Source organism: Salinicola halophilus (assembly GCF_003206155.1).
GTDB classification, from domain to species: domain Bacteria; phylum Pseudomonadota; class Gammaproteobacteria; order Pseudomonadales; family Halomonadaceae; genus Salinicola; species Salinicola halophilus.
This window is the reverse complement of sequence record NZ_PZJV01000001.1, coordinates 973,298-1,030,968: the sequence shown is the minus strand read 5'-3', so window position 1 is coordinate 1,030,968 and position 57,671 is coordinate 973,298. Positions and strand designations below refer to the sequence as shown.

At 63.4% G+C, this 57,671-nt stretch carries 50 protein-coding genes and 2 tRNA genes (2 of these 52 running past the window's edge); 35 read left to right on the top strand and 17 right to left on the bottom strand.

Features of this window, described 5'->3' with window-relative positions; genetic code table 11:
- Window positions 1-637 carry the 3' portion of an EF-P lysine aminoacylase EpmA gene (epmA, locus tag DOM33_RS04610; RefSeq protein ID WP_110666231.1) on the top strand. It extends 353 nt beyond the left edge of the window, so 637 of the gene's 990 nt are visible here — the last part of the coding sequence; its start codon lies off the left edge, out of view; it ends in the stop codon at window positions 635-637.
- An 81-nt stretch (window positions 638-718) separates the two neighbouring features.
- Here epmA and arfB read toward each other — a convergent pair whose 3' ends face one another.
- The 3 genes from arfB to DOM33_RS04595 form a co-directional block, all read right to left on the bottom strand.
- Entirely contained in the window at window positions 719-1,135 is a 417-nt protein-coding gene (gene arfB, locus DOM33_RS04605; RefSeq protein ID WP_110666229.1) for an alternative ribosome rescue aminoacyl-tRNA hydrolase ArfB, read from the bottom strand.
- Between the two features lie 37 nt (window positions 1,136-1,172).
- The gene (asd, locus tag DOM33_RS04600; protein WP_420820180.1) at window positions 1,173-2,018 is read right to left on the bottom strand and encodes an archaetidylserine decarboxylase; all 846 of its coding nucleotides are present in this window, start codon (window positions 2,016-2,018) and stop codon (window positions 1,173-1,175) included.
- Window positions 2,019-2,114: 96 nt separating this feature from the next.
- The gene (locus DOM33_RS04595; RefSeq protein WP_110666225.1) at window positions 2,115-2,945 is read right to left on the bottom strand and encodes a sulfurtransferase; all 831 of its coding nucleotides are present in this window, start codon (window positions 2,943-2,945) and stop codon (window positions 2,115-2,117) included.
- A 215-nt stretch (window positions 2,946-3,160) separates the two neighbouring features.
- Between DOM33_RS04595 and DOM33_RS04590 the strand changes: the two genes are divergently transcribed.
- Entirely contained in the window at window positions 3,161-4,492 is a 1,332-nt protein-coding gene (locus DOM33_RS04590) for an NCS2 family permease (protein ID WP_110666223.1), read from the top strand.
- Between the two features lie 191 nt (window positions 4,493-4,683).
- On the opposite strand, the gene rsgA is transcribed toward DOM33_RS04590, so the two are convergent.
- A complete protein-coding gene (gene rsgA, locus DOM33_RS04585; protein ID WP_110666221.1) occupies window positions 4,684-5,733 on the bottom strand; it encodes a small ribosomal subunit biogenesis GTPase RsgA in 1,050 nt (349 codons plus the stop codon).
- Window positions 5,734-5,864: 131 nt separating this feature from the next.
- On the opposite strand from rsgA, the gene orn reads away from it, so the two are divergent.
- Window positions 5,865-6,437, top strand: a complete 573-nt coding sequence (orn, locus tag DOM33_RS04580; protein WP_110666218.1) for an oligoribonuclease — start codon at window positions 5,865-5,867, stop codon at window positions 6,435-6,437.
- Window positions 6,438-6,511: 74 nt separating this feature from the next.
- On the opposite strand, the gene queG is transcribed toward orn, so the two are convergent.
- Complete coding sequence (gene queG / locus DOM33_RS04575) at window positions 6,512-7,627, bottom strand: tRNA epoxyqueuosine(34) reductase QueG (RefSeq protein ID WP_110666216.1); 1,116 nt, start codon at window positions 7,625-7,627, stop codon at window positions 6,512-6,514.
- Window positions 7,628-7,883: 256 nt separating this feature from the next.
- On the opposite strand from queG, the gene DOM33_RS04570 reads away from it, so the two are divergent.
- The 18 genes from DOM33_RS04570 to DOM33_RS04485 all read left to right on the top strand — a co-directional run bounded on the left by DOM33_RS04570 (window position 7,884) and on the right by DOM33_RS04485 (window position 28,588).
- Complete coding sequence (locus DOM33_RS04570; protein WP_110666215.1) at window positions 7,884-9,380, top strand: NAD(P)H-hydrate dehydratase; 1,497 nt, start codon at window positions 7,884-7,886, stop codon at window positions 9,378-9,380.
- Window positions 9,381-9,384: 4 nt separating this feature from the next.
- The gene (tsaE, locus tag DOM33_RS04565; protein WP_110666212.1) at window positions 9,385-9,876 is read left to right on the top strand and encodes a tRNA (adenosine(37)-N6)-threonylcarbamoyltransferase complex ATPase subunit type 1 TsaE; all 492 of its coding nucleotides are present in this window, start codon (window positions 9,385-9,387) and stop codon (window positions 9,874-9,876) included.
- 194 nt (window positions 9,877-10,070) lie between these two features.
- Window positions 10,071-11,525 (top strand): N-acetylmuramoyl-L-alanine amidase, encoded by a 1,455-nt coding sequence (locus DOM33_RS04560; RefSeq protein ID WP_110666210.1) that lies wholly within the window; start codon window positions 10,071-10,073, stop codon window positions 11,523-11,525.
- 49 nt (window positions 11,526-11,574) lie between these two features.
- Window positions 11,575-13,542, top strand: a complete 1,968-nt coding sequence (mutL, locus tag DOM33_RS04555; RefSeq protein ID WP_110666208.1) for a DNA mismatch repair endonuclease MutL — start codon at window positions 11,575-11,577, stop codon at window positions 13,540-13,542.
- A 96-nt stretch (window positions 13,543-13,638) separates the two neighbouring features.
- The gene (miaA, locus tag DOM33_RS04550) at window positions 13,639-14,580 is read left to right on the top strand and encodes a tRNA (adenosine(37)-N6)-dimethylallyltransferase MiaA (protein WP_110666206.1); all 942 of its coding nucleotides are present in this window, start codon (window positions 13,639-13,641) and stop codon (window positions 14,578-14,580) included.
- A gap of 126 nt (window positions 14,581-14,706) precedes the next feature.
- Window positions 14,707-14,958 carry an RNA chaperone Hfq gene (gene hfq / locus DOM33_RS04545; protein WP_110666204.1) on the top strand — a complete coding sequence of 84 codons (252 nt, stop codon included), beginning with the start codon at window positions 14,707-14,709 and terminating at the stop codon, window positions 14,956-14,958.
- Between the two features lie 14 nt (window positions 14,959-14,972).
- The gene (gene hflX, locus DOM33_RS04540) at window positions 14,973-16,295 is read left to right on the top strand and encodes a ribosome rescue GTPase HflX (RefSeq protein ID WP_110666202.1); all 1,323 of its coding nucleotides are present in this window, start codon (window positions 14,973-14,975) and stop codon (window positions 16,293-16,295) included.
- A 170-nt stretch (window positions 16,296-16,465) separates the two neighbouring features.
- Window positions 16,466-17,710: an FtsH protease activity modulator HflK gene (gene hflK / locus DOM33_RS04535; protein WP_110666199.1), complete on the top strand. Its 1,245-nt coding sequence runs from the start codon at window positions 16,466-16,468 to the stop codon at window positions 17,708-17,710.
- Window positions 17,710-18,675, top strand: a complete 966-nt coding sequence (gene hflC, locus DOM33_RS04530; RefSeq protein ID WP_110666197.1) for a protease modulator HflC — start codon at window positions 17,710-17,712, stop codon at window positions 18,673-18,675. The genes hflK and hflC overlap by 1 nt, the downstream gene beginning before the upstream one ends.
- A 195-nt stretch (window positions 18,676-18,870) precedes the next feature.
- Window positions 18,871-20,052 (top strand): ATP phosphoribosyltransferase regulatory subunit, encoded by a 1,182-nt coding sequence (locus DOM33_RS04525; RefSeq protein ID WP_110666195.1) that lies wholly within the window; start codon window positions 18,871-18,873, stop codon window positions 20,050-20,052.
- Window positions 20,053-20,137: 85 nt separating this feature from the next.
- On the top strand, window positions 20,138-21,430 hold the full coding sequence (locus DOM33_RS04520) for an adenylosuccinate synthase (protein ID WP_110666192.1): 1,293 nt from the start codon (window positions 20,138-20,140) through the stop codon (window positions 21,428-21,430).
- A gap of 210 nt (window positions 21,431-21,640) precedes the next feature.
- Window positions 21,641-22,108, top strand: coding sequence for an SUF system Fe-S cluster assembly regulator (locus DOM33_RS04515; protein ID WP_110666190.1), 468 nt, complete (start codon window positions 21,641-21,643; stop codon window positions 22,106-22,108).
- Between the two features lie 122 nt (window positions 22,109-22,230).
- On the top strand, window positions 22,231-23,673 hold the full coding sequence (sufB, locus tag DOM33_RS04510; protein ID WP_110666188.1) for a Fe-S cluster assembly protein SufB: 1,443 nt from the start codon (window positions 22,231-22,233) through the stop codon (window positions 23,671-23,673).
- Between the two features lie 84 nt (window positions 23,674-23,757).
- The gene (gene sufC, locus DOM33_RS04505) at window positions 23,758-24,510 is read left to right on the top strand and encodes a Fe-S cluster assembly ATPase SufC (RefSeq protein WP_110666186.1); all 753 of its coding nucleotides are present in this window, start codon (window positions 23,758-23,760) and stop codon (window positions 24,508-24,510) included.
- Entirely contained in the window at window positions 24,507-25,847 is a 1,341-nt protein-coding gene (sufD, locus tag DOM33_RS04500; protein ID WP_110666184.1) for a Fe-S cluster assembly protein SufD, read from the top strand. Before sufC ends, sufD begins: the two co-directional genes overlap by 4 nt.
- Window position 25,848: 1 nt before the next feature.
- Entirely contained in the window at window positions 25,849-27,090 is a 1,242-nt protein-coding gene (locus DOM33_RS04495) for a cysteine desulfurase (RefSeq protein ID WP_110666182.1), read from the top strand.
- A gap of 12 nt (window positions 27,091-27,102) precedes the next feature.
- On the top strand, window positions 27,103-27,681 hold the full coding sequence (sufT, locus tag DOM33_RS04490; RefSeq protein ID WP_110666180.1) for a putative Fe-S cluster assembly protein SufT: 579 nt from the start codon (window positions 27,103-27,105) through the stop codon (window positions 27,679-27,681).
- Window positions 27,682-27,931: 250 nt separating this feature from the next.
- Window positions 27,932-28,588: a SanA/YdcF family protein gene (locus DOM33_RS04485; protein ID WP_110666177.1), complete on the top strand. Its 657-nt coding sequence runs from the start codon at window positions 27,932-27,934 to the stop codon at window positions 28,586-28,588.
- A 93-nt stretch (window positions 28,589-28,681) separates the two neighbouring features.
- Here the strand turns inward: DOM33_RS04485 and DOM33_RS04480 are convergent, their stop codons facing one another.
- The 4 genes from DOM33_RS04480 to DOM33_RS04465 form a co-directional block, all read right to left on the bottom strand.
- Window positions 28,682-29,122: a ferritin family protein gene (locus DOM33_RS04480; RefSeq protein WP_110666175.1), complete on the bottom strand. Its 441-nt coding sequence runs from the start codon at window positions 29,120-29,122 to the stop codon at window positions 28,682-28,684.
- A gap of 109 nt (window positions 29,123-29,231) precedes the next feature.
- Window positions 29,232-30,140: a 30S ribosomal protein S6--L-glutamate ligase gene (gene rimK, locus DOM33_RS04475; RefSeq protein ID WP_110666174.1), complete on the bottom strand. Its 909-nt coding sequence runs from the start codon at window positions 30,138-30,140 to the stop codon at window positions 29,232-29,234.
- Between the two features lie 22 nt (window positions 30,141-30,162).
- Window positions 30,163-30,600, bottom strand: a complete 438-nt coding sequence (locus DOM33_RS04470) for an ATP-dependent zinc protease family protein (protein WP_110666172.1) — start codon at window positions 30,598-30,600, stop codon at window positions 30,163-30,165.
- Window positions 30,601-30,604: 4 nt separating this feature from the next.
- A complete protein-coding gene (locus tag DOM33_RS04465) occupies window positions 30,605-31,618 on the bottom strand; it encodes a DUF3549 family protein (RefSeq protein ID WP_110666170.1) in 1,014 nt (337 codons plus the stop codon).
- A 215-nt stretch (window positions 31,619-31,833) separates the two neighbouring features.
- On the opposite strand from DOM33_RS04465, the gene DOM33_RS04460 reads away from it, so the two are divergent.
- Window positions 31,834-32,160: a YqcC family protein gene (locus DOM33_RS04460; RefSeq protein ID WP_110666168.1), complete on the top strand. Its 327-nt coding sequence runs from the start codon at window positions 31,834-31,836 to the stop codon at window positions 32,158-32,160.
- Between the two features lie 87 nt (window positions 32,161-32,247).
- On the opposite strand, the gene DOM33_RS04455 is transcribed toward DOM33_RS04460, so the two are convergent.
- The gene (locus tag DOM33_RS04455) at window positions 32,248-32,799 is read right to left on the bottom strand and encodes an OmpW/AlkL family protein (RefSeq protein ID WP_110666166.1); all 552 of its coding nucleotides are present in this window, start codon (window positions 32,797-32,799) and stop codon (window positions 32,248-32,250) included.
- A gap of 400 nt (window positions 32,800-33,199) precedes the next feature.
- Between DOM33_RS04455 and DOM33_RS04450 the strand changes: the two genes are divergently transcribed.
- Window positions 33,200-33,592: a GtrA family protein gene (locus DOM33_RS04450; protein WP_110666164.1), complete on the top strand. Its 393-nt coding sequence runs from the start codon at window positions 33,200-33,202 to the stop codon at window positions 33,590-33,592.
- A gap of 69 nt (window positions 33,593-33,661) precedes the next feature.
- Here DOM33_RS04450 and putP read toward each other — a convergent pair whose 3' ends face one another.
- The 4 genes from putP to DOM33_RS04430 all read right to left on the bottom strand — a co-directional run bounded on the left by putP (window position 33,662) and on the right by DOM33_RS04430 (window position 39,925).
- Complete coding sequence (putP, locus tag DOM33_RS04445; RefSeq protein ID WP_110666162.1) at window positions 33,662-35,152, bottom strand: sodium/proline symporter PutP; 1,491 nt, start codon at window positions 35,150-35,152, stop codon at window positions 33,662-33,664.
- A 191-nt stretch (window positions 35,153-35,343) separates the two neighbouring features.
- Window positions 35,344-38,532, bottom strand: coding sequence for a bifunctional proline dehydrogenase/L-glutamate gamma-semialdehyde dehydrogenase PutA (gene putA, locus DOM33_RS04440; RefSeq protein ID WP_110666160.1), 3,189 nt, complete (start codon window positions 38,530-38,532; stop codon window positions 35,344-35,346).
- A 219-nt stretch (window positions 38,533-38,751) separates the two neighbouring features.
- Complete coding sequence (locus DOM33_RS04435; protein WP_110666158.1) at window positions 38,752-39,522, bottom strand: helix-turn-helix domain-containing protein; 771 nt, start codon at window positions 39,520-39,522, stop codon at window positions 38,752-38,754.
- Between the two features lie 31 nt (window positions 39,523-39,553).
- Window positions 39,554-39,925 (bottom strand): hypothetical protein, encoded by a 372-nt coding sequence (locus tag DOM33_RS04430; RefSeq protein WP_110666156.1) that lies wholly within the window; start codon window positions 39,923-39,925, stop codon window positions 39,554-39,556.
- A 531-nt stretch (window positions 39,926-40,456) separates the two neighbouring features.
- Here DOM33_RS04430 and DOM33_RS04425 point away from each other — a divergent pair.
- Window positions 40,457-41,650, top strand: coding sequence for an MFS transporter (locus DOM33_RS04425; RefSeq protein WP_239495263.1), 1,194 nt, complete (start codon window positions 40,457-40,459; stop codon window positions 41,648-41,650).
- Between the two features lie 148 nt (window positions 41,651-41,798).
- Here the strand turns inward: DOM33_RS04425 and DOM33_RS04420 are convergent, their stop codons facing one another.
- Window positions 41,799-42,023, bottom strand: a complete 225-nt coding sequence (locus DOM33_RS04420) for a hypothetical protein (protein WP_110666152.1) — start codon at window positions 42,021-42,023, stop codon at window positions 41,799-41,801.
- Window positions 42,024-42,150: 127 nt separating this feature from the next.
- Entirely contained in the window at window positions 42,151-42,762 is a 612-nt protein-coding gene (locus DOM33_RS04415) for a helix-turn-helix domain-containing protein (RefSeq protein WP_110666150.1), read from the bottom strand.
- A gap of 195 nt (window positions 42,763-42,957) precedes the next feature.
- Here DOM33_RS04415 and gltX point away from each other — a divergent pair, with 195 nt between their 5' ends.
- From gltX to DOM33_RS04400, 3 genes are all read left to right on the top strand, one after another.
- Window positions 42,958-44,436 (top strand): glutamate--tRNA ligase, encoded by a 1,479-nt coding sequence (gltX, locus tag DOM33_RS04410; RefSeq protein WP_110666148.1) that lies wholly within the window; start codon window positions 42,958-42,960, stop codon window positions 44,434-44,436.
- Between the two features lie 101 nt (window positions 44,437-44,537).
- Window positions 44,538-44,613 (top strand) — tRNA-Ala (locus DOM33_RS04405).
- 27 nt (window positions 44,614-44,640) lie between these two features.
- Window positions 44,641-44,716, top strand: a tRNA-Glu gene (locus tag DOM33_RS04400).
- Window positions 44,717-45,132: 416 nt separating this feature from the next.
- Here DOM33_RS04400 and gltA read toward each other — a convergent pair.
- Window positions 45,133-46,419: a citrate synthase gene (gltA, locus tag DOM33_RS04395; protein WP_110666146.1), complete on the bottom strand. Its 1,287-nt coding sequence runs from the start codon at window positions 46,417-46,419 to the stop codon at window positions 45,133-45,135.
- A gap of 518 nt (window positions 46,420-46,937) precedes the next feature.
- Here gltA and sdhC point away from each other — a divergent pair.
- From sdhC to sucC, 8 genes are all read left to right on the top strand, one after another.
- Window positions 46,938-47,315: a succinate dehydrogenase, cytochrome b556 subunit gene (gene sdhC, locus DOM33_RS04390; RefSeq protein WP_110666144.1), complete on the top strand. Its 378-nt coding sequence runs from the start codon at window positions 46,938-46,940 to the stop codon at window positions 47,313-47,315.
- Entirely contained in the window at window positions 47,309-47,656 is a 348-nt protein-coding gene (gene sdhD, locus DOM33_RS04385; protein ID WP_110666142.1) for a succinate dehydrogenase, hydrophobic membrane anchor protein, read from the top strand. Before sdhC ends, sdhD begins: the two co-directional genes overlap by 7 nt.
- A gap of 3 nt (window positions 47,657-47,659) precedes the next feature.
- Window positions 47,660-49,432 (top strand): succinate dehydrogenase flavoprotein subunit, encoded by a 1,773-nt coding sequence (sdhA, locus tag DOM33_RS04380; RefSeq protein WP_110666140.1) that lies wholly within the window; start codon window positions 47,660-47,662, stop codon window positions 49,430-49,432.
- Between the two features lie 14 nt (window positions 49,433-49,446).
- Window positions 49,447-50,157: a succinate dehydrogenase iron-sulfur subunit gene (locus DOM33_RS04375; RefSeq protein WP_110666138.1), complete on the top strand. Its 711-nt coding sequence runs from the start codon at window positions 49,447-49,449 to the stop codon at window positions 50,155-50,157.
- A gap of 258 nt (window positions 50,158-50,415) precedes the next feature.
- Complete coding sequence (locus DOM33_RS04370) at window positions 50,416-53,247, top strand: 2-oxoglutarate dehydrogenase E1 component (RefSeq protein ID WP_110666136.1); 2,832 nt, start codon at window positions 50,416-50,418, stop codon at window positions 53,245-53,247.
- Between the two features lie 47 nt (window positions 53,248-53,294).
- A complete protein-coding gene (gene odhB / locus DOM33_RS04365) occupies window positions 53,295-54,899 on the top strand; it encodes a 2-oxoglutarate dehydrogenase complex dihydrolipoyllysine-residue succinyltransferase (protein WP_110666134.1) in 1,605 nt (534 codons plus the stop codon).
- 80 nt (window positions 54,900-54,979) lie between these two features.
- The gene (gene lpdA / locus DOM33_RS04360) at window positions 54,980-56,431 is read left to right on the top strand and encodes a dihydrolipoyl dehydrogenase (RefSeq protein ID WP_110666132.1); all 1,452 of its coding nucleotides are present in this window, start codon (window positions 54,980-54,982) and stop codon (window positions 56,429-56,431) included.
- Between the two features lie 112 nt (window positions 56,432-56,543).
- A protein-coding gene (gene sucC / locus DOM33_RS04355; RefSeq protein WP_110666130.1) for an ADP-forming succinate--CoA ligase subunit beta crosses the window boundary here: on the top strand, window positions 56,544-57,671 show its 5' portion. It continues 39 nt past the right edge of the window; only the first 1,128 of its 1,167 coding nucleotides appear in the window; the start codon lies at window positions 56,544-56,546; the stop codon falls past the right edge of the window.

Sequence of the window (57,671 nt, the reverse complement as noted above, 5' to 3'; positions counted from 1 at the left end):
GTATCGCCCGGCGCTCTCGCTGGAGGGGCTGATCGAGGAGTGCGCGGCGTTGATCCGCCATGTGCTCGATCGCGACCCTGGCCCGCTGACGCGCCGACGCTACCGCGATCTCTTTCGCGAGCGGCTCGAGGTCGACCCTTTCACCACGCCGCTCGAGACGCTGCGCGAACTGTCGTCGGCTCACGGTGATCTGTCGATGGCAGACGCCGAACGCGAGACGTGTCTGGATCTGCTGATGAGCCTGGTCATCGAGCCCGAGCTCGGGCGCCAAAGCATCGAGGCAATCGTCGACTATCCGGCCGCCCAGGCCGCGCTCGCTCGCCGACGAATCGACCCCGAGGACGGCGCCGAGGTGGCGGCGCGCTTCGAGATCTATCTGCAGGGGGTGGAGCTCGCCAACGGCTACGACGAGCTGGTGGATGCCGACGAGCAGGCCGCGCGGTTCGCGAGCGACAACCGCCAGCGCGAGGCGCTGGACAAGCCGATGGTCGATGTCGATCACCGGCTCGTCGCCGCGCTCGAAGCGGGGATGCCGGCGGGTAGCGGGGTGGCGCTGGGGCTCGACCGGCTGATCCAGCTGGCGCTGGGCAAGGCGAGCCTCAGTGAAGTGATGGCGTTCTCGACGCCGCGCTGCTGAAGTCCGCTGGCAGGTGCTGATCGCCCGTGCCGATAGCGTTCGGGCGCCTCGCGGTGATCATGGCCCACGGCGCGTTGTCGTTCAGCCGTCGACCTTGCCACGCAGGCGCTTTTTCTGGCCGCGCTGGGTCTTCTGGTCGGTGCGTTTGCGCTTGGCGCTGCGGGAGGGCTTCGTCTCGCGACGCGGCTTGTCGCCGTAGAGCACCGGCTTGATCAGCTCCTTGAGCCGAACCAGTGCCGCCTCTCGGTTGAGCTCCTGGGTGCGGTGCTCCTGAGACTTGATCACTACCACGCCGTCGCGGGTGATACGGCGATCCTTGAGCGCCAGCAGCTTCTCCTTGAACCCCGGGTGCAGGCTCGAGGCGCGGATGTCGAAGCGCAGGTGAATCGCCGAGGCGACCTTGTTGACGTTCTGGCCGCCAGCGCCCTGCGCGCGCACGGCCTGCAGCTCGATCTCGTGGTCGGGGATCGCTACGTTGCGGGAGATTTCGAGCGTCATCTGAATGCCTTGTCGAAGAGGAGCGGTCAGGGTGGGATCAGGCGATGCCTGGCAGGCCGCCAAGGGACTGACCCATGCGAACCGGCGAGCCGGTCGGGTCGAAGTCGGCGAACCCGGTCTCGCGCCCCAGACACATCACCACGGTAGAGCCGAGCTTGAAGCGGCCCATCTCCTGGCCCTTCTCGATCACCACCGGCTCATCGAAGCGGGTGGTCTGGACCTGGCCGCTGAGCGGCGTGACCTGACCGGCCCAGACGGTCTCGATAGCAGCGACGATCATCGCCCCGACCAGCACCATCGCCAGCGGCCCGTGCTGGGTATCGAATAGACAGACCAGGCGTTCGTTGCGGGCGAAGAGTCCCGGTACGTGATTCGCCGTCGCCTGGTTCACCGAAAAGAGCCGCCCCGGCACGTAGATCATCTCTCTGAGCGTGCCGGTCATCGGCATGTGAACCCGGTGATAGTCCTTGGGCGAGAGATAGACCGTGGCGAAGCTGCCGTTGCGAAACGGCGCGGCGCGATCGTGATCGCCACCGAGCAGCGTCTCCAAGGAGTAGTACTGCCCCTTGGCCTGAATCAGCGTGTCGCCCTCGATGCGCCCGAAGCGTGACAGCGTGCCGTCGGCGGGAGAGAGCAGCCCGTCGCCGAGCGGGCGCGCCTCGGGCTTCAGCGCGCGGGTGAAGAAATCGTTGAAGCAGGCGTAGGCCGCCGGGTCCGGCTCCAGCGCCTCGCTCATGTCGACGCCGTAGGTGTCGATGAAGCGGCGAATGAAGGTGTCCTTCACCCAGGGCTGGCGGCTTTCGGCGATCTGGCCGATCAGCCGCGAGATCGCGTGGTGGGGCAGCGGCTGCTGAATGTTGGCGAAGAGTTCCTGGCGATCCACGATAGGGGCGACCTCGGCAATGGATGAGACGGAGAGCGAAATGGGCGGACAAGGTAGAGCGACGGCTACCCCCGCGCAACCGGCGGGCGCGACGCTTCAGCGTTCGACCGGCGTGTCGTCGCGATTGCCCCACTCCTGCCAGGAGCCGGGGTAGGCGCGCACGTTGTCGTAGCCCAGCGCCTTGGCCGCGAGCCAGGTCAGCCCGCTGCGGTGATGGCTCTGACAATGAGTGACGATCTCCTTGTCCGGGGTCAGCCCGCGGATCTCGAGATCGTGGACCAGCTCGGCATAGTCGCGCAGGCGCAGGTCGCGCTGGCGATCCATGACGTCGAGCCAGTCGAAGTTCACCGCCCCCGGGATATGGCCGAGCTTACGATTGTTACCCTTCTCGCCGCGGTACTCTTCCGGCGAGCGGGCGTCCCAGACGGCGAGCTCACGTTCGTCCAAGCGCTCGAGCAGTTCCTGGTGGCGGATCTGCACCTGCGGGTTGAGATAGGCCGCCTCGTAGTCGCTGGGCGCCGGGCGGGTCTCCTCTGTGGAAACCGGCTGGCCGTCGGCTCGCCAGGCGTGAATGCCCCCGTTGAGATAGGAGTAGCGACGGTGGCCGATCAGTTCCAGCGTCCACAGCAGCCGGCCGGCCCAGCCGCCGCCCTCGTCGTCGTAGGCGACGACGTGAGTGTCCGGCGACAGACCGAGCGCGGAGAACAGCTCGCCGAGCGCGGCCTCCGAGGGCACGTCGTTGGGAACGTCGCCGCTGCCGGCGAGCAGGCGGCGATGGTCGAGAAAGACCGCCCCCGGCACGTGACCTTGGCGATAGTTTTCGGCCTTGAGCGGGACGTCGACGATGAGGATGTCGTCGGCGCCGAGATGCTCGGCGAGCGTCGAAGGCTCGAGTATCAAGGGTAGCTGGGGCTGCTCGGAGCTCATGGGCCCTCCCGTTGGCACAAGTGGAAGCGAGCGCGGGCGATCCGCGTCGATCCCTCGATGATGGCACAGTCCCGCCGAGGCGGGGTAGGCGAGCGGCCCGGCGGCTGGCGACGGATTCTCGATCCGGTATACTGCGCGCCCTCGAGGGGCGCCTCTCGATCCTGTCCCCACGACAAGGCCTTTCCAATGACAATCCATCGCCAGGAGACTGCTGCGTGATCGACAACTACTTCTCACTGCGCTCGCGAGGGACTTCCGTCAGGACCGAAGTGCTGGCCGGGGTGGCCACCTTTCTGGCGGCGATGTACATCATCGTGGTCAACCCCGCGATTCTCTCCGGCGCGGGCGTCCCCTTCGCCGGCGCGCTGACGGCCACGGTCATCATCAGTTTCTTCGGCAGCGTGATGATGGGGCTCTACGCGCGTAACCCGGTGCTCGTTGCGCCGGGCATGGGCATCAATGCGCTGTTCGCCTACACCATGGTGCTCGGCGCCGGCATCCCCTGGCAGACGGCGCTCGGGTGCGTGTTCTGGTCCGGCGTGCTCTTCGCGATACTCGCCGCGTTCAACGTGCGCCGCTACGTGGTCGACGCGATTCCCGCCACGCTGCGCCACGCCATCGCCTGCGGCATCGGGCTGTTCATCACCGTGATCGGCCTGGTCAACGCCGGGCTACTGGTCTCCAACCCGGCAACGGTAGTGGGGCTCGGCGAGATGTCACCGACGCTGATCACCTTCCTGATCGGTCTTGGCATCACCGCGGTGCTGGTGGCTCGCGGCGTTCAGGGCGCGCTGATCATCGGCATCGTGCTCACCACGCTGATGGCGATTCCCATCGGTCGGCTCTGGGGCGACGGCAGCGCCTGGTCGCCGGACGGCGCAACGGCGACGCTGGTCAACTTCCAGGGCATCTTCGCCTGGCCGGATTTCAGCGCCATGGGTCAAGTCGATTTCCTCGGCGCGCTTTCCATCGGCTACTGGCCGTTCATCTTCGTGATCCTGTTCACCACCTTCTTCGATGCGATGTCGACCTTCATCGGCGTCTGTCAGGCGGGCAACCTGCTGGATGAAAACGGCGAGCCGCAGAACATTCGCCGCTCGATGATGGTGGATGCCGCCTCGGCGCTGATCTCCGCGCCGTTGGGCACCAGCCCGGCCAACGCCTACGTCGAGTCCGCCGCGGGGATCAGCCAGGGTGGCCGTACGGGCCTGGTGGCGGTGATCGCGGGGCTGCTGTTCCTGCCGTTTCTGTTTCTATCGCCGCTGCTGGCACTGGTGCCGACCATCGCCACGGCGCCGGCGCTGATCATGGTAGGGGTCTTCATGCTCTCGCCGATTCGCACCATCGACTGGCAGCAGTACGACGACGCCATCCCCGCGTTCGTGGCGATGATCCTGATCCCGCTCACCTACTCGATCACTCACGGCGTGGTGTTCGGCTTTCTCACCTACGTGGTGGTCAAGGTGGGCGTGGGCAAATCCCACGAGGTGCGTCCGGCCATGTGGGTGCTGTTTGCGCTGTCGATCCTGATGCTGTTCGAGGGCTGATCCGCACTGCCTGCGCTCGACCACTCTTCGTTAAAAAGCGGCTCGAAGTCCTCATTTACAAGCACGTAAACTCCGTCTTCTCGCCGCTTTTTGCCTCGATTGATCTTCGCTCGGCGAGTCCGGCTAGCCGTCATTGGCTCTCGAGGCGTCGCCACTACCCAAAAGATCGCCGCAGATGGGTTTCCTGGCGGTCATCGGGCCGCGGCGACGTCGTCGCGGATGCGCTGAAAGCTAGCGAAGCGCTGCGGATGGATCGCGCCGCGCTCGACGGCGTCGAGCAGGGCGCAGCCGGGTTCGGCACGGTGGCGGCAGTCGCGGAAGCGGCACGCGCCGAGAAGGGGCTGAAACTCGATGAAGCCATCGGCGATCTGCTGCTCGTCGAGGTGCCACAGGCCGAACTCGCGGATGCCGGGGGAGTCGATCAGATCGCCCTGGCGCGCCGCACCCGGCTCGCCGTTTCTCGGCAGCGGATAGAGTCGGGCCGTGGTGGTGGTGTGCTTGCCCTTGCGCGACTCCTCCGAGAGCGCGCCGATGCGCAACGTCTCTTCCGGCAGCAGGCGATCGATCAGCGAGGACTTGCCGACGCCGCTCTGGCCGACGAAGACCGAGGTGCGCCCGTCGAGCTGGGCGTGAAGGCCGCCGAGGCCGTGGTCGACCCGTGCCGAGGCCTCGATGACCGTATAGCCGAGCGTGGCGTAGCGAGACAGTAGCTCGCGCGCCTCGCCGCCCTGATCGGGCAGCAGGTCGGACTTGTTGAGCACCAGCACCGGGGCGATACCGGTATTCTCGGCAGCGACCAGATAGCGGTCGATCAGGTTGCCATAGGGGGCGGGTTCGCTGGCGACGACGATCAGGATCTGGTCGATGTTCGCCGCCACCGGCCGCATCTGGGCGCGGGCGTCGGGACGCTCCAGGACGCTGGTCCGCTCGCCGCGGGCGACGACCACACCGGTGCCGTCGGCGGCTTCCCGCCAGACGATGCGGTCGCCGGTGACGAGGCCTTCCAGATTGGCACGCAGGTGGCAGCGATGGCGGGTCAGTGCACCGTCGGCATCGTGCGCTTCCACTTCGAGGCTGCGACCGAAATGCGCCGCGACCCGGCCCGGGCGTTCGGCACCGTGCTCGCCGGCATCGAGTGACGCCTCGTCACGCTCGGCGCGGCGGTTGGCACGCTCGGCGCGCTCGGCCTGAACCTTTTCCACGCGCCAGCGCTGTTGGCGGGTCAGCTTGCGTCGGCTCATGGGGACGGCGACTCCTCGGGTCGTGGCCGGGGGCCCGGCGGGTGAGTAGAATGGCGCGCATTGTAGCCATACCCGACCGCCGTGTCCGCCCGCGCCTGGCGCTTTCACGGCCGCACCTTCTGGAGCGATGCATGTCCGCCACCCCAAACACCGATGCCACGCCTCGCCAAGACCTGCTGGTCTGGATCGATCTCGAGATGACCGGCCTCGACCCCAACCGCGAGCGCATCATCGAAGTCGCCACGCTGATCACCGACGGCGATCTCAATCTCGTCGCGGAAGGCCCGGTGCTCGCGGTGCATCAGCCCGATACGCTGCTCGACGGCATGGACGACTGGAACCGCAAGACCCACGGCGACTCCGGTCTGATCGAGCGCGTCCAGGGCAGCGAGATCGATACTGCCGAGGCCGAGCGGCGCACGCTGGACTTTCTCGCCCAGTACGTCGTGCCGGGCACGTCGCCGGTCTGCGGCAACAGCGTGCATCAGGATCGCCGTTTTCTGGAGCGGGAGATGCCGGTGCTCAACGACTTCTTCCACTATCGCAACGTGGATGTCTCCACGCTCAAGGAACTGGCCAAGCGCTGGAATCCCAAGGCACTGGAAGGTTTCTCCAAGCGCAACACTCACCAGGCACTGGATGACATTCGGGAATCGCTGGCGGAGCTTTCGCACTATCGCAAGACGTTTCTCAGGATGCCCTGACGCGGGCCGCGTTCCGACGGTGACTGTCTAACGGCCTAACGGCGCGCGCTAGCGATGGCTCTCTGTGGAGACGTTCAGCCCGTGGCAATGCGCGCCTGGCGTTTGAGCCGCTGCTCCTCGAGCGCCCAGCGCACGTGCTCGCGCACCAGATCCGACGGGTAGGCGAGACGGGCGCGCAGCGCGGCGACCACACGCTCGCTGTAGGGCGCATTGCCGAGGCCGACGGCCAGGTTGCGCAGCCAGCGCTCATAGCCGATGCGCCGGATCGGGCTGCCCTCGGTGCGCTTCAGGAACTCCGTCTCGCCCCAGGCGAACAGATCCACCAGCTCGGCGCGATCGAGGTCGTGGCGTGGCGCGAAGTCCGGCTCGTCGCTCGCCCGCGTGAAGCGAGTGAACGGACAGAAGAGCTGGCAGTCGTCGCAGCCGTAGACCCGGTTGCCCATGGCGCGGCGGAATTCGAGCGGAATCGCGCCGTGCAGCTCGATGGTGAGATAGGAGATGCAGCGCCGGGCGTCGATCACCTTGTCGTCGACGATGGCGTCGGTGGGGCAGGCGGTCTGGCAGCTCGAGCAGGAGCCGCAGTGCTCCCGGGTGAAGGGCTCGTCCACCGGCAGCGGCAGGTCGGTATAGAGCTCGCCGAGAAAGAACAGCGAGCCGGCCTTGGGGTCGAGCAGCATGGCGTTCTTGCCGAACCAGCCGATGCCGGCCTTCTGCGCCAGCGCCCGCTCCATGACCGGCGCGGAGTCGACGAAGGCGCGGTAGCCGAAGGGGCCCACCGCCTGCTCGATGCGCTTGGCGAGCTGGTCGAGACGCTTGCGGATCAGCTTGTGGTAGTCGCGACCCAGTGCGTAGCGTGAAACGTAGGCCTTGTCGGGCTGTCCCAGTACGCGGGTGGTCTCGACCTCCGGCGGCAGATAATCCATGCGCGCACTGATGACGCGAAGCGTGCCCGGCACCAGCTCCGCGGGGCGGGTGCGCTTGGTGCCGTGCTTCTCCATGTAGCTCATCTCGCCGTGATGGCCCGCTTCGAGCCAGCGCTCGAGGTAGCGCTCGTGGCTCTCGAGGTCGGTATCGGTGATGCCGATCGCCTGAAAGCCAAGCTCTCGTCCCCACATTTTGACCTGGGAGGCCAGTTCGTCGAGATCGAGGGCGTGATCGCCAGAGGATGAGGTGTCGGCGCGCTGAGTCATAGGGTTTGGGTCATACGGTTTGAATCATACGGCTGGGTCGGACAACGGAGACGGTCGAGAGCAGCGTGGGCGGCTACCCTACACCACATCGGTCGGCGTCGACACGCGCCGAGTCGCGGCATCGCGTTGGATACCCGGCCCAACGGTCATCGCCGGGGCGTGCTCAGCGCCCGGTCGTTTTCCCGGCGTGAGCCGGTCGTCGCGTCTCGTGATGCCCTAGCCAGACGCGCGTGATTCCCCTTTGAAAGGAGCCTCAATGTCCGCTTCATCCCCTCAGCGCCCCCTCTATCTGGCCGACCAGGTGCGCGAACTCGATCGCCGTGCGATGGCGGCCGAGAACGACGATTTCGCGCTGATGCGTCGCGCCGGCGAAGCCGCCTTCGACACGCTTCGCGCGCGCTGGCCGCAAACCCCGCGACTCTGCGTGCTGTGCGGCGGCGGCAACAACGGCGGCGACGGCTACGTGGTGGCGGCGCTGGCGGCGGCGCAAGGCATCGATGTCCAGCTGGTCGCGGTCACGCCGGTCGAGCGACTCGACGGTGGCGCCGCCCAGGCCGCGAGGCTCGCGCAGGCGGCCGGTCTCGAGCCGGTGGCCTGGACGCCGGCACTGGCGCTCGAGGGTGACGTGCTGGTGGATGCGCTGCTGGGAACGGGCACCCACGGTGCGCCTCGCGCCCCTTTCGACGCGGCGATCGCTCGGATCAACACGCACGGCGCACCGGTTCTTGCCGTCGACGTACCTTCCGGCGTCGACGTCGATAGCGGTTTCGTTGCCGGCGAGGCGGTGCGCGCAACGCTGACGGTGACCTTCATCGCCGACAAACTGGGCCTGCATACCGGCCCCGCCCTCGATCATGTCGGCGAAATCGTCTATGTGTCGCTCGGCGTGACACCCGCGGCGCATTCGGATGTCTTGCCCGTCGCCTGGCGTCAGTCGCGTCACGACATCGCCGTGGCGCTGCCGACGCGCTCGCCCAACAGCCACAAGGGCGCGCACGGCCACGCGCTGGTCATCGCCGGCGGTCCGGGCATGGGCGGTGCGGCGCTGATGACCAGCGAAATGGTCGCCCGTCTGGGCGCCGGCAAGGTGACGCTGGCCACGGACCCGGCTCACGTCACCGCGAGCCTGACTCGCTTTCCCGAAATCATGGCGCACGGCGTGCGCGGCAGTGCGGATCTCGCCGGACTCGTCGCGTCCGCCGACGTCATCGCCGTCGGCCCCGGGCTCGGCAGCGGCGCCTGGGGGCAGGCGGCACTCGCGAGCGCGCTGGCGGCTGGCAAACCCTGCGTGGTCGATGCCGACGGGCTCAACCTGCTGGCGGAGGGATTCGACGGCGTGCGACGCGATGACTGGGTGCTTACCCCGCATCCGGGCGAGGCCGGCCGCCTATTGGGTTGCTCCACCGCCCAGATACAGCAGGACCGGCGCGCGGCGGTTACCGCCCTGCAGGCGCGATTCGGCGGCGTGGTCGTGCTCAAGGGGGCGGGTACGCTGATCTTCGATGGCGAGACTCTCGAGCTCTGTCCCTTCGGTAACCCGGGCATGGCCAGCGGCGGCATGGGCGATGCCCTGACCGGCATCATCGCTGGCCTGGTGGGTCAGACCGGATCGCTATCGCAGGCGGCACGTCTCGGCGTCCTGATTCATGCCCTCGCCGCCGACGCGGCCGCCAAGGCAGGGGGAGAGCGTGGTCTGCTCGCGAGCGATCTGGCATCCTATGCGCGACGTCTGGCCAACCCTTACCAAAGCTGACCTCATGCCGATCACGCTTAGCGACGAAGCCGCCCAGGTTGCCCTGGGAGAAGCCCTGGGACACGCGCTCGACGGACGCGGGCGAGTCCACCTTCTCGGCGACCTGGGCGCGGGGAAGACCACGCTCGCCCGCGGCGTGCTGCGTGCCCATGGCCATGCCGGGGCGGTGAAGAGTCCTACCTACACGCTGGTCGAGCCCTATGAGCTTGGCGAGCATCGAATCTATCATTTCGATCTCTACCGGTTGGGCGACCCCGAGGAGCTCGAGTTCCTGGGGGCCCGCGACATGCTCGGCGAGCAGGCCCTGAGTCTGATCGAGTGGCCGAGCCGGGGCGCTGGCTGGCTGCCCGTGCCGGACCTGGAGATCCATTTGACGACCGTGGAGAGCGGGCGCACGGCGCGGGCGACGGCGTGCACCGCCCGGGGCCAGGCGGTGCTCGCGGCGGTGCCGGCGGATCTTCGCGACATCTCGAGTCACAAGGAAAATGAATGTTGACAGCTGTTTTCAGGGCCGCGAGGCACGACGCGCGCGATAGCGCTCGCCGATGGCACGCCATGGCGACATGGCTAGGCGCGACGATCGCCTGCGTGATGCGCGGCTTGGGTCTCCTTCTAGGCGCGGTGGGCCGCAGTGGACGCCTCGCCAGCGCTTGCCTGGGGACGCCTTTCGAGGCGAGAACCTTGCGCTCGATGCCGCTCGCGAGCGGCCATCGACGGCGCTGGGCGTTCGGGGCATTGGCGCTGGCGTCTCTCGGGATCGCCGGCCAGGCAAGCGCGGCCGACATCCACAATATCCGCCTGTGGGCGGCACCGGACCACGTGCGTCTGGTCTTCGACATGTCGTCGCCGGCGAGCGCCAATGTCTTCACCCTCAACGACCCCGATCGCGTGGTGATCGACGTCGATAGCAGCGACCTGTCGTTCAACGTCGACGATCTCGATCTTCAGGGCAGCGCCATCGATGCGGTACGCACCGGGACGCGCGAAGGCGGTGGGCTGCGCGTCGTGCTCGACGTCAACCGTAACGTGGCACCCAAGAGTTTCACGCTGCCGCCGAACGATCAGTACAGCGACCGCCTGGTGGTCGATCTCGACTACCCCGGGGCAAGCGCAGTGAGCGACCCGATCGATCCCATCGAGGCGATGATTCGCGACCAGGAGATCACCGCGCAGCGTGCCCAGACCGAAGCGGTCGTCCAGGGCAACGTCGAGACCCCCAGCCAGGTGGCGGCGACCGTGGAGGCACAGCCGCATCCCAAGCGCGACATCATCATCGCCGTGGACGCGGGGCACGGCGGCGAGGATCCGGGGGCGATCGGACCGAGCGGGACGCGTGAGAAGGATGTGGTGCTCGAGATCGCCCGCAAGCTCAAGAATCGTATCGACGGTACGCCGGGCTTCAAGGCGATTCTGACGCGTGACGACGACTACTACGTCGGGCTGCGTCAGCGCACGCTGATCGCGCGACAGCAGAAGGCGGACTTCTTCGTCTCCATTCACGCGGACGCCGTGCGCAGCAGTCAGCCTTACGGTAGCTCGGTCTACGCGCTCTCCCAGGGCGGGGCGACCTCCGAAAGTGCCCGCTGGCTGGCCGCCAGCGAGAACCAGGCGGATCTGATCGGCGGCGTCGACGGCAGTCTGAGTCTCGATGACAAGGATGAAGTGCTGCGCGGGGTGCTGCTCGATCTGACCATGACGGCGACGATGAACGATTCGCTGGCGACCGGCGGTCAGGTGCTCGACCAGCTGGGTCGGATCAACAAGCTGCACAAGTCCGGGGTCGAGCAGGCCGGCTTCGTGGTGCTGAAGTCGCCCGACATTCCGTCGCTGCTGGTCGAGACCGGCTTCATCTCCAACCCGAAAGAGGAGGCGCAGCTGCGCTCCTCGGGTCATCAGGCGCAGCTGGCCCAGGCCATCTTCGCGGGGATCGTCGCGCACTTTCGTCAGCATCCGCCACCCTCCAGTCTACTGGCATGGCAGCGGGATCAGGGGCGCGGCGGCGCCAGCAACGAATATCGGGTGCGTGCCGGCGATACGCTATCCACCGTGGCGAATCGCAACGGCATCACAATGCAGGCGCTCAAGCAGGCGAACGGCCTGGACAGTGACATTCTGCGAGTGGGTCAGGTGCTGACGCTGCCATGAACGGCATCGAAACCGCATCTCGCCCGATGACCTGCAAGGGAGGCAATCGATGAGCGAGGCGACGCGTATCCGCGTGCTCGACCCGCGCCTGGCCAACCAGATTGCCGCCGGCGAGGTGGTCGAGCGCCCGGCGTCGGTGGTCAAGGAGATCGTGGAGAACGCCATCGATGCCGGCGGCCGGCGCATCGAGATCGAGCTGGAGGCGGGCGGCGCGCGCCTGATTCGGGTGCGCGACGACGGTAGCGGGATCGAAGAGGACGACTTGCCGCTGGCGCTGTCGCGGCACGCCACGAGCAAGATCGCTTCCCTCGAGGATCTCGAGGACGTGGCGAGCCTCGGCTTTCGCGGCGAGGCGCTGGCCTCGATCAGTGCGGTGTCTCGACTCGAACTCATCTCCAACGCCGACGACGACCCGACCGGGGGCTGGCGCGTGGTCGCCGAAGGACGCCAGATGGAGCCGCGGGTGACGCCGGCGCCGCACCCCCGTGGGACCTCGGTGCTGGTGCGCGATCTCTTCTTCAATACGCCGGCGCGACGCAAGTTCCTGCGCGCCGAGAAGACCGAGTTCGGGCATGTCGAGGAGGCCGTTCGACGACTGGCGCTATCGCGGTTCGACGTTGCCTGGCTGCTCAAGCACAACCAGAAAGTGGTTCATCAGCTGCCCGCCGTCGCCAGTGATCAGGGCGGGCGAGAGCGACGCATCGGCGCGCTGCTCGGCAAACGCTTTCTCACCGAGGCGCTGCACCTGGAGATGGAAGCCTCGGGCATGCGGCTTCATGGCTGGGTAGGAATGCCGACCTACTCGCGCGCGCAGGCGGACCAGCAGTACTTCTTCGTCAACGGGCGGGTGGTCCGCGACCGCCTCGTCGCCCACGCCATTCGCCAGGCGTACCGCGACGTGATGTTCCACGGACGACATCCGGTCTTCGTGCTCTATCTGGAGCTCGACCCGCGCGTGGTCGACGTCAACGTGCATCCGACCAAGCATGAAGTGCGCTTCCGCGACGGCCGCCTGGTGCACGACTTTCTCTTCTCGAGCCTGCATCGGGCGCTCGCCGAAGTGCGACCCAACGCCGCCGGTGGCGAGACACAGCCGGTCGCCAACGAGACGCCGTCGGCGGCGACATCGAGTGCGGTGCCTTCTGCCGACGAGGCCGCCTCGCCGAGCTGGCAGCAGCAGCGGATGCCGCTGGCGGGGCAGGCGGGTGGTGTCGGCGGTGGCACTGGGGGTGGCGGTTATTCTCAGGATCGCCCGCCGGCGCAGCGAGTTCGCGAGTTCATGGCGGGCTATCAGGCGCTGCACCCCGATCACGAGTCCACGCTGCTGACGCCTCGGGCGCAGGGCGCGCCGGGGGGCGATGCGGCCGAGATAGCGCAGGCCGAGCGGCCGGTGTCGCCATCGACGACGCTCGGCGAAGTGGACGAGACCCAGGCGCCGCCGCTCGGCTACGCCGTGGCGCAGCTCCACGGTGTCTACATTCTCTCCCAGACCGAGCGCGGCATGGTCGTGGTGGACATGCACGCCGCCCACGAGCGTATCGTCTACGAGCGCATGAAGGGCCAGATTCACGCCGGGGCGCTGCAGGCGCAGCCGCTGCTGGTACCGGTGTCGATCGCCGTGGGCGCGGCGGCGATGGAGACCGCCGAGCGGGAGCGCGAGGCGTTCTCGCGGCTCGGCGTCGAACTCGACGTCGCCGGTCCGGAGACGCTGCTGGTGCGTCAGGTACCGGCGCTGCTGGCGGACGGAGACATCGAACCGCTGATTCGCGACATGCTCAGCGATCTCGAGCGCTACGGTCGTTCCGATCGGTTCGAGACTCGCATCAACGAACTGCTCAGCACCATGGCCTGCCACGGCAGCGTGCGCGCCAATCGCCTGTTGACGGTTCCGGAGATGAACGCGCTGCTGCGCGACATGGAGCGAACCGAGCGCAGCGGTCAGTGCAATCACGGTCGTCCGACCTGGACCGAGATGTCCATGGCCCAGCTCGACAAGCTCTTTCTGCGCGGGCAGTGATGCCACGCTCACGTTCACTCCTTCGTCGCCGGTAGCAAGCGCCAGCCCGACCGCTGGCGCCGCCGAGCGGCGATTCCCGACAAGACCCCGTCCCTCATGACTCACGATCCGCGTCCGCTCGCCATTCTCCTGCTCGGTCCCACCGCGGCGGGCAAGACCGATACGGCGATCGCCCTGCACGAGCGGTTCGGCTGCGAGCTGATCAGCGTCGATTCGGCGATGGTCTACCGCGGCATGGACATCGGTACTGCCAAGCCGAGCGCGGAGGAGCTCGCCCGAGCGCCGCATCGACTGATCGACATTCGCGATCCGGCCGAGAGCTATTCGGCCGCCGAGTTCTGCCGCGATGCCCATGCGGCGATGGCGGAGATCACCGCCAGGGGCAGGACGCCGCTGCTCGTCGGCGGCACCATGATGTACGCCAAGCGACTGGTCGAAGGCGTTGCGACACTCCCCCAGGCGGCGCCCGAACTGCGCCAGCGGCTCGAGGTGCAGGCAGAGCGCGACGGCCTCGAGGCGCTCCATGCACGACTGCGGTCGGTCGATCCCGTCGCTGCCGCGACGATGCACGCGAACAATCGCCAGCGGCTGATTCGCGCGCTGGAGGTGTTCGAACTCACTGGCGTGCCGATCAGCGAACACTGGCGCGAACAGCATCGGGAAAACTTTCCTTATCGGCTGTTGTCCATTGCTCTCGCGCCCTCAGAGCGTGCCGTGCTTCACCAGCGTATCGGTGAGCGCTTCGATACGATGCTCGACGCTGGGTTTCTGGACGAGGTGGCCGCGCTCAAGCGCCGCGGCGATCTTCATGGGGATCTACCGTCGATGCGAAGCGTCGGTTATCGGCAGGCCTGGGAGGCTCTCGACGGCGCCTTCGAAATGGGTGAACTGCGTGAACGCGGCGCGGCGGCGACCCGCCAACTGGCCAAGCGTCAATTGACCTGGTTGCGCCGTTGGCCCGGGCTACACTGGGTCGATAGCAGCGCCGCCGAAGCCGGTGAGCATGTGGCGAAAATCGTGCGCGAAGTCGGGAGTTAGCGTAAAATGGTGGGCTTCGTCACGACGACTGCAGGCGATGAATGCCATCGCGACAGGATGCCGAGTCGACGCGCAACGTCGCCCAACTAAAACAGCACTATTCATAACATCGTTAGGGAGAGCCACATGTCCAAAGGACAGTCCCTTCAGGACCCGTACCTGAACATTCTGCGCAAGGAGCGCATCCCGGTTTCCATTTTTCTCGTAAACGGCATCAAGCTGCAGGGTCAAATCGAATCCTTCGACCAGTTCGTCATTCTGCTGCGCAATACCGTCAGTCAAATGGTTTACAAGCACGCCATTTCAACGGTCGTGCCATCTCGCAACGTTCGTCTGCCGCCGCAGGATCCCAGCGCGGCGCCCGGACTCGAATCCTGATCGAGAGGTAGTGATTGTTTTTCGAACGTCCCGACGCCGGTGAAACGGCGATTCTGGTCCATGTGGACTTTCAGGACGAGCAGGACCGCGAAGACTCCGGCGAACTGCTGGAGTTGGTGCGGTCCGCCGGTGCGGTGCCGGCGACTCTGATTCAGGGGAGTCGTCGCCGTCCCGATCCTCGCTCCTTCATTGGCAGTGGCAAGCTCGACGAGGTGAAAGCCGCGCTCGAGACCCACGGTGCCGAACTCGTCATTTTCAATCATGCCCTGACGCCCTCGCAGGAGCGTAACGTCGAACGTTCGCTGAAATGCCGGGTGCTCGATCGTACGGGCCTGATTCTGGATATCTTCGCGCAGCGTGCGCGAACTCACGAAGGCAAGCTGCAGGTCGAGCTCGCTCAGCTCGAATACGTCTCGACACGACTGATTCGCGGCTGGACTCACCTCGAGCGCCAGAAGGGCGGTATCGGTCTGCGCGGTCCGGGCGAGACTCAGCTGGAGACCGACCGTCGCCTGCTGCGCGCCCGCATCAAGGCGATTCACAAACGTCTGGAGAAGGTCCGCAAGCAGCGCGATCAGAACCGGCGTGCGCGAGCCCGCGCCGAGGTGCCCAGCGTGTCGCTCGTCGGCTATACCAACGCCGGTAAATCGACGCTGTTCAACGCGATCACGGCCGCCGAGGTTTATGCCGCCGATCAGCTCTTCGCCACGCTCGATCCCACGCTGAGACGTCTGAGCGTGCCCGATGTCGGTCAGGTGGTGCTCGCCGATACCGTCGGTTTCATTCGGCATCTGCCGCACAAACTCGTGGAAGCCTTCCAGGCGACGCTACAGGAGGCGACGGAAGCGAGTCTGCTCGTTCACATCATCGACGCGGCCGATCCGGACCGCGAACTCAACGTGGCGCAGGTCGACCGAGTCCTCTCCGAAATCGATGCCGACGACGTGCCGCGTCTGCTGGTCATGAACAAGATCGATCTGATGGACTCGTCGCCACGCATCGAGCGCGACGGTCAGGGACTGCCCCAAGTGGTGTGGCTCTCCGCGCGCGACGGGCGCGGTCTCGAGCTTTTACATCAGGCAATCGGCGAATGGCTGGCAGAGGACATTCTCGACATGCAGCTGACGCTGACGCCGGAGCAGGGGCGGCTGCGCGCTGCGCTTCACGAGCTCGACGCGGTGCAGGAAGAGTCGTTCGACGAGGGAGGGCGGACGATTCTGGACATTCGCTTGCCCCGACGGGAGTTTATGCAGATGATGGCTCGCTTGGGTGAAAGCGCCAACGATTACTTGCCCGCTTCGGAAAAGCCGACGGTCGCGGACTGGGAACGCGTCTGAAGCGAGGAATAACGCGCAGGGGAGTATCGCGGCCCAAGGGTCCGACACGCAGGGCGGTAACGATTCGACATCAGTTCGAGCCAATCCGTCGTTCGCCAGGGTGCGCCCCGGCGGCTACTGCTCCCCATGCCTGACGCAACGGCTTTGACTGCATCAGTGGAGACTTAGGTATGGCTTGGAACGAGCCTGGTGGGGGCAACAACCAGCAGGACCCTTGGGGAGGCGGTGGGGGCCGTCGTCCGAGCGGTAATGGTGGTAACAATGGTAACAATGGCAATCAAGGTCCGCCGGATCTCGATGAAGCCTTGAAGAAGTTCCAGGACAAGATCCAGCGATTGCTCGGTGGCCGCGGCAAGCGTAGCAGTGGCGGTGACGGCGGCGAGCCCGGCGGCGGCGGGGGTAAGCGCAATCCCTTTATCCTGCCGGTCGTCGTGCTGGTGGTCGCTGCGGTAATCTGGGCGGCATCCGGTTTTCACCTCATCGATCAGTCCGAGCGCGGGGTCGTCTTCCGCTTCGGTAAGTACACTCAGACGTTGAATCCCGGACTTCACTGGAATCCACCGATCGTCGATCAGGTAGAGAACGTCAACGTCACCAGCATTCGGTCCGCTAACCAGTCGGACTCGATGCTGACCAGCGATGAAAACATCGTTCGCGTGAGCGTCTCCGCGCAGTACGTGGTCAGCGACGCCCATGCGTTTCTGGTCAACGTCAATCAGCCGGAAATGACGCTGCAGAATGCGATGGATTCGGCGCTGCGCCAGGAAGTCGGCAACATGCCGCTCCAGGAAATCCTCACGACCGGGCGCGATCGTCTGGGGCAGCGCGTTTTCGAACGGCTCAGCGCCTACATGGAGGCCTACGGCACCGGGCTGCGCCTGCAGACGGTCAACGTCGAGTCGACCTCGCCGCCGGATCGCGTGCAGGATGCCTTCGACGACGTCATCCGCGCCCGCGAAGAGCGTCAGCGCTCGATCAACCAGGCCAACGCGTATAGCCAGGCCGTAGTGCTCGAAGCGCAGGGTCAAAAGCAGCGTCTCCTCGAGGAAGCGCAGGGTTACAAGGCTGCGATAGTTGCCGATGCCACGGGTCAGACGAATCGCTTCAACTCGCTGCTGGGTGAATATCAGCAGGCTCCGGAAGTCACACGTCAGCGGCTCTATCTCGAGACCGTCAGCGAGGTACTGTCGAACACGCCGAAGGCGCTCGTCGATCTCGGCGACAGTGAAGCCGTGACCGTACTGCCGCTCAATCAGATGCAGAGCGATGGAACGTCACGCGGCGGCAATAACGCGTCGTCGATGAATCTGGAGCAGCTTCAGCAGATCTCACGGCAGGTAGTCGATCACATGAACAGCAGTGGTAGTAGCTCGCGTCAGCAGACGAGTGGTTCCAGCCTGCGGGAGGGGCGCTAATGTTTAACAATCGTGCGCTGATCGGCGTGATCATTCTGGCGCTGCTGGCTTGGTTCGCCAGCGCCAGCTTCTATATCGTCAACGAGACGCAGCGGGCCATCAAGCTGCGCTTTGGCGAAGTGATCGAGAACGAGATCGGCCCGGGGCTGCATTTCAAGCTGCCGGTGTTCAACACCGTTCGTATCTTCGATACCCGGGTGCAGACCGTCGATTCCAGCGCCACTCGCTATATCACGGCGGACTCGAAGGCGGTTATCGTCGACTCCTTCGTCAAGTGGCGGATCGCCAATCCGCAGCAGTTCTACGAGGCGACTCGAGGCAACATTCAGGTGGCTGAAAACCTGATCGCGCCACGAACCGACGAAGCGCTGCGTAACAAGTTCGGCCAGACGCAGATGTCCGACATCATCCAAGAGCGTATCGCGGCCGAAAGTGATCGTGCCGGGCTGGTCGGCGAGGACAAAGGGCCGGATACCGTCGAGGGCGCACGCGAAGAGCTGATGGTCGAGCCGGTCGAGCAGCTCGACGCCGCCATGCGCGACGAACTTGGCGTGCACATTCTCGATATTCGGGTGAAGCGCATCGAGCTGCCGACCGAGGTCACGCAGGCGGTCTACGAGCGCATGAACTCCGAGCGTGAGCAGGCAGCGCGCACCTATCGTGCCGAGGGCTCGCAGCAGGCCGAAGCGATCCGTGCCGATGCCGACCGCCAGCGCCAGGAAGTCCTCGCGAGCGGACGTCAGGAGGCGGAGACCACGCGAGGCGAGGGCGATGCCCAGGCCGCGCGGATCTACGCTGGCGCCTATCAGCAGGATCCGGATTTCTTCGCCTTCTATCGCTCCATGCGCGCCTATCGCGAGAGCTTCAGCGGCGAGGGGCAGGATCTACTGGTGTTGAGTCCGGAAAACAGCGACTTCTTCCGCTACCTCGACACGCCGACGCCGGAAACGACGGCCGCTGAGTGATCGCACAGCGAATGCCCGCGGGATTCTCCCGCGGGCATTTCGTGGTACCATTTTCGACGCCGGGTGAAGCCCGGCTTTTTTGTGCAAAACGCAAGTGTGATGTGTCCCCCTGGGGGGAGCGCCGGGTGCCGAGGCGACCCGAAACGCTTGTGATTTCCTCACCCCGACAGTAATACCGCTTGGCAGGACAGGCTCATGACGATCGCTGACCGCTGGTTGCTCCCCGACGGCATGGATGAAGTCCTGCCGCCCCAGGCGACCCGCATGGAAGAGCTGCGCCGGACGCTGCTCGATCTCTACGACCGCTGGGGCTACGACCTGGTGATGCCGCCGGCCGTCGAATTTCTCGACTCGCTGCTGACCGGTACCGGTACCGATCTTGACCTGCAGACCTTCAAGCTGACCGATCAGCTCACAGGGCGGATGATGGGCGCGAGTGCCGATGTCACGCCGCAGGTGGCGCGAATGGACGCTCACTCGCTCAAGCGCGAAGGTCCGGTGCGCCTGTGTTACTGCACGACCGTGCTGCGTGCCCAGGCCGACAAGCATCAGGGCGGACGTAGCCCGACCCAGGTGGGCGTGGAACTCTTCGGGCATGCCGGTCTCGAGGCGGATATCGAAGTGCTGAAGCTTGCGCTATCGAGTCTCGAGGCGGCGGGCGCGACTCACATCCATCTGGCGCTAAGCCACATCACGATCTATCGCGAGCTGATTCGCGCCGCGAACTGGCCGGCCGATGCCGAGCGTTCGCTTTTCGAAGCGATCGAGCGCAAGGCGTTCAACGCCATCGACAAGCTCGTCGCCGAGCACGTCGACGATAGTCACCTCGCCCGTATGCTCTGTGAACTGCCGCGACTGCACGGCGGGGCCGAGGTGCTGGATCAGGCGCAGACGTCGTTGGCCGCGGCGCCCGACGCGGTTCAGGCGTCGCTCGATCAGCTCGTGCGGCTGCACCGGGCGGTAAGTGATGCCCATCCGGACGTGTCGGTCTACTTCGATCTGGCAGAGCTTCGCGGCTATCAGTACCACACCGGCATGGTCTTCGCCGCCTACGTGCCGGGTTACGGCCAGGCGCTCGCGAAAGGCGGACGATACGACGATACCGGGCGAGATTTCGGGCGTCCTCGCCCGGCGACGGGGTTCTCGATGGACCTCAAGCCACTCGCGACCCTGGCAACGCGCGAACCCGGCATCGAGGGAGTCTGGGCGCCGGTGTCGACCCACGCGGCGCTCGATGAGGTCATTGCCGCGCTGCGCGCTCAGGGAGAGCGTGTCATTCAAGCGCTTCCGGACCAGCAGACCGGCCCGGAAACGCACCGTTGCGATCGCCAATTGGCCTTCAAGGATGGCGCCTGGCGAATCGAGCCGCTGAACTGAGTCGACGACGGGTACGAGCCGACGTCGAGAGAGCGTACTGTTCGCGATCGGATGATCGCGACGAGCTGACCGAGAGACGAGAGCAATGGGTAAGAACGTAGTCGTATTGGGAACCCAGTGGGGCGATGAAGGCAAGGGTAAGGTCGTCGACCTGCTGACCGAGTCCGCCAGCGCCGTGGTTCGTTTCCAGGGCGGGCATAACGCCGGCCATACACTGGTCATCGACGGCGAGAAGACCGTCCTTCACCTGATCCCCTCCGGCGTGCTGCGCGACGACAAGATCTGCGTCATCGGTAACGGGGTCGTACTCTCGCCGGAAGCGCTGATCGACGAGATCAAGACGCTGGAGGCGAAAGGCGTCCCGGTGCGTGAGCGGCTTCGTCTGTCACCCGCCTGTCCGCTGATCCTGCCCTACCACGTGCGACTGGACCAGGCACGCGAGAAGGCGCGCGGTATCGCCAAGATCGGCACCACCGGACGCGGCATCGGACCGGCCTATGAAGACAAGGTGGCACGTCGCGGCCTGCGTCTCGGCGATATCCTGCATCGCGAACGCTTCGCCTCCAAGCTGGGCGAAGTGCTGGACTATCACAACTTCGTGCTGACGCGGTATCACGGTGAGCCGGCCGTCGATTTCCAGGAAGTGCTCGAACAGGCGATGATCTTCGCCGAAGAGCTGCGGCCGATGGTCTGCGACACGGTCTCGCTGGTGCACGACTTCCGCAAGGCGGGGGAGAACATCCTCTTCGAAGGCGCCCAGGGCTCGTTGCTCGATATCGATCATGGTACCTATCCGTATGTCACCAGCTCCAACACCACGGCCGGCGGCACGGCGACCGGCTCCGGCGTGGGGCCGCTCTATCTCGACTACGTGCTGGGGATCACCAAGGCCTACACCACCCGTGTGGGCTCCGGTCCGTTTCCGACGGAGCTCTTCGACGAGTTCGGTCGTCATCTGGCGGAGAAGGGCCACGAGTTCGGCGCGACCACCGGGCGCGCACGTCGCTGCGGCTGGTTCGACGCCGTTGCCCTTCGCCACGCCGTGCAGATCAACTCGGTCTCGGGCATCTGTCTGACCAAGCTCGACGTGCTCGACGGGCTCGAAAACATCCGGGTCTGCGTGGGCTATCGCAGCAAGGACGGCGAAGTATTGGACAACCCGATCGACTCGGAAGGCTACGAGGCGATCGAGCCGGTCTACCACGAGCTGGCGGGCTGGAACGAGTCGACGATTGGCGTCAAAAACGTCGACGGTCTTCCGGCCAACGCGCGTGCCTACATCGCCTTCTTGGAAAAGGAAGTGGGTACACCGATCGACATCATTTCGACCGGACCGGATCGCAACGAAACGATCGTTCTGCGCAACCCCTTCGACTGAGCGCCGCTGAGCCTCGCTTGCGGCTCGGCGACACGCGTCGGCCGCCGGTCTGCACGAGTTCCTACCCTGCCGATGACGGGCGGGGTGGGCTCGCCTCGAAAGATACCTCACCTCAATTGGCCTGCTTTCCCAAATAGGGTTCACACGTATCGTCAAACAGGACTAAAATAGTCCTATATCAATGATACTTAACGACCGAGGCAGCGAGGCATGTTGAAACTGTCGAAGCTGACCGACTACGCGGCCGTGATCATGGCGCAGATCGCCCGGGATCCTCGGCGGGCACACACCGCCTCGGAACTCTCGGAACGCGCCAATCTGCCCTATCCCACGGTGGGCAAGACGTTGAAGATGCTGGCGAAAGCCGGGTTGGTCGTCTCGCGCCGGGGTTCTCATGGCGGCTATGCACTCGCCCGTACGCCAGAGGACATATCGGCCAGTGACATCATCGTCGCGATCGAAGGGCCCATCGGCATGACCGAATGCAGTCATGCCGATGGCGAATGCGATTTGATGGATGTCTGTGGCGTGGCCGACAACTGGCAGCGGGTATCAATGGCGATTCGCACACTGCTCGACGGGGTGACGCTTGCGCATCTGGCGCAGACCTCGCCGATCAAGCTGCCGGTGCATCTGCCCATTCAGAGCGTGACGCTGTCCGACGTACGAGACGGCTGAGTCAAACTACAGGGTTGGGGACCTCGAACGAGAGGCGCCACCCATCGGCATAAGGCGGTGCGCTGCGAGCGATAGGCAGGAGCCGCCACGATAAGACTCTCGACACGAGAGGAGAGGAGACCATGGCTAGCGAAGAAATGGAGCAGTTGGTTCGTCGCGAATACAAGCAGGGGTTCGTGACCGACATCGAAAGCGATACCTTGCCGCCGGGCCTGGACGAGAGCGTCATCGCCTTCATCTCGCAGAAGAAAGGCGAGCCACAGTGGATGCTCGACTGGCGTCTCGAAGCCTATCGTCGCTGGCTCGAGATGACGACACCCTCCTGGGCGCATCTCGACTATCCGCCGATCGACTATCAGGCGATCTCGTACTTCAGCGCGCCCAAGAAGCCCGAGGACCGTCCGCAGAGTCTCGACGAGGTCGATCCCAAGCTGCTCGAAACCTACGAGAAGCTCGGCATTCCGCTGCACGAGCGCGCCGCGCTGGCAGGGGTGGCGGTCGACGCCGTCTTCGACTCCGTGTCGGTGACCACGACGTTCAAGGAGAAACTGGGCGAGGCGGGCGTTATCTTCTGCTCGATCTCCGAAGCGATCCGCGACTACCCGGAGCTGGTCCAGCAGTATCTGGGCACGGTGGTGCCGCAGTCGGACAACTACTTCGCCGCGCTCAATTCGGCCGTGTTTACCGATGGCTCGTTCGTCTACGTGCCGGAAGGTGTGACGTGCCCGATGGAGCTCTCCACCTACTTCCGTATCAACGCGGCGAATACCGGGCAGTTCGAGCGCACGCTGATCATCTGCGACAAGCGGGCTCAGGTGTCCTACCTCGAAGGCTGCACCGCCCCGCAGCGCGACGAGAACCAGCTGCACGCCGCCGTAGTCGAGCTGGTCGCGCTGGAAGACGCCTACATCAAGTACTCGACGGTGCAGAACTGGTACCCGGGCGACGAAGACGGCAAGGGCGGCATCTACAACTTCGTGACCAAGCGTGGTGACTGCCGCGGTGACCGGTCGCGTATCAGCTGGACCCAGGTCGAGACCGGCTCGGCGATCACCTGGAAGTATCCCTCCTGCATGCTGCGCGGCAAGGAGAGCGTCGGCGAGTTCTACTCGGTCGCGGTCACCAACGGACGTCAGCAGGCCGATACCGGCACCAAGATGATCCACCTCGGCGAGAACACGCGCTCGACGATCATCTCCAAGGGGATCGCCGCGGGCCGCAGCGATCAAGCGTATCGCGGCATGGTCAAGATAGGCTCCCGAGCCAAGGGGGCGCGCAACTACACCCAGTGCGACTCGCTGCTGATTGGCGATCAGTGCGGGGCACATACCTTCCCGTACCAGGAGATCGGCAACTCCACGGCGACCGTCGAGCACGAAGCGACGACCTCTAAGATCGCCGACGACCAGCTCTTTTACTGTCGCGCCCGGGGTATCGACGAAGAGGATGCCGTCAGCATGATCGTCAACGGCTTCTGCAAGGACGTCTTCCAGGAGCTGCCGATGGAGTTCGCCGTCGAGGCCGAAGCGCTGCTCAACGTCACGCTGGAAGGTTCGGTGGGCTGACGCCGCCGTCGAAGTCTCAGTCTCACTGTCGGGAGCGCCCCTAGGCGCCTCCCTCTGGTTTCAAGTTCGTCTGAAGGGTTTCACATGCTCGAAGTCAAGAATCTCCACGTCACGGTCGAGGGCAAGCCGATCCTCAAGGGCCTCGATCTGACCGTCAACGCCGGCGAAGTGCACGCCATCATGGGGCCCAACGGTGCCGGCAAGTCGACGCTGTCTGCGGTCATCGCCGGCAAGGACGGTTACGAAGTCACCGAAGGCTCGATCCTGTTCGAAGGGCAGGACGTGCTCGAGATGGAGATCGAGGAGCGCGCCCGCGCCGGTCTTCTGCTCGGCTTTCAGTACCCGATCGAAATTCCGGGCGTCAAGAACATCTACCTGCTCAAGGCGGCTCTCAACGCGGCGCGTGCGGCCCGTGGCGAGGGTGAAATTCCGGCACCGGAATTCATGAAGCTCGTGCGCGAGAAGAGCGCCGAGATGAAGATGGACCCGAGCTTTCTGCAGCGCGCCGTCAACGAAGGTTTCTCGGGCGGTGAGAAGAAGCGCAACGAGATCCTGCAGATGCTGGTGCTTCAGCCAAAGCTTGCGATGCTCGACGAGATCGACTCCGGGCTCGACATCGATGCGATGAAGGTCGTGGCACAGGGCGTCAACTCCCTGCGCAATGCCGACCGTGCGATTCTGCTGGTTACGCACTACCAGCGCCTGCTCAACCACATCGAGCCGGACCGCGTTCACGTACTGGTCGATGGGCGTATCGCCAAGAGTGGCGACAAGAGCCTGGCGCTGGAACTCGAATCCCGCGGCTACGACTGGGTCGTGGAGGAGTCCGCTGCATGAGTGCACCGCAACGCTTTCTCGAGCGTCTTCCCGCGCGTAGCAGCGACGAGCCGAGCTGGATCGCGGCGCGGCGTCAGGCGGGCGCGGCACGCTTCGAAGCGGTCGGGTTTCCCACGCGCCGCGACGAGGAGTGGAAATACACCGACGTGCGGCGAATTGCCGAGGGCGACTTCGGTCTCGCCATCCACGCCGACTACGATCGCGCACGATTCGACGAGCAGCGTCTGGCGCTCGACGATGCCCATCGTCTGGTGTTCGTCGATGGCCGCTTCAGCGCCGAACTCTCCGAGCTCGATTCCCTGCCAAACGGGGCGAGCGTCGAGCCGCTCTCACGGGCGATCGACCAGGATGCCGAGGCGATCGGTGGCGCGCTCGGTCGCCTGGCCGGTGTCGACTTCTCCCCGTTCACGGCGCTGAGCACCGCTTTCGCCGACGAGGGCGCGGTCATTCGGCTGGCACCCGGCACCGCGGTGGAGAAACCGATCTACGTGGTCATGCTTTCGCGTGCCAACGACGTGCCGGTGATGAGTCACCCGCGGATGCTGATCATGGCCGGCGCCAACAGCGAAGCGACGGTCATCGAACACTATTACGGTGAGGCGGAAGCCGCCAACTTCACCAATGTGGTGACTGAGGTCTTGCTCGATCGCGGCGCGATCATCGATCACTACAAGCTGCAGGAAGCCTCGCTGAACGACCTGCACGTCGCCAGCATTCACGTCGATCAGACGCGGGACAGCCGCTTCAATTCGTTCAACCTGAACTTGGGCGGCGCGCTGGTGCGCAACGACCTGGTCGCGGACCTGAACGCCGAGGGCGCCGAGACGACCTACAACGGCTTGTTCTTCGTCCAGGGACGCCAGCACGTGGACAACCACACGCTGGTCAACCACAACGCACCGCGTACCTTCTCCAACGAGAACTACAAAGGGATTCTCGACGATCGCGCTCACGGCGTGTTCAACGGGAAGGTCTACGTCAAGCGCGACGCCCAGCAGATCGAGGCGTACCAGAACAACGCCAACCTGCTGCTGTCGGATCGTGCCGAGATCGACACCAAGCCGGAACTCGTCATCTACGCCGACGACGTCAAGTGCTCTCACGGCGCGACCACGGGGCAGCTCGACGAGGAAGCGGTCTACGGCCTGCGTACTCGCGGCATCGACGAAGCCATGGCCCGCGCGCTGCTGACGCTCGCATTTGCCGGCGAGGTCATGGAGCAGGTCAAGCTGCACGTCATCGCCGAACGGGTCGAGCGGGCGGTTGCCGGTCGTCTACCGGAGCGCTTCAACCTGGCCGATCTGGTGGAGACCGCCGAGGCGGTTCAGGAGGTCTGAAATGACGGCGCTGACCGATCTCACGCTCGATGTCGCGGCCGTTCGCGCGGATTTCCCGATTCTGGATCGGGAAGTTCATGGCAAACCGCTGATCTATCTGGACAACGCGGCGACGAGCCAGACGCCGACAGCGGTCATCGAGAGTCTCGGTGACTACTATCGGCGCTACAACGCCAACATCCATCGCGGTTTGCACACGCTCGCCGACGAGGCGACGGCGGCCTACGAGGGCGCCAGAGCGAAGATTCAGGCCCATCTCAATGCAGCATCGTCACGCGAAATCGTGCTGACCCGGGGGACCACCGAGGCGATCAATCTGGTGGCCAACAGCTGGGGGCGAGCGAACCTTCGCGCTGGCGACGAAGTGATCGTGTCGCTGATGGAGCATCACTCGAACATCGTGCCCTGGCAGCTCCTCGAGAGCGCACTGGGCATCGTGGTTCGCGTGATTCCGGTGGACGAGCGTGGCGTACTCGATTTCGAGACCTATCGTGGGATGCTCAACGAGCGCACGCGGCTGGTCTGCGTCAATCACGTCTCCAACGCGCTGGGCACGGTCAATCCCGTTGCCGAGATCATTCGTGAGGCCCATGCCGCTGATGCGAAGGTGCTGATCGATGGCGCTCAGGCGGTACCGCATCAGGCGGTCGACGTGCAGGCGCTGGACGCCGACTTCTACGTCTTCTCCGGGCACAAGGTCTACGGTCCGCTGGGTATCGGTGCGCTCTACGCCAAGGCGGCGATACTTGAGTCCATGCCGCCGTGGCAGGGGGGCGGTGAGATGATTTCGCGCGTCTCCTTCGATCGGGGCACCGAGTTTGCGGGTATCCCGCACCGGTTCGAGGCCGGCACGCCGCCCGTTGCCGAAGCGATCGGCCTCGGTGCGGCGCTCGACTGGGTCAACGCGCTGGGAATCGAGCGTCTCGCTGCCTGGGAGCAATGGCTGCTGGGCCATGCGACCGAGCGGCTCGAGCGCATCGATGGGCTGCGTATCATCGGTACGGCACCGGAGAAGGCGGGCGTGATCTCGTTCGTCGTCGACGGTGCGCACGCTCAGGATATCGGGCTACTCATCGATCAGCTCGGCGTGGCGATTCGCACGGGACACCACTGCGCTCAGCCGGTGCTGAGTCATTTCGGATTGGATGCGACATGCCGCGCTTCTTTTGCCGTGTACAACACGCCGGAAGAGGTCGATGCATTCGCCGACGCGCTGGAGCGCGTTCTCGGCATGCTGCGCTGACGGGAGAGAGACATGGACTCCGCACAGGATCTGTCGGCAAAGGGGATCTACAAGGGTCAGGAGATGCCGCTGCAGCGCGACGTCGACGTCATTTCCATCCCCTTCGGCAAGACGATCACGCTCGACGAGGACAGCGTCGTTTCGATCATGCAGGCGAAAGGCAGTTCGGTCAGCGTCGGCTACGAAGGGCGACTCTACCTGATCGAGGGTCACGATTTCGACGCGCTGGGGCTGGAGGCACTCGTGCGCCCGACGCTCGACCCGAACGCGACGGAAGCCGAGATGGAAGCGTTCGTCTGGGAGCAGCTCAAGACCTGTTTCGATCCGGAGATTCCGGTGAACATCGTCGATCTCGGCCTCGTCTACGGCTGTCGGATCGATCGCTTGCTCACCGGTGAGCGGATGGTGGTCATTCGCATGACGCTGACCGCCCCCGGTTGCGGCATGGGTGACGTCATCGCCGAAGACGCCCGGCGCAAGATTCTCGGTGCGCCGCAGTTCGCCAAGGTTCACGTGGAAATCGTTTTCGATCCGCCTTGGAGCCGTGAGATGATGACCGAAGAGGCGCGCCTGGAACTCGGAATGTTCTAAAAAACGGCGGGCTAAGGCCGGTCGAGGCGATCGTTGGCGGCTTCGTCGCGTGCCAGGCGCCGATCGGTTCAGGACCGAGCTGCAAGGTGAGATGTCGCGGCATCGAGCAGTCCGGATCGGTCGATGTCGAACCGGCATTGAAGGATTGAGACAGCGATCACGACATGTTGAGTAGTGAACCCCATCGGATTCTTCCCCCGCGAGGCGACCCCAAGAGGTCGCCTCGCGTCGTCCGTAGGACCATGGCTTCATGCGCCGGTTGCTGACATGGCTTGCCGTGGCCGGCTTGGGCATTACCGCTAGCGCGGCTCTCGCGGTCGTCGGCATCAATCTGTGGATCCTGCAGCAGACGCAGAGCCGAATCGAGTACGAGGTGCCGCTGTGCCGTGCGCAGCCGGTCGGCCTGGTCTTCGGCACGGCGCAGTGGTTACGCCAGGGCGGGTCGAACCCCTACTACCGAGGCCGGATAGAAACCGCTGCCGAGCTGCTTCGCCTCGACCGGATCCAGCACCTGCTGCTCTCGGGTGACAATCGAACGCGCTACTACAACGAGCCGATCAGCATGTGGCGCTCGCTGCGCCACCGCAACGTCGACGATGCCCATATGACGCTCGACTATGCCGGTTTCAGCACTTTCGACAGCGTCGTGCGTGCTCGCGAGGTTTTCGGCGCCCGGCGACTGGCGCTGATCTCGCAGGCGTGGCATTTACCGCGGGCCCTGTTCATTGCAGATTCCCTGGGGGTCGAAGCGACCGGCTGCGCGGTACCCGACGATGGCGTCGACGGTGAATGGCGCCTGAAGGCGCGGGAGTGGTTGGCGAGGGCAGCGACGTTCGGCGATCTCTACCTGTGGGGACGGGAACCGTATTTTCTCGGCCCGCATGAGCCCATCCGTCTCGCCCCTTGACGCAGGGGGTATGAGGCTGCGCACGGATTGCTCGATAGGTAGAGCCGATCCGAAGTGCTGGTCTCTATGTGATAAGGGTGAGGGGTAGTGTGCTCAGCGCTGACGCTGCTGAGCCTTGTTGATTTCGCGGATCAGGGCGCGGCAGTTTTTCCAGCAACGCTCGAGTGCCGGTTCCAACGCGTCAGGCAGGGGATGCGTGAACGCTGTCCCCAGCGCCTGCATGAGCACGCGCTCCTGCTCGAGCAGTTCGCCCAGCAGTACGGCGCTGTCATTGCCCACGAAGCTCTTGATACGACTCCATAACCAGAGGTAATCGTCGCGCTCGACGTCGGCGTCGCGTGGCAGCATGTCCAGATGTTGACGCACCAGCTCCTGGAGCTCGCGCATCGCGACGCCGCGCTCTTCATAATGCGGCTTCAGTGCATTACGTAGCGCCGGTCGCAGGCGATCGAGATTGTCCTGGAAGTAATCCAGGCTGTCTGCCAGCGCTTCCAGTACGCTGTCCATCGCCACTTGGCGATTGTCGAGAAACATGCGCAGCCACCTCCTGAGGCGACATGAATTGTGCGGCTGGAAACACTGTTTTACTACCCCTGGCAGTACAAAAAATTAGGTTTCCCGGCTATTTGCCAGCGCCTGGATATCACCCCTTGGGTTTGGGGGGCGCCTTGTTGGGCTGGACGGCGTTCTTCTCGAGATGCTCGACGATCTGGCCAGCGATATCCTTGCCGGTTGACGACTCGATCCCTTGTAGCCCCGGCGAAGAGTTGACCTCCATGATGACCGGCCCATGATTCGAGCGCAGCAGGTCGACACCGGCGACGACCAGGCCCATCGCCTTGGCAGCGCGCACCGCGGTAGAGCGCTCCTCGGGGGTGATACGGATCACGCTGGCAGTGCCACCCCGGTGCAGATTGGAGCGGAACTCTCCCTCCGCTGCCTGACGCTTCATGGCCGCCACGACCTTGTCGCCAATGACGAAGCAGCGGATGTCGGCACCTTTCGCTTCCTTGATGTACTCCTGGACCATGATGTTGGCTTTCATGCCCATGAAGGCCTGAATCACCGACTCTGCCGCCTGCTGGGTCTCCGCGAGCACGACGCCGATCCCCTGAGTGCCCTCGAGGAGCTTGATCACCAGCGGCGCGCCCTTGGCCATCTTGATCAGATCGGGAATATCGTCCGGCGAATGGGCGAAGCCGGTCACCGGCAGCCCCAGGCCTTTACGCGAGAGCAGCTGCAGCGAGCGCAGCTTGTCGCGAGAGCGGGTGATGGCAACCGAGTCGTTGAGCACGTAGGTGTTCATCATCTCGAACTGACGCAGCACGGCGCAGCCGTAGAAGGTGACCGAGGCGCCGATGCGAGGAATGACGGCGTCGAGCTTCTCGAGCTCTTGACCCTTGTAGTGGATGGAGGGGCGGTGGGAAGCGATGCTCATGTAGCAGCGCAGCGTGTCGATGACACGCACGGTGTGGCCGCGCTGCTCGACCGCTTCGATCAGCCGTCGAGTCGAGTACAGATTGCGATTGCGGGAGAGGATGCCGATGTGCATTTTTGTTGGCTCCGTGAGCGAATCAGGGTTCGCCGTGTAGGAAAGCGGCACCCGGTGCGACCAGCAGGCGGCGCATGGCGCGACGGCCCAGCAGCATGGGATGGCGCATGTTACTGCGGTCGGTCAGCGTCAACTCGATGGGAAAGTCGAGCCCGCCAAGCAGCAAACGGGTGCGGATGACGTAGCGCCACTGTTCGTGGCCGTTCGAGCTTCTCACCTTGCGCCGGTCGTGCAGTGCGACTCGGCATTCGTGCGCCGGTGTATCGCCGCCGCTGATACGCGTGACGAAATGGACCCAAGGATGGCCGTTTTCCTCGAAGGGCTCGATCGACTCGGCGTGTAGTGCCGAGGTACGAGCGCCGGTATCTGCCTTGCAGCAGAGAGTCAGGTTCATGTCGGGCAGCGAGACCATCTCACGCCTTCCGATGATCGCTTTGGCTTGGTAGGGCAGTGGCTTCATTCGGTCATGACTTCCATTCGGCAACGCGCCGACCCACTGCGCTCTCTGTCGGCGCTTGGCGCAACATCATCACTATTGGCAACCTTAGGCGGGGGATCAATGCCAAATCACGAATCACCCGACGAAAGTTAAGTTTTTCGCACGTGGCGAGCCGATTCAGGAAGCGCTCGAGTCGCGTCTCGTGTTCCAGGTGATGCCAGCCGCGGGCGGCAACCGCCACCAGGCAGTCGGCCGCTCGAGCGGGCGTCTCGTCCAGCCACGCTTCGAGCCAGGCGCTGGCGAGCGCCGAATCGCTACCGACGACTGCCCGTATCAAGGCGCAGTAAAGCTCGAGATCTCCCTGGGCCCAGGCAGGCGACAGCTGCGCAATCAGCGCCTCTACCAGGGACTCACTGGCGTGACCGTGCTCGAGAAGATAGCAAAGCGGCAGCAGGACCTCTCGGGGGAGTTCCGGGAGCCTTCGTTGCCAGGTACCTTCTTCGAGCGCATTGGGATCGACGACGAGGTCGGCCAGCCCCTGAAGGCCAACCATCTGCCAACTGACCGTCTCCTCATTGGCGAGATAGCGTCTCGCCAGTTCGGCGTGGGGTGAGACGGGACGGTCGAAGTGTCGCGAGAGCCAGGCATGCAGCAACGCTCGCTGATGGACCTCGGGATCGAAGGCGACCGGGTTGTCCTGCATGAGATTCTCTACCGGTGCCGCGTCCCCACTGGCCGCCCCCGGTGTCGAGCCGATGGTGCGCAGCAGCCGTTCCAGGAAGGCGTCCCGTGCGGCCGGGGAGAGCATGGCCTGCTCATCCAGCGGGAGCGCAATGAACCAGATCGCCGGGTCGTCCATCTCCGGCCACCGGATGGCGCAAGCGAGCTGGGCCTGACCCTGCCAGGGGAGCGGCCAAGGCGTTTGCTCCCGCTCGAAGGTCTCGAACGCCTCGCGTGGCATCATCTGTACGCGTCGTCCGAGTGCAAAGATCGCAACGTCTGCGTTGGTCTGTTTGAAAAAATCACTCAGCGTCTGCATGTTCTCGCCCGTCGGTTTTCGAGGCGGCACTGTAACGCCGGGCTCAAGACGAGAATAGGGGGCGGTCAAAATTTAAGCATGTCTCATGAGCGCGGCGAACACGCCGCGACCCGGGACCTATCCCAAGTTTATCCACAGTCTCTTTCAGGGTTTCTGTGATCAAGCCGCGCTGGTCGACGGCGGTCGACCGCGGCGATGTCAACCAAGGAGTTTCAATGAGTGCACAAGATACGGTGCGTGAGGCGCTTAGCGACCTCGAGGACGCACTGAAGGGCGCCGATCTATGGCAGCAGAGCCAGCCGGAGCCGGCGGCTTTCGAGAGTGCGCAGCCGTTCTGCGTGGATACCATGACGCTACCTCAGTGGTTGCGCTACGTGTTCGTCGCGCGTCTACGCGCAATACTCGAGGCGGGGGCAGCGCTGCCGGCAAGCTGCGACGTGGCGCCGGCGATGGAAGTCTATCTCAAGGACTCGCCGATGCCGCAGAAGGCACAGGTCATCGAGGCGATCGCGCGAGTCGATCGTGCCGTGACCCAGGCTTGAGGGCTCGACTCGTTCTTGTCGAATGAGCGGCAGTCGGACATAAAAAAACCGGGCCAGAGGCCCGGTTTTTTCGATCGCGCTGAGGTCTTAGAAGCGGACCATCGCGCCGGCACCCACGGTCAGCGGGTTGACGTCGACGTCTTTGCCGCCGCTGACGTCAGCTTCGACATCAGCGTACTGAGCGAAGGCGTTGAAACCGAAGTTGTCGGTGACGTTCAGGTCGACACCCAGCTGACCAACGGCGCCCCAGGATTCGTCCACGCTACCGATGTTGTTTTCATCGTTGAACGTGGTGTAGTTGACGCCCAGGCCGGCGTACGGCTGAACGCGGGAATCCATGCCGCCCAGCGGGTAGTACTGAGCCATCAGGTTGATCGGAACCTGCTTGAAGTCACCGCCTTCGGCGTTGACGGTGGTTTCGGTCATGGAGCTCAGTTCGATGCCGACTTTGTCGTGAACCATGACGCCGAGGCCGAGGTAGGCACCGGTATCGTCATCGGCATAGCCGTCGTCGGTATCGACTTTGGCAACGCCTGCACGGGCGAAGAAGTCACCCTGGCCATAAGCGAAAGCCGCCTGAGTTCCGAATGCGCAAGCACCGGCGAGGGCCATGGCGGAGAACAGTTTGGTCTTGGTCATGAGTAAGTACTCCCTTATCTACGTCATGAAGCCGTATTACCGGCTTTCACATTCAATGGGACAACGGCGCTATGATAGGAAACGCTGTTCTCTAAGTCCAGTGAAATTTTGAAACGGCGTTTTTTTACCGGCCGAAGATTACCGCTCGAGCTCGCATATGGCGTAGATCGACCGTTGGGCTTAACGTAGCTCGCCATCATCGACTTCGCCAAGAATTACGCTAGGTTTTCTTTGGTCAGTCGACAACGCCATCCGTACCGCCTCTCCACTCACGGGATCGAGAAACTCGCATGCACCACTCCACTGAGCCAGCGCGACACCGCCTATGTGACGTCACTGCCGACGATCTGCTGGCGCCCCAGGCCGGCTCTCGTCGGGGTTGCGGCCAGGGCATATCGGCATGAAGCGTCGGCTCAAGCGAGAAGCCAAGACGGCGGCGAAGTTCAGTATCGTGGGTAGTGCGGCCACCGCGGCGCATCTCGCCATCGCCGCGGCGATGAGCGCGGCGCTGCCTGCGCTTTCTGAGTTTCTGGTCAACTGCTGCGGCTTTTTCTTTGCCTTTCAGATCTCGCTGTTCGGTCACCGGCGCCTGACGTTTCACGCCCGAGGCCGGGCGCGGCGGTTTTTTCTTCTCGCCGTGCTCGGGTTCGCCCTCAACAACGTCGTGCTCGCGCTGCTGCTGGCTACTACATCGCTCTCCGGCTTTTGGCCGATCGGTATCGCGACGCTGACCGTACCGCTGATTACCTACGTGGGTTCGCGGCTCTGGGCGTTTCGTGAACCGCAAAGCTGAACGCTGCCATCGAAAAGGGCGCCCGCAGGCGCCCTATGTCTTCAGTGTGAAAGGCCGCCAGGTCCCGGCTCAGGTATCGACCTGCTTGTATTCACCGGCATCGGCGGTCGCCCGGCTCACCACGATGATCGCGATGAGCGCCGCGATGAAGCCCGGAATGATCTCGTAGACGCCCGGGCCGCCCAGGAACGAGGCGTTCCAGCCCAGCGCGATCCAGACGATGACGGTGAGGGCGCCCACGACCATGCCGGCGATGGCGCCGGTACCGTTGGTGCGCGACCACATTAGCGACAGCAGGATCAGCGGTCCGAACGCCGCGCCGAAGCCCGCCCAGGCGTTGCTGACCAGACCGAGCACCTGAGAGCCGGGGTCGGAGGCGATGATCGCCGCGACGATGCCAACGGCGACGACGCTCAGGCGTCCCACCCGTACGGTCTCTTTCTCGGTTGCCTGCTTGCGCAGGAATAGACGATAGAAATCTTCGGTCAGCGACGAAGAGGCGACCAGCAACTGGCTGGAAATGGTGCTCATCACGGCCGCCAGAAGCGCCGCGTAGAGAAAGCCGGTAATCAACGGATGAAACAGCAGGTTGGCGAGAACGATGAAGATCGTCTCCGGATCGGCGACCTCGAGTCCGTTACGTACCGCATAGGCGCGGCCGAAAAGCCCGACCGATATCGCACCGATGAGCGAGATCAGCATCCAGCTCATGCCGATGTTACGCGCGATGGGAACGTCCTTCAGCGAGCGAATCGCCATGAAACGCACGATGATGTGCGGCTGACCGAAATAGCCCAAACCCCAAGTTACCGCCGACAGCCAGCCGATGAAGGTGAGACCGGCCGTCCAGGAAAACAGGGTGGGGTCCACCTCGTTGAGGGTCTGCGACGCCTGCGAGAAACCGCCGCCGCCTTCTCCGAAGAGCACGACCGCGGGCATGATCACCAGCGCCAGCATCATGATGCAGCCCTGCACGAAGTCGGTGAGGCTGACCGCCAGAAAACCGCCGACGACGGTGTACACGAGCACCACGCCGAGCGTGATGATCACGCCGGTGGCGTAATCGCTCAGGCCACCGATATCGATGACGCCGGCGAAAGCGCTTTGAAAGAGTTTGCCCCCCGCGACCAGCCCTGAGGCGGTATAGACCGCAAAGAAGATGACGATGACGATGGCGGAGATCGTTCTCAGCGACAGCGCCCGCGTGGGAAAACGGTTCGCCAGAAACGCGGGGATCGTAATCGCGTTGCCGTAATGCACCGTCTGTTCCCGCAGGCGGGGCGCGACCAGCAGCCAGTTGAAGAAGGCCCCCACGAACAGACCGATGCCGATCCAGGCCGAACCGAGCCCGGATGCGAACAGCGCTCCGGGTAACCCCAGTAGCAGCCAGCCACTCATGTCGGAGGCGCCGGCGGAGAGTGCTGCCACCTGCGGGCTGAGCGTCCGCCCGCCCAGCATGTAGTCCTCGGAGGTCGAGGTGGATGTGCGCATGGCGTAGACACCAATGCCGATCATGAGCACGAAGTAAGCGATGAGGCTGATCCAGACACCGATGGCCATGGAGCGTCTCCTATTGGTGTTGTTGGGCCGTCAGAGGGCTACCGAGCTCGAAAACCCTGCGCCGACCGAATCCGGTCCGGTCGGCGTAACGGTTCGAGATTTCAACTATGCAGCGCCCACTTTCTTGGCGAGCAATCTTGACGGGCAACGAATGCGATCCGCGGTGCGTCACCCGCATGCACGACTCGCGATCAATCACCCATCGCCAGGAGCGAGGCGTTCCCGCCGAGCGCTGCCGTATTGATTGTACAGGTCTTTTCGGTGGCGAAACGTAGCAGATAGTGGGGCCCGCCGGCCTTGGGACCGGTGCCCGAGAAGCCCTGACCGCCGAAGGGCTGCACGCCCACCACCGCCCCGATGATGTTGCGGTTGACGTAGACGTTGCCGACCTGCAGGCGCGCCGCGACGTGACGGGTGAAGCTTTCGTTGCGGCTGTGGACGCCGAACGTCAGGCCGTAACCCTTGGCATTGATTGTATCGATCACGCTTTCGAGCTCATCGGCGCCATAACGCACGATGTGCAGGAGCGGGCCGAACTGCTCGCGCTCGAGCGCGTCGATGCCGTCGATCCGGAACGCCATCGGTGCGACGAAGGTGCCGTGCTGCGTTTGCGCTTCGTCGAGACCGGTTTTTGCCAGCAGGCGCCCCTCCGCGGTCAGTCGCTCGGCATGGGCAAGCAGCCCGTCGCGTGCTTCTTCGTCGATCACTGGCCCGACGTCGGTACCCAGGTCGCGCGGATCGCCGATGCGCAACTCCTTCATCGCGCCTTCGAGGATGGTGATGACGCGATCGGCCACGTCTTCCTGGAGATAGAGGACGCGTAGTGCGGAACAGCGCTGCCCGGCGCTCTGGAACGCCGAATGCACGACGTCGGCCACCACCTGTTCCGGAAGGGCGGTCGAATCGACGATCATCGCGTTGAGGCCGCCGGTCTCGGCGATCAGCGTGGGCAGCGGCGCGTTCTCGCGAGCCGCGAGCGAGCGGTTGATGATCTGAGCGGTATCGGTAGAGCCGGTGAATACCATGCCGGTGATGCGTGAATCGCCGCTCAGCACGCTGCCCACGGTCGCACCGTCACCGGGCAGCAGCTGGACCACCTCACGGGGCATGCCGGCCTCGTGAAGCAGCTCGATGACGCGGTAGGCGATCAAGGATGTCTGCTCGGCCGGCTTGGCGAGCACGGTATTACCGGCGACTGCCGCGGCGACGATCTGGCCGGTGAAGATGGCGACCGGGAAGTTCCACGGACTGATCGCCGCGAAAACGCCCTTGCCGCTCAGCGACAGTTCGTTGGACTCTCCCGTCGGGCCCGGCAGCGGCATGGGCGCGGCAAACAGCTCACGTGCCCGAGCGGCGTAGTAGCGGCAGAAGTCGACCGCCTCGCGAATTTCGTCGACGCCGTCGGTGAGCAGCTTGCCGCCTTCGCGGGAGCAGAGCGACATCAGCTCGGCGAGGTTCTCTTCCATCAGTTCGGCGTGTCGCTCGAGAATCGCCGCTCGGGTCTCGACCTGCGTGTCGCGCCATTCAGGAAAGGCTTTCCACGCACTGTCGATGGCACGCTCGGTCTGATCGGCACTGGCCCATTGGACATGGCCGACGAACTGGCGGCGATCGAAGGGCGCGAAGACGCGTTGGCGAGCGTCGCTATCGTCCGTCACGTCGAAGGCGAGCAGCGGTTTCGCCGCGTACTCACGCGCCATGAACGCCGCCATCTGCGTCATCAGCGGACGATACTGGCTGTCGACGTTGAGATTGACGCCGCGGGAGTTGCGTCGGGCCGGGCCGTAGATGTCACGCGGTAGCGGAATCTTGGGATTGGCGTGGCCATCGACCCGGCGCAGGGTTTCGACCGGATGGACGCAGAGCGACTCCACCGGGACCCGCGGGTCGACCAGCTGATGGACGAAGGAGGAGTTGGCGCCGTTCTCGAGCAGACGGCGCACCAGGTAGGGCAGCAGATCCTTGTGCGCCCCGACCGGCGCGTAGATGCGGCAGTACGTGCCCTCCGGCGCTCGCGGCAGGGCGGCATCGTAAAGTGCCTCGCCCATACCGTGAAGCCGCTGGAATTCGAAGCGACGATTCGCGCGATTGGCGAACTCCAGAATCTGGGTGATGGTATGGGCGTTATGGGTCGCGAACTGCGGGAAGATGCGCCCACGCGTCTCGTCGCACAGCAGAAAGCGCGCGCAAGCAAGGTAGGCGACGTCCGTACAGGCCTTACGCGTGTAAACCGGGTAGCCGTCGACACCGAGCTGCTGCGACTCCTTGATCTCGCTATCCCAGTAGGCGCCCTTGACCAGGCGCAGCGGGATCTCGTCTCCCTGCTCGTCGGCGAGGCGGTTGATGTAGTGCAGTACCGGCAGGCAGCGCTTGGAGTAGGCCTGCACGACCAGTCCGAAATGGCCCCAGCCGGTACATACCTCGCTTTCGAACACCGCTCGAAAGACCTCGAGCGAGAGCTCCAGACGGTCCACCTCCTCGGCGTCGATGGTCAGGGCGACGTGGCGTTCGCGAGCCAGTTCGACCAAGGATTTGACGGTGCCGACGAGCTCTTCGAGCACCTGGGTGCGACGGCCGAATTCGTAGCGCGGGTGCAGCGCGGAGAGCTTGATCGAGACCGACGGCGCCGGGGTGCCGGCGTCGAGCCGACGGCTGGTTTCACCGACTTCCCTGATGGCGGCGGCGTAGTCGTCGTAGTAGCGCCGCGCGTCGTCACGGGTGCGCGCGGCTTCGCCGAGCATGTCGTAGGAGTAGGTGTAGCCCTTGTCGAACAGCGGCTTGGAACGCTTGAGGGCTTCTCCGATGGTGCGGCCCAGCACGAACTGCTGGCCCATGATCCGCATCGCCTGGTACATCGCGCTGCGGATGACTGGCTCGCCCATGCGGTTGACCATGCGGTTGATGAAACTCGCCGGCTTGCCGTCGCGGGGCTTGTCCATCTTCAGTACGTTGCCGGTCATCAGCAGCCCCCAGGTGGAGGCGTTGACCAGCCAGGATTCACTCTGGCCGAGATAGGTCTTCCATTCGGCGACGCCGAGCTTGTCGTCGATCAGCGCATCGGCGGTCGCCTTGTCGGGCACGCGTAGAAGTGCTTCTGCCAGACACATGAGCAGCACGCCTTCCTGCGTATCCAGGCTGTACTGCTGGAGCAGCTCATCGATGGAGTCGACGGCAGACTCCATGCCGCGAACGTCGCGCACGAGCGAGGCCGTGGCTTCACCGGTGCGGGCGCAGTCGGATTCATCGGCGCCCAGCAGCGTGATCAGTTCGTCCACGTAGGCCTGTTCGTCAACGATGTAGTGCTCGCTGATACGCGAAAACAGCGTCTCCAGCGAGGTCTGCCAGGTAGCGGTCTCGAGCATCTGATCGGCTTTCAGCATGGGGCAACCCTGTAGCGAACGGGCTGGAGACGCGCGTCACACGGTAACCGGAGTCTGCGAGGCGGCGCCGTTCCACCCGGGATGGACGAAAGGAGCGATGCCTCGACTCTAGCGTGAAACCGGCGAGCCGTGCTTGCCAAATTCCCCGGTTAGCGATGTCAGAAATTGCGGTCGGAAGGCAGGTGACGCTCGGCAGGAAAGTGCCGGCGCAGCCGAGGCTCAGCGATAGCGTGCGCGGAGCGCGATCGGGGGGTGGCCGTAGTGACGTCGAAACGCATGGCTCAGCGCGCTCTGGCTGGCGAAGCCGGCGCGTTCGGCGATGACCGCAAGGCTCAGCTCGTCGGCGAGTATCAGCTCACGCGCACTGGCGAGTCGTTGTCGCAGCACGAACTGGTACGGCGTGAGGCCTGTCTGGTTGCGAAAGCGTTCGCTGAAATGGGCTTCGCTCAGACAGACCAGACGGGCAAGATCCGCGACCTGGATTCGGCGGTGCAGATGCGACTGCACATAGCGCTCCAGACGCGCGATATCCAGTGTTCGAGTCCGTCGGGAGTCGCGCATGCGCGACGGCTGCTGATCCTCGATCCGCGTCTGCAGCGCGCTCAACAGCGTCGTGACGAGTAGGCCGGTGGGCATGTGCCGCGGTCTTGCGCTTTCCTGGAGCAGAAACTGCAGATAGTGCGTCAGCGACTCGTCGAGCGTGAAGTAGCCGGGGCGGTCGAAGAGGCGGCGCAGGGAGCGGTGGGCGCCGGTCAGGGCGTCGGCGTCATCGTCGAGATCGATGATCAACTGCCGATTTTCACCGATACCCTGATAGTAGTGTTCGACGTTGGCCGGGACGAGACAGCCGGACAGCGGGGCGATGACGCCGCTTTGATGGCCGATCTCGAACTCGGCGTAACCCGCAAGGCCGATCACGATCTGATGATGCTCGTGATGATGATGATGCACCGCGGTGTCCAGCGGCGTCTGTCGGATGCTGTCGGTCACGGACGGTCCACGGCCGGCTGGCGGATGTCCATCACGCGCGGTACTCCCCCGGTGCAAGCGCGGTATGAGCGGCCAGGTGGTCTCTGAGCCCGATGAGCTCGTCGCGGCCGGCACGAGACAGTAACGACCCTCCCTGGGCTGCCTGCCAGGGGCGACCGTACTGCTCCATGAGATGTTGGCAGCGGCGTCGCAGATTCTCGAGATAGGGATCGTGACGAATGGGGTAGCCGATCAGCGTGTGCCATTGCGCTTCGCTGGCGCGGTTGGAGAGTACGTCATCGAATAGCCCCAGCAGATCCGTCGCCTGGGTGCGGTAGCGGGGCGTGCGCGACACCATCAGGGCGATCACGGTGAACAGCGTGATGAGCAGACAAACGGCGAAGACGACAAAGTAGAGCAGCACGGACGCTCTCCGAAGACGCGGATGGCAGGGCGGCGAGTCTAACATGGGGGTCACTTTCGAGCCCATCGGACCGCCAGACATGCCGCATAGCAAGACCATGGCGAGACGAGAGTCGACGCGGTCCGTAACGTCGAAGGGGAAGGGCGACACTGATTGGTAACGAGCGGTGGCCCGATGTAGACGAGTATCGCCTCCCGCCGCATCGAGTCACGCTGGGGGCATGGAGTGGGGAGGATGCCAAGCCGCTGTCGGCCCACTTGGCTCGTGTCGTTGCCCGACAAAAAAATCGCCGCGCAAGGAGCGCGGCGACAATGATCGCTAACAGTAAGCTAGGAAGACGACGCGATGACGTTAAATTCCCTGGTCCTTATGAGCCGCTGAATCGTCAAAAGTTCCCCGGCGATATGCCCTCGTGCACCACGCTTCGCCTATTCTGGCTCCACACTTGTCAGCACGGACGGTTTCCAATGCCCGTTAGCGTGTGAATAATGTGACTCGATCAATGGCGTTAGACCAAAGTAGGGGATGATTGTGGCGGAGAGTGTGGAAACCGAAGTGCGCCCCTCGGCGCGCGTGGCGTTGCTCATCGAGCTCGCGCTCGCCGTTGGCGGGTTTGCTATCGGCACCGGGGAATTCGCGATCATGGGGCTGATGCCGGATGTGGCGCGAGGCCTGGGGGTCGGCGAGACGCAGGTCGGCCATCTGATCAGCGCCTATGCGCTCGGCGTGGTCGTCGGCGCGCCGCTCATCGCCATTTTCGGCTCCTACCTCTTCCGACGTCAGCTGCTGCTGCTGCTGATGGTCTTTTTTGCGGCTGGCAACTTTGCCAGCGCGATCGCCCCCGAGTACTACTCGCTGATGCTCTTTCGCTTCATTTCCGGACTTCCACACGGCGCCTATTTCGGTGTGGCGGCGCTGGTAGCGGCATCGATGGTGCCGCCGCACAAGCGGGCCAAGGCGGTCAGTCGCGTCATGCTGGGTATCACGACAGCGATGCTATTCGGTAATCCGCTGGCGACCTGGCTCGGCCAGCTGCTCAGCTGGCGCTACGCGTTCGGATTGGTGGGGGCAATCGGTGTCGCGACGGTCATCATGGTGGCGCTCTACCTGCCGGTGAATCGCGAAGAGGCCCGCTCCAAGCCGATGACCGAGCTCGCCGCGCTGGGACGGCGTCAGGTTTGGCTGACGCTCGGTATCGGCGCAATCGGCTTTGCTGGCATGTTCAGTGTCTTCAGCTATCTCGCCCCCACTTTGATCAATGTGACGGGGATCGAGGAGCACTGGGTACCGGTCGTGCTGGCGGCATTCGGGGTCGGGGCGATCGCCGGTAATATCGTCGGCGGGTGGCTGTTCGACAAGCTCCAGTTTCGGTCCGTGGGGTGGATCCTCGGCTTCAGTACGCTGATTCTGCTGCTATTCCCGGTCGCGGCGAACTCGGTATGGAGCGTGGTGCTGTCGGTCATGACCGTGGGCAGTATGGTTGCGCTGTCACCAGCACTGCAGATTCGCCTGATGGATGTGGCAAAAGACGCGCAGACCATGGCGGCGGCGTCCAATCATGCGGCTTTCAATATCGCCAACGCGCTGGGGCCCTGGCTTGGGGGAATGGCCATCACGGCCGGTTTCGGCTGGACGTCCACGGGTTATGTCGGCGCAGCGATGGCGGTCGGGGGGCTACTGATCTACGGATTGGCACGCTGGCTCGAGCCGAAAACGCCGGAATAGCCGTGGCGCCAACCCGGGTGTTTCAAGACTCTGCATGCGTCGATTACGCCAAGCGAGATAGGGCTAGGAGGCCGGGCCGAAAGTCCGGCCTTGTCATGCATGGCACAGGGATTGCGGATAGAGGAGCAATTGCCCGTGCCCGCGTCGTCTAGGCGGATGGCGTACCGTAGGCGTGACCGGCCAGCATGTCGTGGGTCGCGGAGAGAGTGAGACTCTGTTCCTCGCTGGGGCAGCGTTCACACTTGATATCGACGACGCGATTTGTCGCGACTTCGTTACCGTTTTCAGCGGCCTGCAGTGCTTGCTCGTGTCCGCATGCCCGGCAGGAGGCGACCCATTGGGATTCGACCTGTTTCAGCGTGAACATATCCATTGCACGATCCTCGACGTCTATGTCGTTCAGTGATGATTGGCTTGGCGGGGTGACCGGGTCGAGCGGCGAAGGCGTCCGACGACGGCCGAGATACGGGCGCTGGACGGGCGTCGCTTACGACGCCCAGTCATGTCTGACGTCGCCAGCGGGCCCGAAGCTGGCCCAGAATGCGGAAGGGCGGGTTGCGAATGCTTTCAACGCTCGCCCCGTCGAGCTGCTCGCCGCTGACCCGCATACGTCCCGAAGCCAGCCGCTCCAGATATTGGATGTTGAGTCGTCCCTCGCGCTCGATCAGATAGAGGCCGTCTTGCTGAAGGCTCTCGGTCGGCGAGATGGCGGCAAGATCTCCTTCGACCAGAAAATCGAAGTTCTCACCTTCGGCCGGCGTTACCAGTTGGCCGTCTTCCATCAGTAACTGAACGGTGGAGAGGTCACTCTCGCGACCCGAGTCTCGCTCCCAGGGCGCGGCACGGTCGGCCTTCAACGAAAGGACCTTGCAGCCCGCCTGCGAGGGAATGCCGGCGATCGCGTTCATGGCGTCTTCGTCGAGCAGCTCCCGCAGTGAACAGTCGAGTGCCGAGGTCAAGGCGACCAGACGCTCGTGTCCGATCTGCTTGATGGTCCCGGACTCCCAATAGGAGATGGTGACGTCGGAGACTCCGACTCGACGCGCCAGTGCGGCTTTACTGAGTCCGGCTTGAAGCCGGAGCTGTTTGATTCTTGGTCCTAGCCCGTCCATCCGAAGTTCTCGCCTGGGTGGGAATGCGAATGCTTACCAGAGCGCAAGCATAGCGTTTCACTCCCTAAGTATGTTTCGGGTTGCCCAGGGTGGCGGAAGCGTAGCGGACTCGGTACGGCTATCGAGCCACGACATCGGCAGCCCGGTGCGCGACGCGTATAATGGCGCACGCTCGTTCATCAACGGATTGGAATCATGACTGTACGCACGCGCATCGCACCATCGCCGACCGGCGACCCCCATGTCGGCACGGCCTACATCGCGTTATTCAACCTGTGTTACGCCCGTCAGCACGGCGGCCAGTTCATTCTGCGTATCGAGGACACCGATCGCCAGCGCTCGACGAGCGAGTCGGAGCAGATGATCCTCGATTCGCTGCGCTGGCTCGGGCTCGACTGGGACGAAGGGCCCGACGTCGGCGGCCCGCACGGTCCCTATCGGCAGAGCGAGCGGGGAGAGATCTATGCCGAGCATGCCCAGAAGCTGTTGGACGCCGGGCACGCCTTCAAGTGCTACCGCACCAGCGAAGAACTCGACACGCTGAGGGAAGCGCGCCGGGAAGCTGGAGAGCATCTCGCGCTCAAGCCGAACGACTTGGCGCTCGAGCCGGAGGAGCAGGCACGTCGCGAGCGGGAAGAGTGGCCGTTCGTGGTGCGCATGCGGGTGCCCGAGAGTGGTGTGTGCGTCGTCGAGGATTTGCTGCGCGGGCGGATCGAGGTCGAATGGGCGCAGATCGATGCGCAGATCCTGATGAAGTCTGACGGGATGCCTACCTATCACCTGGCCAACGTCGTCGATGATTACCTCATGGGGATTACCGATGTTCTGCGTGGCGAGGAGTGGATCAACTCGGCGCCCAAGCACCAGTTGCTCTACGAGTACTTCGGCTGGCCCATGCCGCGGCTCTGCCATATGCCGCTGCTGCGCAATCCTGACAAGTCCAAGCTTTCCAAACGCAAGAACCCCACGTCGATCAACTATTATCGGCGGATGGGGTATCTGCCGCAGGCGGTGACGAACTACCTGGGGCGGATGGGCTGGTCGATGCCTGATGATCGCGAGAAATTCACCCTCGACGAGATGGTCTCGCAGTTCGACATCCAGCGCGTTTCACTGGGTGGGCCGGTGTTCGATCTCGAGAAGCTGACCTGGCTCAATGGTGTCTACCTGCGCGAGGATCTCGATGACGCCGCGCTACTCCAGGCGCTGCGCGACTGGGCGTTCAATGAGGCCTACGTTTCTCAGATTCTGCCGCAGATTCGTCCGCGCATCTCGACGCTCTCCGAGGCGATTCCGTTGGCCGGGCACTTCTTCTCGGGGCTGCCGGCGATCAACGAAGAGAGCTTCGAGGGCATCAATCTCGAACGTGAGTCGCTCGTCGAGCTGCTGCAGTTCCTGACCTGGCGTCTGGAAGGCGTAGCTCGCTGGGAGAAAGAGACGCTACTGGCCGAGGTCAAGAAGCTGGCGGAACAGCTGGAGATGAAGATGAAGAACTTCTTGGCACCGGTATTCATTGCCGTGACGGGAAGCGCGCACTCGACCTCCGTGCTCGATACCATGGCAATCATTGGCTCGGACATGACGCGTGCACGACTCCGCCATGCCATCGAGACACTTGGCGGCGTCTCCAAGAAGCAAGGAAAACGGCTCGAGAAGCGCTACCGGGACCTCTGACTTCGGCTCATGTCGTGTGGCGAGCGGCACGTGACAAGAATTACGTTGAAAGCGTTGACCCATTGGGTCATCGAGCGTATATTTCGCCCCGTTCTTGGGACGGGGCCTTAGCTCAGCTGGGAGAGCGCGACACTGGCAGTGTCGAGGTCAGCGGTTCGATCCCGCTAGGCTCCACCACGAGAACCGGCCAATGCCGTCTTTTGCGTCCCATTCGTCTAGTGGTCCAGGACACCGCCCTTTCACGGCGGTAACAGGGGTTCGAACCCCCTATGGGACGCCATCTCTATCTCCTCCGCTTCATCCTTCCCTGCTGCATCAAGCCGCGATCTTTACGATCGACGTTGACTTGTTGATAACTGCTCGGCTCACGCCCCCGGATGCTTGACAGCACCGCTGTTTTCCACCAATGCCATCAGCGATTTCGAAATACGTCGTAAGCTGCTGAATTACCGTGAAGCATCTTCTATTTCTTTGTAAATCAATCACTTGTGTGTGGTCAAAAATTAAACGATTTGCTGAAAGCCCTGTAAATATGCCACTTGTGTGACCCTTGCGGCGAGTTTTTAACAGGCTTATCCACAGAAAGTGTGGAAATCTTCATCGCCCGGCGCGCGAGCATAAAAAAACCGCCGATTCCTGTCGGCGGTTTTCGTGCTCGCTACGCTAGCGGGTGTATCAAAAAGGGTCGTGAGCGAGTCAGGACTTCGGGTAATCGCGCTTGTCGTAACCGTTGTAGAGCTGGCGCGGACGACTGATGCGGTAGCCGTTGGCAATCATTTCGTTCCAGTGCGAGATCCAGCCTACCGTCCTCGCCATGGCGAAGATCACCGTGAACATGTTGGTAGGAATGCCAATCGCCTTGAGAATGATGCCGGAGTAGAAATCGACGTTGGGGTAAAGCTTGCGCTCGATGAAGTACTCGTCCTCGAGGGCGATCTGTTCGAGGCGTTTGGCGATCTGCAGCTGGGCATCGTCGCCGATGCCGAGTTCGCCCAGGACCTCGTCGCAGGTCTCTTTCATCACCTTGGCTCGCGGGTCGAAATTGCGGTACACGCGATGGCCAAAGCCCATGAGCTTGAACGGATCGTCCTTGTCCTTGGCCTTGTCGATGAAGCGCTGGATATTCTCTTCGGAGTCGTCGCCGATCTCGTCGAGCATCGCGAGTACAGCTTCATTCGCACCGCCGTGCGCCGGGCCCCACAGGGCCGCTATGCCTGCACTGATGCACGCGAAGGGGTTGGCGCCCGTCGAGCCGGCAAGGCGAACCGTAGAGGTCGACGCATTCTGCTCATGGTCGGCATGCAGCATGAAGATACGGTCCATCGCCTTGGCGATGACCGGGTTCACCTCGTAGTTCTCGCAAGGGTTGCCGAACATCATGTGCAGGAAGTTCTCTGAGTAGCTGAGATCGTTCCGTGGATACATGAAGGGCTGGCCGATGTTGTACTTGTGACACATGGCGGCGAGAGTCGGCATCTTGGCGATCAGGCGCACGGCGCTGACATGCCGCTGGTCGGCCTGCGTGATGTCGAGGTTGTCATGGTAGAAGGCGGCCAGGCCTCCCACCACGCCGCACAGTATCGCCATGGGGTGGGCATCACGGCGAAAGCCTTTGTAAAAGTTCACGATCTGCTCGTGAACCATCGTGTGCCGGCCGAGCGTGCTTTCGAACTCGGCATACTCATCGGAGGAGGGCAGTTCTCCGAACATCAGCAGATAGCAGAGCTCGACGTAGTTAGAGTTTTCCGCGAGCTGCTCGATGGGGTAGCCACGGTGGAGGAGGACTCCCTCCCCGCCGTCGATGTAGGTGATGCTCGACTCGCAGGAAGCGGTGGCGACGAAACCAGGGTCATAGGTAAAAAAGCCTTCGGCAGTCAGGCTACGTACGTCGACGACGTCGGGGCCCACAGTGCTTTCATACACCGGGAATTCGATTGCTTCGTCGACGCCATCGATCGATAGTTTCGCTTTTCTGTCAGCCATTGTGTGGCCTCCTTAACGTGACATAACCCTTTGTCTTTCCTGCAGTGCGGGCGCAAAAATAATTTGCCCACTATAGATTTCCGCCGCACTTTGTCAATTCGTCGCACCCCCTTGACGAAAGGGTGATAGCGCGATCCCCGCTCGGGAAGGCGCAAGCCGCTCTACCCGTTTTTGAGATTGTCGACAGTTGAGGCGCGGACGTCATCATTGTGGTGCGCTCTCGTCGTGGGCGAAAGGGGAGATGAAACAATGACGTCGAATTAGCATTTTTTGCTATCTCTGTATGCCCTTGGAGCACGTGCAATAAAGGAAGCAATTGGGCCTTCGGCGGCACTGTCGTCCCGTGTAGCCGTTTGTCATACAGCGGCTCAAACCCTATAATCGATGTCCACACGATATGGCATCGTCAGCTCGGCCTGGGCCGCATCGATTCCGATTCTGCGACCGAGATCCTGCTTCTTAAAACCACCGCCCAAACGGGCTTGGCCCGTCTTGGGGCAAGAGAGTGTTGAAGAGCCGTGAATAGCAAACGTCCAGTAAACCTCGATCTTTCCTCCATCCACTTTCCACTCCCCGCACTAACGTCCATCGCGCACCGCATTACCGGCGTTATTCTGTTCGTCGGCCTCATCTTCGGCTTCTGGGCCTTGGATGCTTCTCTTTCATCGCCACAGGGTTTCGATGCCGTAAGCGACGCCCTGGCACACAACGTGCTGGCCAAGCTGGTTGCTTGGGGGCTGCTGTCGGCGCTCGGTTTTCATTTCGTAGCAGGGATCAAGCACCTGCTGATGGATGCGGGCATGGGGGTCGACCTGGAAGGGGGGACGCGTAAGGCGCAGATCACGGTCGTGATCAGTGCCGTTCTGGTGGTTCTGGCAGGAGTCTGGGTATGGTAACCAACATCACGAACCTCGGGCGCAGCGGGCTTTCCGACTGGCTCATCCAGCGGGTGTCAGCCGTCGTACTGGCTGTCTATGCGGTTTTCATGGTCGCTTACCTGCTGTTTCATCCCAATCTGGATTACGCCACCTGGAGTGGCCTCTTCTCTCAGACCTGGATGCGCATTTTCTCGCTGCTGGCCTTCATTTCGATGGCCGCTCACGCCTGGGTCGGTCTCTGGACGGTTTCCACTGACTATCTCAAACACACCGGTGCACGATTCGCCTTCCAGGCCGTCGTCATTTTCGCCATCTTCGTTTTTCTGGTGTGGGGCGTCCAAGTCCTCTGGGGAGCCTGATCTATGTCTACCATGCGTAGCTTGACATTCGACGCCATCATCGTCGGTGGTGGTGGTTCTGGCCTGCGAGCCGCACTCGAGCTTGCCAAGTCGGGTAAGAAGACCGCGGTACTTTCCAAGGTATTTCCAACCCGTTCGCACACTGTCTCCGCTCAGGGCGGTATCACCTGCGCAATTGGCTCTGCCGACCCGGAAGATGACTGGCGCTGGCATATGTACGATACCGTCAAAGGCGGCGACTACATTGCTGATCAGGACGCCGCAGAGTACCTCTGTTCAGAGGGGCCAAAAGCCGTCTTCGAGCTCGAGCACATGGGTCTGCCTTTCTCGCGTTTCGACAACGGGCGTATCTATCAGCGTCCCTTCGGTGGGCAGTCCAAGGACTTCGGTAAGGGCGGTCAGGCGGCGCGGACTTGCGCGGCGGCCGACCGTACCGGCCATGCGCTGCTGCATACGCTCTATCAGAACAACCTGAAGAACAACACCGTCTTCCTCGATGAGTGGTATGCGGTGGACCTGGTGACCAATGCCGACGGCGACGTGGTCGGCTGTATCGCGCTCTGTATCGAGACTGGCGAGATCGCGCATGTCAAGGCGAAGGCCACGGTACTCGCGACCGGTGGTGCAGGCCGAATTTTCGCCTCGACCACTAACGCGCTTATCAACACCGGCGACGGTATCGGTATGGCGCTACGCGCCGGATTCCCGATGCAGGACATGGAGATGTGGCAGTTCCATCCCACCGGCATTTATGGGGCCGGCTGTCTGGTCACTGAAGGATGCCGTGGCGAGGGTGGCTACCTCATCAACAAGGATGGTGAGCGCTTCATGGAGCGCTATGCGCCCAACGCCAAGGACCTCGCCGGCCGTGATGTCGTCGCTCGCGCGATGGTCATGGAAGTGTTGGAAGGTCGAGGCTGTGGCGAGAACGGCGACCACGTGATGCTCAAGCTCGACCATCTTGGGGAAGAGGTATTGATGAAGCGCCTGCCGGGCATCGTCGAGCTCTCCAAGACCTTCGCGCATGTCGATCCGGTCAAAGAGCCGATTCCGGTGACGCCGACCTGTCACTACATGATGGGGGGCATTCCCACCAACGTGAACGGTCAAGCGCTGGCGCAAGATGCCGATGGCAACGATCGGATCATCAACGGTTTGTTCGCCTGCGGGGAAGCGGCCTGTGTCTCGGTACACGGCGCCAACCGCCTGGGTGGTAACTCCTTGCTCGATCTCGTCGTATTTGGCCGCGCTGCCGGTATCCATATCGAGAAGTCGCTCAACGAAGGCGTGGATTACCTCGAAGCCTCGCAGTCCGACGTCGACCGTGCCATGGCACGCATGTCGCGCTGGAACGACTCCAATGGTGGCGAGTCGGTGGCCGATCTTCGAGCCGAGCTGCAGAGCATCATGCAGAACGCCTTTGGCGTCTTCCGTCAGGAAGACAACATGCAAGAGGGCGTGACCAAGCTGGCCGAGCTGCGCGAGCGTATCGGTAACGCGCATCTGGGTGACAAGTCCAACGCCTTCAATACCGCGCGAGTCGAGGCGCTCGAGCTGGATAATCTGCTCGAGGTGGCCGAAGCGACCGCCATCGCAGCGCTGGAGCGTAAAGAGAGCCGTGGCGCGCACTCGCGTTACGACTACCCGGATCGTGACGACGTCAACTGGCTCAAGCACTCGCTCTTTCATCCGAGCAACAAGACGGTGACCAAGCGGGAAGTGAACTTCACGCCGAAGACGGTCGATACCTTCGAGCCGAAAATCCGTACCTACTAAGGGGGTTGTCACTCATGTCCAATCTTCAGGTTTCCGTTTACCGTTACAACCCCGAGACCGACTCCGCACCTTACATGCAGGAGTTCCAGATCGACACGCAGGGCCGTGATCTGATGGTTCTCAACGTGCTGACCATGATCAAGGATCAGGACAGCTCGCTGGCGTTTCGCCGTAGCTGCCGTGAGGGCGTCTGTGGCTCCGACGGCATGAACATGAACGGCAAGAACGGTCTGGCGTGCGTCACCGCAGTCTCGGAGGTGATCAAGGACAACAAGCTCGTTCTTCGCCCGCTGCCGGGTCTGCCGGTCATGCGCGATCTCGTCGTCGATATGGGGCTCTTCTACAAGCAGTACGAGCGTATGCAGCCTTATCTGCAGAACGACACCGCGGCGCCGGCAATCGAACGTCTGCAGTCACCGGAAGACCGCGACAAGCTGGATGGCCTCTACGAGTGCATTCTCTGTGCCTGCTGCTCGACCGCCTGCCCGTCGTTCTGGTGGAACCCCGACAAGTTCGTGGGTCCCGCTGGCCTGCTGCAGGCGTATCGCTTTCTCGCCGACACGCGCGACAACGCGACCCAGTCGCGTCTGGCAGAGCTTGAAGACCCGTTCAGCCTCTTTCGCTGCCGCGGCATCATGAACTGCGTGGCGGTCTGTCCCAAAGGGCTCAACCCCACGCGGGCGATCGGCAAGATCCGTGAAATGCTGCTCTCCAACGCGACGTGATCAATGAACGGGCATCTACGACTTAAATCGAAGCGGCGAGCTTGTTATCATTCGCGACAGCAACGGGCTGCGGCACATTGTCGCAGCTATCGGGTTGGATAGATGTCGGCCGGTGCCTAGTGCACCGGCCTTTAACGATCATGGCGCCGAAGTTTGCGGTGCGATCGTCATACCGTCTCGCGACGGTCCGGAGTGACGCCGATACGCCTCATCGCGGCCGGCGCCGACAACACCCCATCAGTGCAGGGTGAACGAGAGATGCAAGAAGGCATAATGGAGTTGATGTGGCGCACTTCCCACATGAGCGGTGGCAACGCCCATTACGTGGAAGCGCTCTACGAGCAGTACCTTGAAGACCCCACTACGATTCCCGACGAGTGGCGCGAGGCTTTCGATCAGCTGCCTCGCCTGGAAGGTACTCCCTCTCAAGATGTTCCTCTCGGTCCCATTCGGGATCAGTTCTATCAGCTGGCGCAAGAGCGTCGCGCACCCGTCACCGCCGCTTCCGGCAGCAGCGAGAATCGTAAGCAGGTCAAGGTTCTGCAGCTGATCAACGCTTATCGATTTCGCGGTCATCAGCGTGCCGATATCGATCCGCTGGGGCTGCGGCCGTCGGATACGGTGCCCGACCTGGATCTCTCTTTCCACGACCTGACCCAGGCCGATATGGAAACCGTGTTCCAGACCGGTTCGCTGTTCATCGGCAAGGACGAGGCGCCGCTCAAGGAGATCGTCGAAGCGCTGAGTCAGACCTACTGCCGGTCGATCGGCTGCGAGTTCATGCATATCGTCAACACCGAAGAGAAGCGCTGGCTACAGCAGCGATTCGAGTCGGTGCGCTCGAAGCCGAACTACAGCCAGAGCGAGCGTGAGCATCTGCTCGAGCGGCTGACGGCCGCCGAAGGACTCGAGAGCTACCTGGCGTCGAAATACCCCGGCACCAAGCGCTTCGGTCTTGAGGGTGGTGAAGCCTTCGTCCCGATGATGGACGAGGTCATCCAGCGCAGCGGTGGCTATGGCGTCAAGGAAGTCGTGATCGGCATGGCGCACCGCGGGCGTCTCAACCTGCTGGTCAACATTCTGGGCAAGAGCCCGTCGGAACTCATCGACGAGTTCGACGGCAAGAAGCAGATCGAGCGCGGTTCCGGTGACGTCAAGTATCATCAGGGCTTCAGCTCCAACGTGATGACGCCGGGCGGCGAGGTACATCTGGCGCTGGCGTTCAACCCGTCACACCTTGAGATCGTCTCTCCGGTGGTCGAGGGGTCGGTGCGCGCGCGGCAGGATCGTCGTGATGATGAAGATGGTCAGCAGGTATTGCCGATCGTCATTCACGGTGACGCTGCCTTTGCCGGGCAGGGCGTGGTGATGGAAACCTTCCAGATGTCGCAGACCCGCGGTTACAAGACCGGCGGCACGCTGCACGTGGTGATCAACAACCAGGTCGGCTTCACCACCTCGCGCATCGACGACGCACGCTCCACCGAATACTGCACCGACATCGCGAAGATGGTTCAGGCGCCGATCTTCCACGTCAACGGCGACGATCCGGAAGCGGTGCTGCATGCCACGCGCGTCGCGGTCGACTACCGCCGTGAGTTCAAGCGCGACGTCGTCATCGATCTGGTCTGCTACCGTCGCCGCGGGCACAACGAGGCCGACGAGCCTTCCGGCACGCAGCCGCTGATGTACTCCAAGATCAAGTCGCACAAGTCGACGCGCACGCTCTACGTCGAGCAGCTGATCAAGGAAGGCTTCCTCGACGAGGACCAGGCCAAGCGAATGGGCGAGCAGTATCGCGACGATCTGCAGGCGGGTAATCATGTCGCCAACGCGCTGGTGAAACAGCCCAACACGGGGCTCTTCGTCGATTGGACGCCGTACCTCGGTCACGAATGGAGCGGTGACACCGATACCAGCATCGATCGCGACCATCTGGTGCAGCTCGCCCAGAAGATGAGCGAGATTCCCAACGGTATCGACGTTCAGCGTCAGGTCTCGCGCGTCTACGAGGAGCGTCGCAAGATGCTCGCCGGTAGCCAACCGCTGAACTGGGGTTTCGCCGAGACGCTCGCTTACGCCACCTTGGTGGACGGCGATCATCCGGTGCGTCTCACCGGTCAGGATTCCGGCCGCGGCACGTTCTCCCACCGTCATGCCGTCGTTCACAACCAGAATGACGGCTCGACCTACGTGCCGCTACAGCACATCAAGGAAGGTCAGCCCGACTTTACCGTTCGCGACTCTTTCCTCTCCGAAGAAGCCGTGCTGGCGTTCGAGTATGGCTACGCGACGACCGCTCCCAACTCGCTGATCATCTGGGAAGCGCAGTTCGGCGACTTCTTCAACGGCGCGCAGGTCGTGGTCGACCAGTTCATCTCCTCGGGCGAGTCGAAATGGGCACGTCTTTGCGGCCTCACGCTACTGCTGCCGCACGGCTACGAAGGTCAGGGGCCGGAACACTCTTCCGCGCGCTTGGAGCGCTTCTTGCAGCTGTGTGCCGAGCACAACATGCAGGTGTGCGTGCCGACCACGCCGGCGCAGATCTTCCATCTGTTGCGCCGCCAGGTCATTCGACCGCTGCGCAAGCCGCTGATCGTGATGTCGCCCAAGAGTCTGCTGCGCCACAAGGATGCGACGTCGACGATGGAAGAACTGGCCGATGGCCGCTTCCAGATGGTGATCCCCGACATCGGCGAACGCGATGCGAGTCAGGTCAAGCGCGCCGTGCTCTGCTCGGGCAAGGTCTACTATGATCTCGCGACTTATCGCGCCGAGAACGAGCGCGACGATACGGCGATCATCCGCGTCGAGCAGCTCTACCCCTTCCCGAAGGAAGAACTGTACGAGGCACTCAAGGCCTTTCCGAATCTGGAACAGGTCGTCTGGTGTCAGGAAGAGCCGCTGAATCAGGGCGCCTGGTATCAGAGCCAGCACCATCTTCGCCTGGTGGCGAGCATGGTGCGCGAAGGATTGGACCACAGCCTCAAGTTCGCTGGTCGTCCGGCATCCGCCGCACCAGCTGCAGGCTATATGTCTGTCCACGTGGCACAACAGAGCCAGCTGGTCGACGACGCCTTCAATGCCTGAAGCGAGTCGCCGCGAAGCCGCGAAAGAGAAGAGACTAAGGATACGACATGGCTACTGATATCAAAGCGCCGAGTTTTCCGGAATCCGTGGCCGAAGGCACGGTTGCCACATGGCACAAGAAGGTGGGCGACAGCGTCGAACGTGACGAGCTGATCGTCGAGATCGAGACCGACAAGGTGGTGCTCGAAGTCGTCGCGCCGGAGGCGGGTACTCTCTCCGACATCAAGATCGAGGAAGGCGATACCTGCGAATCCGAGCAGGTGCTGGGGGTTCTCGGGGCCGCCTCCGAAGGCGGGCCGGAGAAAGCCTCCGCTTCGGCCGGCGATGATCAGGGCGAAAGCGAAAGTGCCTCGGACAAGAAGTCCGAAGAGCCGGCCAAGTCCGAGTCCAAGCCGGCGGCCTCCGGCAAGACGCACGAGGTAAAAGCGCCGAGCTTCCCGGAATCCGTGCAGGAAGGCACCGTCGCCAGCTGGAGCAAGAAGGTTGGTGAAGCGGTCAAGCGCGACGAGATTCTCGCCGAGATCGAAACCGACAAGGTCGTGCTGGAAGTCGTCGCCCCGGCCGACGGTTCGCTCAGCGAGATCAAGGTCCAGGAAGGCGAAGTGGTCGAGTCCGAAGCCGTTCTGGCGACCTTCTCCGAGGGCGCCGCCGGCGGCGCCGAGGGTGCGTCTGCCGAATCCGCCGATAATCAGGACCAGGCCTCGGCTGCCGACGACGGCGAGCAGGATGCCAAGGTCGATGGCAAGATACTCGCGCCTGCCGCACGCAAGCTGGCCGCCGAAAACGATCTCGACGTCGCCAAGATCGAAGGCACCGGTAAGGGCGGTCGTGTCCTGAAGGAAGACGTCCAGAAAGCGCTGAAAGACGGTTCCGCCAAGAAGTCGGCGGCCGCCGAGAGCGGTGCGACGACGCCTAAGGCAGCGGCGACCAAAACACCGGCCATCGAAGGCGAACGCCCCGAGCAGCGCGTACCGATGAGCCGGCTGCGCCAGACCATTGCCAAGCGCCTGGTTCAGGCGCAGCAGACTGCGGCGATGCTCACCACCTACAACGAGGTGGACATGACCGCGGTCATGTCGTTGCGCAGCCAGTACAAGGACACCTTCCAGAAGGCGCACGACGTCAAGCTCGGTTTCATGGGCTTCTTCGTCAAGGCGGCAACGGAGGCGCTCAAGCGCTTCCCGGACGTCAACGCCTCGATCGATGGCACCGACATCGTCTACCACGGCTATCAGGATATCGGCGTGGCGGTTTCCACACCGCGCGGTCTGGTCGTGCCGGTGCTACGCGACACCGACAGCATGAAGCTGGCCGATGTCGAGAAGGCGATCGGTGACTTCGGTCAGCGCGGCAAGGAAGGCAAGCTCGGCATCGAGGACATGCAGGGCGGCACCTTCACCATCACCAACGGCGGCATCTTCGGTTCGCTCATGTCGACGCCGATCCTCAACCCGCCGCAGACCGCGATTCTGGGTATGCACAAGATCCAGGAGCGCCCGATGGCGGTGAACGGCAAGGTCGAGATTCGTCCGATGATGTATCTGGCCGTGTCCTACGATCACCGCATGATCGACGGCAAGGACGCGGTGCAGTTCCTCGTCGCCATCAAGTCGCTGCTGGAAGACCCGGCGCGCCTGCTGCTCGACATCTGAGTCGCAGCCTCTGACTACCTTGCATTCGGTTCGCCGGGCTTGCCCGGCGGACGGCAAACGAAGCGAACAGGAAATCTTTCATGGCCGATAAATTCGATGTGATCGTCATCGGTGCGGGTCCTGGCGGCTACGTCGCCGCGATTCGCGCCGCTCAGCTGGGCCTCAAGACCGCCTGCGTCGAGAAGTGGGTCAACAAGGAAGGCAAGACCGTTCACGGCGGTACCTGCCTGAACGTGGGCTGCATCCCCTCCAAGGCATTGCTGGAGACATCCCACAAGTTCGTCGAGGCGCGGGACCACTACGCCGAGATCGGCATCGACGTCGGTAACCTCGAAACTAACGTCGAGAAGATGCTCGAGTTCAAGAACAGCGTCATCGCCAAGAACACCGGCGGTATCAGCGCGCTGTTCAAGGCCAACGGCGTCACGGCGCTGGAAGGTACCGGCAAGCTGCTCGACGGCAAGAAGGTCGAAGTCACCGGGCAGGACGGCAAGGCCGAAATTTACGAGGCCGACAACGTGATCCTGGCTTCCGGCTCCGTGCCGGTGAACATTCCGCCGGCGCCGATGACCGACGACATCATCGTCGACTCCGCCGGCGCGCTGGAGTTCACCGAGGCGCCCAAGCGTCTCGGCGTCATTGGTGCGGGTATCATCGGTCTCGAGCTCGGCAGCGTGTGGAACCGTCTCGGCAGCGACGTCACCATGCTCGAAGCGCTGGATACCTTCCTGCCGGTGGTCGATCAGGCGGTCGCCAAGGAAGCGCAGAAGCTCTTCAAGAAGCAGGGCCTCGAGATCAAGATGGGCGCCCGCGTCACCGGCACCGAGATCAAGGGCGAAGGCGACGATCGCGAAATCGTGGTCAAGTACACCGACAGTGACGGCGAGCAGGAGCAGGTCTTCGACAAGCTGATCGTCTGCGTCGGCCGAAAGCCGTACACCGATAGCCTGCTCGACGACAGCGCCGGCATCAAGATGGATGAGCGCGGCTTCATCTTCGTCGATGATCAGTGCCGAACCAACGTTTCCGGCGTCTACGCTATCGGCGACGTGGTACGCGGCCCGATGCTCGCCCACAAGGCTTCCGAAGAGGGTGTCATGGTTGCCGACGTCATCTCCGGGCAAAAGCCCGAGATGAACTACGATGCCATTCCGAGCGTGATCTATACCGCACCCGAGGTTGCCTGGGTGGGTATCAACGAACAGCAGGCGAAAGAGCAGGGCATCGAGGTCAAGACGGGCAGCTTCCCGTTCTCGGCCAGCGGTCGTGCGCTTGCCAACAATGCGCCTGAAGGGATGGCCAAGGTGATCGCGGACGCCGAAACCGACCGCATCCTCGGCATTCATATCATCGGTCAGCACGCCGGTGAGCTCATCGCACAGGGCGTCATCGCCATGGAATTCGGCTCTAGCGCCGAGGACCTCGCGCTGACCTGCTTTGCGCATCCGACGCTCTCCGAGGCGGTGCACGAAGCAGCACTCGCTGTCGACGGCCACGCGATTCACGCGGCCAACCGCAAGAAGCGCAAGTAATCGTTATTCCGCTTCTTGTTTGAGGTGTCGTCCGGCTTCGGGCGACACGGGGGCATCGGGTCACAGTGGCCGGGTGCCATTCGAGTCACATGCAACCTAATGGCATGAATCGATGAACCTTCACGAGTATCAGGGCAAACAGCTGTTTGCCGATTACGGTCTTCCGGTCTCCAAAGGCTTCGCGGTCGACACCCCCGAGGAAGCCGCTAAGGCTTGCAAGAAAATCGGTGGCGACAAGTGGGTCGTCAAGGCGCAGGTCCACGCGGGTGGTCGCGGCAAGGCCGGCGGCGTCAAGCTCGTCCAGAGCCCGGAAGAAGCCAAGGCCTTCGCTGAGCAGTGGCTCGGCAAGAACCTGGTGACTTTCCAGACCGACGATAAGGGCCAGCCGGTCGCGAAGATCCTGGTCGAGAACTGCACCGATATCGCCACCGAGCTCTATCTCGGCGCCGTCGTCGATCGTGGCACGCGTCGCGTCGTCTTCATGGCGTCCACCGAGGGCGGTGTCGAGATCGAAAAGGTCGCCGAGGAGACGCCGGAGAAAATCCTCAAGGCCGAAATCGATCCGCTGACCGGCGCGCAGCCGTATCAGGCCCGCGAGCTGGCGTTCAAGCTCGGCTTGAACAAAGAGCAGGTCAAGCAGTTCACCAAGATCTTCCTGGGACTCTCCAAGCTGTTCCACGACAAGGATCTGGCGCTGCTCGAGATCAACCCGCTGGTCATCACGGAAGACGGCAACCTGCACTGCCTGGATGCCAAGATCAACCTGGACGCCAACGCGCTCTATCGCCATCCGGACCTGCAGGCGATGCGTGATCCGTCCCAGGAAGACGAACGTGAAGCGCACGCCCAGCAGTGGGAGCTTAACTACGTCGCGCTCGACGGCAACATCGGCTGCATGGTCAACGGTGCCGGTCTCGCCATGGGTACCATGGACATCGTCAACCTCAATGGCGGCAAGCCGGCCAACTTCCTCGACGTGGGTGGCGGTGCAACCAAAGAGCGCGTGGCGGAAGCGTTCAAGATCATCCTCTCCGACACCAACGTCAAAGCCGTACTGGTCAACATCTTCGGCGGTATCGTGCGCTGTGACATGATCGCCGAGGGCATCATCGGTGCCGTCGAGCAGGTCGGCGTCAACGTGCCGGTCGTGGTGCGTCTGGAAGGTAACAACGCCGAGCTGGGCGCCGACAAGCTGGCCTCCAGCGGACTGAACATCATCGCTGCTACCAGCCTGACTGAC

Excerpts from the sequence above, each read along its gene's own strand:
- arfB (WP_110666229.1), bottom strand. The coding sequence starts at position 1,135 with ATGACGCTCGAAATCTCCCGCAACGTAGCGATCCCCGACCACGAGATC.
- DOM33_RS04595 (WP_110666225.1), bottom strand. The coding sequence starts at position 2,945 with ATGAGCTCCGAGCAGCCCCAGCTACCCTTGATACTCGAGCCTTCGACG.
- rsgA (WP_110666221.1), bottom strand. The coding sequence starts at position 5,733 with ATGAGCCGACGCAAGCTGACCCGCCAACAGCGCTGGCGCGTGGAAAAG.
- orn (WP_110666218.1), top strand. The coding sequence starts at position 5,865 with ATGTCCGCCACCCCAAACACCGATGCCACGCCTCGCCAAGACCTGCTG.
- queG (WP_110666216.1), bottom strand. The coding sequence starts at position 7,627 with ATGACTCAGCGCGCCGACACCTCATCCTCTGGCGATCACGCCCTCGAT.
- DOM33_RS04570 (WP_110666215.1), top strand. The coding sequence starts at position 7,884 with ATGTCCGCTTCATCCCCTCAGCGCCCCCTCTATCTGGCCGACCAGGTG.
- tsaE (WP_110666212.1), top strand. The coding sequence starts at position 9,385 with ATGCCGATCACGCTTAGCGACGAAGCCGCCCAGGTTGCCCTGGGAGAA.
- DOM33_RS04560 (WP_110666210.1), top strand. The coding sequence starts at position 10,071 with ATGCCGCTCGCGAGCGGCCATCGACGGCGCTGGGCGTTCGGGGCATTG.
- mutL (WP_110666208.1), top strand. The coding sequence starts at position 11,575 with ATGAGCGAGGCGACGCGTATCCGCGTGCTCGACCCGCGCCTGGCCAAC.
- miaA (WP_110666206.1), top strand. The coding sequence starts at position 13,639 with ATGACTCACGATCCGCGTCCGCTCGCCATTCTCCTGCTCGGTCCCACC.
- hfq (WP_110666204.1), top strand. The coding sequence starts at position 14,707 with ATGTCCAAAGGACAGTCCCTTCAGGACCCGTACCTGAACATTCTGCGC.
- hflK (WP_110666199.1), top strand. The coding sequence starts at position 16,466 with ATGGCTTGGAACGAGCCTGGTGGGGGCAACAACCAGCAGGACCCTTGG.
- hflC (WP_110666197.1), top strand. The coding sequence starts at position 17,710 with ATGTTTAACAATCGTGCGCTGATCGGCGTGATCATTCTGGCGCTGCTG.
- DOM33_RS04525 (WP_110666195.1), top strand. The coding sequence starts at position 18,871 with ATGACGATCGCTGACCGCTGGTTGCTCCCCGACGGCATGGATGAAGTC.
- DOM33_RS04520 (WP_110666192.1), top strand. The coding sequence starts at position 20,138 with ATGGGTAAGAACGTAGTCGTATTGGGAACCCAGTGGGGCGATGAAGGC.
- DOM33_RS04515 (WP_110666190.1), top strand. The coding sequence starts at position 21,641 with ATGTTGAAACTGTCGAAGCTGACCGACTACGCGGCCGTGATCATGGCG.
- sufB (WP_110666188.1), top strand. The coding sequence starts at position 22,231 with ATGGCTAGCGAAGAAATGGAGCAGTTGGTTCGTCGCGAATACAAGCAG.
- sufC (WP_110666186.1), top strand. The coding sequence starts at position 23,758 with ATGCTCGAAGTCAAGAATCTCCACGTCACGGTCGAGGGCAAGCCGATC.
- sufD (WP_110666184.1), top strand. The coding sequence starts at position 24,507 with ATGAGTGCACCGCAACGCTTTCTCGAGCGTCTTCCCGCGCGTAGCAGC.
- DOM33_RS04495 (WP_110666182.1), top strand. The coding sequence starts at position 25,849 with ATGACGGCGCTGACCGATCTCACGCTCGATGTCGCGGCCGTTCGCGCG.
- sufT (WP_110666180.1), top strand. The coding sequence starts at position 27,103 with ATGGACTCCGCACAGGATCTGTCGGCAAAGGGGATCTACAAGGGTCAG.
- DOM33_RS04485 (WP_110666177.1), top strand. The coding sequence starts at position 27,932 with ATGCGCCGGTTGCTGACATGGCTTGCCGTGGCCGGCTTGGGCATTACC.
- DOM33_RS04480 (WP_110666175.1), bottom strand. The coding sequence starts at position 29,122 with ATGTTTCTCGACAATCGCCAAGTGGCGATGGACAGCGTACTGGAAGCG.
- rimK (WP_110666174.1), bottom strand. The coding sequence starts at position 30,140 with ATGCACATCGGCATCCTCTCCCGCAATCGCAATCTGTACTCGACTCGA.
- DOM33_RS04470 (WP_110666172.1), bottom strand. The coding sequence starts at position 30,600 with ATGAAGCCACTGCCCTACCAAGCCAAAGCGATCATCGGAAGGCGTGAG.
- DOM33_RS04465 (WP_110666170.1), bottom strand. The coding sequence starts at position 31,618 with ATGCAGACGCTGAGTGATTTTTTCAAACAGACCAACGCAGACGTTGCG.
- DOM33_RS04460 (WP_110666168.1), top strand. The coding sequence starts at position 31,834 with ATGAGTGCACAAGATACGGTGCGTGAGGCGCTTAGCGACCTCGAGGAC.
- DOM33_RS04455 (WP_110666166.1), bottom strand. The coding sequence starts at position 32,799 with ATGACCAAGACCAAACTGTTCTCCGCCATGGCCCTCGCCGGTGCTTGC.
- DOM33_RS04450 (WP_110666164.1), top strand. The coding sequence starts at position 33,200 with ATGAAGCGTCGGCTCAAGCGAGAAGCCAAGACGGCGGCGAAGTTCAGT.
- putP (WP_110666162.1), bottom strand. The coding sequence starts at position 35,152 with ATGGCCATCGGTGTCTGGATCAGCCTCATCGCTTACTTCGTGCTCATG.
- putA (WP_110666160.1), bottom strand. The coding sequence starts at position 38,532 with ATGCTGAAAGCCGATCAGATGCTCGAGACCGCTACCTGGCAGACCTCG.
- DOM33_RS04420 (WP_110666152.1), bottom strand. The coding sequence starts at position 42,023 with ATGGATATGTTCACGCTGAAACAGGTCGAATCCCAATGGGTCGCCTCC.
- DOM33_RS04415 (WP_110666150.1), bottom strand. The coding sequence starts at position 42,762 with ATGGACGGGCTAGGACCAAGAATCAAACAGCTCCGGCTTCAAGCCGGA.
- gltX (WP_110666148.1), top strand. The coding sequence starts at position 42,958 with ATGACTGTACGCACGCGCATCGCACCATCGCCGACCGGCGACCCCCAT.
- gltA (WP_110666146.1), bottom strand. The coding sequence starts at position 46,419 with ATGGCTGACAGAAAAGCGAAACTATCGATCGATGGCGTCGACGAAGCA.
- sdhD (WP_110666142.1), top strand. The coding sequence starts at position 47,309 with ATGGTAACCAACATCACGAACCTCGGGCGCAGCGGGCTTTCCGACTGG.
- sdhA (WP_110666140.1), top strand. The coding sequence starts at position 47,660 with ATGTCTACCATGCGTAGCTTGACATTCGACGCCATCATCGTCGGTGGT.
- DOM33_RS04375 (WP_110666138.1), top strand. The coding sequence starts at position 49,447 with ATGTCCAATCTTCAGGTTTCCGTTTACCGTTACAACCCCGAGACCGAC.
- DOM33_RS04370 (WP_110666136.1), top strand. The coding sequence starts at position 50,416 with ATGCAAGAAGGCATAATGGAGTTGATGTGGCGCACTTCCCACATGAGC.
- odhB (WP_110666134.1), top strand. The coding sequence starts at position 53,295 with ATGGCTACTGATATCAAAGCGCCGAGTTTTCCGGAATCCGTGGCCGAA.
- lpdA (WP_110666132.1), top strand. The coding sequence starts at position 54,980 with ATGGCCGATAAATTCGATGTGATCGTCATCGGTGCGGGTCCTGGCGGC.